The sequence below is a fragment of the Agrobacterium cavarae genome, assembly GCF_004310285.1.
GTDB classification, from domain to species: Bacteria; Pseudomonadota; Alphaproteobacteria; order Rhizobiales; family Rhizobiaceae; genus Agrobacterium; species Agrobacterium cavarae.
The window spans coordinates 113,061-164,749 of the sequence record NZ_SISF01000024.1; the positions used below are offsets into that span (position 1 = coordinate 113,061).

Here is a 51,689-nt window from a genome sequence, read left to right on the forward strand (position 1 = left end):
GGCAACGAAAAGGCCATTCTCGATATCAAGAACGGCCTGATCGAGCAGGGCATCCACATCATCACCGACAATGAAGCCCTGGTGCACGTTTCCGGCCACCCACGCCGCAACGAGCTGCTGCGCATGTACGAGTGGACCAAGCCGCAAATCCTCGTGCCCGTGCATGGCGAAGCAGCGCATCTCGTGGCGCAGAAGGAACTGGCCGAGCAGGCCGGTATCAAGCAGGTCCCCAAGGTCCGCAACGGCAACGTCCTGCGTCTGGCGCCTGGCCCTGCCGAAGTCATCGACGATGCTCCGCATGGCCGCATCTTCAAGGATGGCCGTCTGGTTGGCGACTTCGAAGAAATGGGCATCGGTGACCGCCGCAAGCTCTCCTTTGCTGGTCACGTCTCGGTCAATGTCGTGCTGGACAGCCGTTACGACTTCCACGGCGATCCGGATGTCGTACCCTTCGGTCTGCCGGAATTCGACGACGAGGGCGAGGCGATGGAAGACACGCTCTATGACGCCGTTCTTGGCGCCATTGAAAGCATCCCGCGCGCGCGCCGCAAGGATCTGGACCTGCTGCGCGAAGCGGTCCGCCGCGCCGTTCGTGCTGCCGCCAACCAGACCTGGGGCAAAAAGCCGATCGTCACGGTATTCGTGACGAAGATTTGACGATAGGTTCGGTACTGCGCGTATCAGCATAGGTGCAGTACCGAGGACGCTTCGTCCCGCGGATACGTCGCTATGTTCGGCTGAGAAATTGGGAGGATGACCATGCTTGGACGGATCAATCATATCGCCATTGCTGTGCCCGACCTTGCGGCAGCGACTGCCACCTATCGCGATGTGCTCGGTGCTGCGGTCTCGCAAGTGCAGACCCTGCCGGACCACGGGGTAAGGGTCGTGTTCGTCAACCTGCCAAACAGCAAGGTCGAACTGCTTGAGCCGCTGGATGGCAATTCCCCGATCGCGGCCTTTCTCGAAAAGAATCCGTCCGGCGGCATGCATCATATCTGTTACGAGGTGGAGGACATCATCTCCGCCCGCGACAGTTTGAAAGCTGCCGGTGCGCGCATACTTGGCGATGGAGAGCCGAAGATCGGCGCCCATGGAAAGCCGGTGCTTTTCCTCCATCCGAAAGACTTCTGCGGTACGCTGGTGGAGTTGGAAGAGATTTGATCGCGGGTCGTGTTTCTAAGGCGCGCGTCTTCGCTTAGAGGGCCGCGCGTCTACTTGGACGCACAAAGGATGCTATCTGCTTTGATCTAGGCATAGTGCCTTCCGAAAATCGATTCCGATTTTCGAGCCGATGCTGTAGGAATCGTTTGCCGCTGCTCTGTCTGTTCTTGCGCTTCTCCAAGCCCTGAATGAGACAGGAGATGCGGGTTCTGCTCGGGGAGGTTCTACATGCAGTGGCTGTCGGTTGTTGCAGTTTTTTTCATCGTCTGGTGGACGGTTCTGTTTGTCGTGCTGCCGATTGGGCTCAGAACGCAAATGGAAGACGGCGACGTGGCGCTGGGAACCGTGGCGAGCGCGCCAACGCGTTTCCAGGGTGCGAAAATCCTGATCGCCACCACACTGATCTCGATATTGCTCTGCGCGATTTGGTACGGCGCCACCTGGTACTTTGGTGTCAGCCTCGATGATCTGCCCCGTATTATCCCGGTTTATGACTGAGTTCAGCAGGTGAACGGGCCGCGCCCACGCGCTGTGCCGTCACCGTCCGTCATAAGAATGTTGCATTTGGTTGGACGGTGATTCGCATAGGAGCCATAAGCGGGACGCGGATGGATACGCTGTCTTCCGCCAACCCACTGAAAGAAAATCGATTTCAAGGCAAAAAAAAACAAGGCGATTAAGCCTTGTTTTTCAGTTTCGCGTGATCTGTTTCCGTTTCCGGGGCTGCGAACTAGCGCGCCTAAGATCTCATCCTCCCAAGACTGACCGCGAAGACGGCAGAAATTTAAACTCCCTGCCTCTTTTGTGAGCTAAAACTAGCCCAAAGATTCCACCTTGTCACCACGTTTTTTGCATTTTTGTTACAGTCAGCAAAAAATTTCCTCATGAACATTATGTCGCAGGTGCCCCGCAAAATTATTTCTCCTGAAACCGTTCAGGCGCGAACGTCCTGTTCTCACGCGGATGTGAATGGTGTTTTCGGGGCGCCCATCGTGCGGGTTTCCTTCTGCAGGAGAAACGGTTATGTACGGCGCAAATATCCTTTAATTCTGGCGATTCCCGGTAGATGGCGAGTCGTCGCACTCAGGACATAGTCATGCGTCTCAGCCGTTATTTTTTGCCCATCCTGAAGGAAAATCCCAAGGAAGCTGAAATCGTCTCTCACCGCCTCATGCTGCGTGCGGGCATGATCCGTCAGCAGAGCCAGGGCATCTACTCCTGGCTGCCGCTCGGCAAGCGCGTGATGGACAAGGTGAACCGCATCATCCGGGAAGAGCAGGACCGTTCCGGCGCCATCGAGCTTTTGATGCCGACGCTGCAATCGGCGGAGCTTTGGCAGGAAAGCGGTCGTTATGACGACTACGGCAAGGAGATGCTGCGCATCAAGGACCGCCAGGACCGTCAGATGCTCTACGGCCCGACGAATGAGGAGATGATCACCGACATCTTCCGATCCTACGTGAAGTCCTACAAGAACCTGCCGCTGAACCTTTATCATATTCAGTTGAAGTTCCGCGACGAAGTGCGCCCGCGTTTCGGCACGATGCGCTCGCGCGAATTCCTGATGAAGGATGCCTATTCCTTCGACCTGACGAAGGAAGCTGCGATCCATTCCTATAACAAGATGTTCGCCGCCTATCTGCGTACCTTCTCTCGCCTTGGCCTGCGCGCCATTCCGATGCGCGCCGACACTGGCCCGATCGGTGGCAATCACAGCCACGAATTCATCATTCTGGCCGATACGGGTGAGTCGGAAGTCTTCTGCCACAAGAGCTTCCTGGAGCAGGGCATTCCCGGCGACGACACCAATTTCGATGACGTTGCCGGTCTGCAGGGCATTTTCGATACATGGACCGCGGACTATGCCGCAACCTCGGAGATGCACGACGAGGCTGCCTTCAACGCGATTCCCGAGGGCGATCGTCTTTCCGCGCGCGGTATCGAAGTTGGTCACATCTTCTATTTCGGCACGAAGTATTCCGAGCCGATGGGCGCTAAGGTTCAGGGTCCCGATGGCAAGGAACATCCCGTCCACATGGGATCTTATGGCATTGGTCCGACACGCCTTGTTCCCGCCATCATTGAAGCCTCGCATGACGAGAACGGAATCATCTGGCCGGCGTCGGTTGCTCCTTTCGATGTCGTCATCATCAACATGAAGGCTGGCGATGCGGCCTGCGACGCGGCATGCGAGAAGCTCTATTATTCGCTGTCCAACGCCGGCAAGGATGTTCTCTACGACGATACCGATGACCGCGCAGGTCAGAAGTTCGCGACGGCCGATCTCATCGGCGTGCCTATGCAGATCATCGTCGGACCGCGCAGCATTGCTGCCGGTGAAGTCGAGGTGAAGGACCGCAAGACGGGCGCGCGTGAGAACGTCACGGTCGAAGCGGCAATGAACAGGGTTCTCGGCTGAAAGGCCGACAAGGAGTGGACATGGCAAAAGCCGAGGCTGACAACGGTGCAGTTGCATCCGTGAAGGATGGGGCGGCACGGCCGTTTTCGGCTTTCGAACGCATGGTGGCCTGGCGCTACCTGCGTTCGCGCCGCAAGGAAGCCTTCATATCAGTCATCGCAGGCTTCTCGTTCGTCGGCATCATGCTGGGTGTGGCGACGCTCATTATCGTCATGGCGGTGATGAACGGTTTCCGCACCGAACTGATTTCCCGAATTCTCGGCATCAACGGTCACATGATCGTCCAGCCGATCGATCAGCCCTTCAACAATTACGATGAACTGGCGAAGAAGTTTGGCGCTATTCCCGGCGTGACGATGGCCTTGCCGCTCGTGGAAGGTCAGACGCTCGCCTCTGGACGCAACGGCGCAGGCAGCGGTGCATTGGTGCGTGGAGTGCGTCCTGAAGATCTGGAAAAGATCAAGGAGATATCCAGCAACGTCAAAGCCGGCGATCTTGTCGGCTTCATGTCGGGGCAGGGTGTTCTGGTCGGCTCGAGGCTCGCAGCGCAACTCGGCGTGACGGTGGGAGACCAGATCACCCTCATTTCACCGGAAGGTGACGTGACGCCCATGGGCGTCAATCCACGGGTGAAGTCCTACCCGATCTCCGGTGTGTTCGAGATTGGCATGTCTGAATATGACGCGTCGATGATCTACATGCCGCTTACCGAAGCTCAGCTCTATTTCAATTCCGAGGGCATCGTCCAATCGATCGAGCTCTTCGTCAGCCATCCCGACGATGTCGATAGCATTCGTCCGCTGGTGGAAACCGCGGCAGGGCGGCAGGTCTATATCACCGACTGGAGACAGCGCAACCAGACCTTCTTCTCCGCGCTTCAGGTGGAGCGCAACGTCATGTTCATGATCCTGACGCTGATCGTTCTGGTCGCCGCGCTCAACATCATTTCCGGCCTCATCATGCTGGTGAAGGACAAGGGCAGCGACATCGCCATTCTGCGCACCATGGGGGCAACCTCCGGTGCTGTCATGCGCATCTTCTTCATGACCGGCGCTGCGATCGGCATCGTTGGCACATTTGCAGGTGTGGCACTTGGCGTTCTCGTCTGTCTGAATGTGGAGTCGATCCGCCAGTTCTTCTCCTGGATTACCGGAACCGTGCTCTTCGATCCGCAGCTCTATTTCCTGAGCCAGCTGCCGGCGGAGATGGATTTGAGCGAAACGATCACCGTCATCGTCATGGCGCTGACCCTGTCCTTCCTGGCAACGATCTTCCCCGCCTGGCGTGCGTCGAAGCTCGACCCCGTCCAGGCCCTGAGATACGAATAGGACCCGCTTCACACCATGGCAAAGAAAATGGCTCTACAGCTTACCGGCGTGGAACGGACCTATGGTCAGGGCGAAACGAGCCTTTCCATTCTGAAGGATGCGAATTTCGAATTGAGAAGCGGCGAGATCGTCGCACTTGTCGCGCCATCCGGCACTGGCAAGTCGACGCTGCTGCATCTGGCGGGTCTGCTGGAGCATCCGGACGCGGGCGAGGTCTTCATCAGTGGCAAGCCCTGCGGCACGCTTTCCGATGAGGAGCGAACCTCCATTCGCCGCAGCGATATCGGCTTCGTCTACCAGTTTCACCATCTGCTTCCGGAGTTCTCGGCACTTGAGAATATCATGATGCCACAGATGATCGCCGGTCTCGCGCCAAAGGAAGCACGGGTGCGTGCCAAGGCATTGCTGGATTATATGCGCATCGGCCACAGAGGCGATCATCGTCCGGCGGAATTGTCCGGCGGTGAACAGCAGCGCGTGGCGATTGCAAGAGCCGTTGCCAATGCGCCGCTTCTGCTCTTGGCAGACGAACCCACCGGCAATCTCGACCCCGAGACCGCGTCCTACGTTTTCGACGCCTTGGAAGCGCTGGTGCGCCAGTCGGGCCTTGCTGCCCTCATCGCGACCCATAACCACGATCTGGCAGCACGCATGGATCGCCGCGTGACGCTGTCCGAAGGCAAGATCGTCGAGTTCTGATCGATCGCACGATGCGTTGATCCAAAAATGTGAAGGGTCCCTTGTGCGTCCGATAGAACGCACGGCGTTTTAAGTACCCTTATCCCCATCAACCCCGTCTGGCCCGCCAGGCGGGGTTTTGTTTATGCGCCGATTCCCTTGATGCGGAACTAAGGAACCGGATTGAGTCGCGTCACGTTGGCAATATGCCAGCCCAAAAAAGCTGTTGACAATGAAACAAAATGAGAACAAAATTGGAACATAACAAGTAAGGAGAGACAAATGACCGATTTTATCCGTGACCTTGCCGCCTTTGCCTCTATCGCTCTCTTTGTTGCGAGCTTCTCTGTAATTCTCACATCCATGTGACTTCAGACCCTTCGGTCTTCCCGGCGATAGCGGTGCACAGGCATCCTTTGCCGGTGGACTTTGCTGCTCGAAGGGATCAAAATCAGCCCGATTCAGAAAGACGGGAATGCAGCACAATGGGCGATCATCTTACGGAGCAAAACCACTCTGGCGTGCTCTTGAAATCTCCCGGCTTTGTGCACCTCCGCGTTCATTCCGCCTATTCGCTCCTTGAGGGGGCGCTTCCCCTTAAAAAGATCATGGCGAAGGCTGTCGGCGATTCACAGCCTGCCATTGCCATCACTGACACCAACAATCTTTTCGTTGCGCTGGAATTCTCGGAGAAGGCGCGAGAAGAGGGGCTGCAGCCGATCATAGGGTGCCAGCTTTCCATCGACATGCAAGATGCCGTCGAGGACAGGAGAGGCGGCAACAATCTCTCCAAGCTTCCTTCCATCGTGCTGCTTGCCGCAGATGCGGAAGGCTATGAGCGCCTAGTGGATCTGATCAGCCGTGCCTATCTCGATGGCGAGGGCAGTGGTCACGCCGTCAACATTGCCAAGTCCTGGCTGGAAGAGGCCAGCAATGCTGGATTGATCGCATTGACCGGCGCGTCTGGCGGCCCTGTCGATATCGCACTGAAAGAAGGACATGCGGCTCAGGCGAAGAGCCGGCTTCTTGCGCTGAAGGACATATTCGGGGATCGGCTCTATATCGAGTTGCAGCGCCAGGGCAATTTTGACCGTGCCCATGAACGTCGCATGATTGCGCTCGCTTACGAGCACGACATTCCACTCGTCGCAACCAATGAGGCCTTCTTTCCATCCAGGTCAGATTATGAGGCGCACGACGCTCTGATGGCGGTGGCGCACAACGCCATGGTTTCGGATGACAGCCGCTTCCGTCTGACGCCTGACCATTATCTGAAAAGCCGTGACGAGATGGTGGCGCTCTTCAAGGACATTCCCGAGGCAATCGAAAATACCGTGGAGATCGCCCAGCGCTGCTCCTACGTCTTGAAAAAGCGTGGCCCCATTCTGCCGCGCTTTACCGGTGCGAGTGACGACCCGGAAGAGGCCGAACGCGCCGAGTCGCTGGAGTTGCGACGCCAGGCTGTCGAGGGGCTGGATATGCGCCTTGCCGCTCTCGGTATGGCCCCGGGCTATACGGAGCAGGAGTATCGGGATCGTCTGGATTTCGAACTCAGCGTCATCGAGCGCATGAAGTTTCCCGGCTACTTTCTTATCGTTGCCGACTTCATCAAATGGGCAAAGCAGCATGATATTCCGGTCGGCCCTGGTCGTGGTTCGGGTGCGGGATCGCTGGTCGCCTATGCGCTGACGATTACCGATGTCGATCCGCTACGCTTTTCGCTGCTTTTCGAACGCTTCCTCAACCCGGAACGCGTGTCGATGCCCGACTTCGATATCGACTTCTGCCAGGATCGCCGCGAAGAGGTGATCCGTTATGTCCAGCGCAAGTATGGCCGCGAACAGGTGGCTCAGATCATCACCTTCGGTTCGCTCCAGGCACGCGCTGCCTTGCGTGACGTTGGTCGCGTGCTCGAAATGCCTTACGGCCAGGTGGACCGCATCTGTAAGCTGGTGCCGAACAATCCGGCCAACCCCACCCCCCTTTCCAAGGCCATCGAAGAAGAGCCACGTCTTCAGGAAGAGGCGGACAAGGAACCGGTCGTCGCGCGGCTCCTGGATATTGCCCAGAAGATCGAAGGTCTTTATCGCCACGCCTCCACACACGCCGCCGGTATCGTCATCGGCGACCGCCCGCTGTCGAAGCTCGTGCCGATGTATCGCGATCCGCGCTCCGATATGCCGGTCACTCAATTCAACATGAAATGGGTTGAAAGCGCCGGTCTGGTCAAGTTCGACTTCCTCGGCCTTAAAACCTTGACGGTGCTGAAGGTCGCGGTCGATTTCGTTGCCAAGCGCGGAATCCATGTCGATCTTGCCGCCATTCCGCTGGATGATCAAAAGACATATGAGATGCTATCGCGTGGCGAGACCATCGGCGTCTTCCAGGTGGAAAGTGCTGGCATGCGCAAGGCGCTGATCGGCATGCGTCCAGACTGCATCGAGGACATTATCGCGCTCGTGGCTCTCTATCGTCCGGGTCCTATGGAGAACATTCCGGTCTACAACGCCCGCAAACATGGCGAAGAAGAAATCGAGTCGATTCATCCGATGATCGACCACCTCCTGAAGGAGACGCAGGGCGTTATCGTCTACCAGGAACAGGTAATGCAGATCGCCCAGGTTCTGTCCGGCTACTCGCTCGGCGAAGCCGATCTTCTGCGCCGCGCCATGGGCAAGAAGATCAAGGAGGAAATGGACAAGCAGCGCGAGCGCTTCGTTGAAGGCGCGATCCGCAACAATGTGTCCAAGGCCCAGTCCGACACGATCTTCGATCTTCTGGCCAAGTTCGCCAATTACGGCTTCAACAAGTCTCACGCCGCAGCCTACGCCATCGTCTCCTACCAGACCGCCTATATGAAGGCGCATTACCCGGTGGAATTCCTCGCTGCGTCGATGACGCTCGATATGGCGAACACCGAAAAGGTGAACGACTTCCGCCAGGATGCGGCGCGGATGGGGATCGAGATTGTCGCCCCTTCGGTACAGACATCCTTCCGCCGTTTCGAAACCGGTGAGAACCGTATCTATTATTCGCTGGCTGCCTTGAAGGGCGTCGGTGAAGGTGCGGTCGATCATATCGTTGAGGTGCGCGGCGACAAACCTTTCGCCAGCCTCGAGGATTTCTGCCAGCGGATTGATCCGAAGCAGGTCAACCGCCGCGTTCTGGAAAGCCTGATCAATGCCGGTGCCTTCGATAGCTTCGGCAGGGACCGATCCGAACTGATCGGCGGGCTCGATCGTATTATCGGATATTCCCAGCGTGCGCAGGAAAGCCGAGTCACCGGCCAGCACGACATGTTCGGCTCAGGGGCCGCGACTGGGCCGGAAAAGCTGGTGCTGCCAGCCTATCAGCCTTGGCTCGCCTCGGAAAAGCTACTGCGTGAGTATCAAGTGCTTGGCTTCTATCTCACGGCTCATCCGCTCGACACCTATCGCGCCGTGCTCGACAAGCTTCGCGTGCAAAGCTTTGCCGATTTCTCCGCGGCGGTGAAGCAGGGGGCAACTGTCGGACGCCTGGCCGGCACCGTGACCGGCAAGCAGGAGCGCAAGACCCGCACCGGTAACAAGATGGGTATCGTTACCTTTTCGGATGCGTCGGGTCAGTATGAGGCCGTTCTGTTTTCAGAAGGACTAGGGCAATATCGCGACCTGCTCGAAGTCGGCAAGTCGCTGGTCATTACGGTCCAGGCGGAAGAGCGGCCTGAGGGGATCGGTCTGCGCATCCAGACAGCCCAGTCGCTTGAGGAGAAATCCGTTCAGATGCAGAAGGCGCTCCGCGTCTATGTCCGCGATTCCGGTCCTCTGAAAACTGTTGCGCGACACCTGAATGCCAAGGGTGATGGGTCAGTTTACTTCGTCGTTATCAAAGATGATGGGCAGCGCGAGATCGAAGTTGAACTGACGGAGAAATACCGCATCTCACCGGAGATCGCAGCCGCGCTTCGCTCGGCTCCCGGTGTGGTGGATGTCGAGCTTGTATGATTGATGGGCGGGTGAACGTGATTCACCCGCACCACGATTATCGTTGCGTAAGCCTTTGCAGCGGTTCCGCGAGAACGACGTACGATAAAGCTAAAGCGAAGAGCTCAAGCGTAAGGCACGTATCTGAAAAATCGCGAAACTTTAGAACAGGCTGTTCGCCGGGTAGGCGTAAGCACCGTTATCGATGAAGCCGTGACGCGAGAGGCAGGCGCGCAGCGCCGCATTATGATAATAGGAATTGGTGAATGTCGTGCCACGCGGCGGCACGCTCGCCTCGACGTTGCACCGCGCAAGCGCGTGATCGAACACGTTCAAAATGACGGGGTCGCTATCGACGGCCGGGCCACCATAGACACTGTAATTTTTCGGTGCTTCAGCAGCAGACACACAGGCAAGCGCAACGACAGCGGCGCCAAGATATTTCACGTTCATAGGCAGGCTCCCCAAACAAGCTTGATGAGCCTTTAAACGTTACCGCAGCGCAGTGGTTCCTTGCGCGGCCGCGTCGGTATCATCGGCCCGAACTCGGTGCCGATCTTCGAGAGGCGCGATGCTCAGATACCAGCACTGCTTTCGATATCGAAGGCTCAGTCGCGCGTGATGGTGACGAAGTCAGTGCCTTGACCGGTTTCCAAGCCGTGGCTGAGATCGGAAACGGTGATCGAGCTTCCGACAGCAAGCTGCTCCTCAAGTCGTTCACGGACGTCTGCCGGAATGTCGATACGATCAAGCACTGTGCGCAACTGATCATAGCCGCCTGGGGCATCCGCGACGTCGATCCCGAGACGCTTTCGTGCGGCAATTGGAATGTGGTTTTCCAGTGTCAGTCCGTTCCACTCTGCCCTGTCGCCTTCGATGTCGATGACTTCGAAGAAATGCGTACCGAGCGCCACCTGCGGGTCTTTGATATGGATCGGCGCTTCGAAGAGCGGTTTGAAATTCTGCCGCACCATGAGTTGCCCATTGGGCGGTGCATCGGCGCCTGTGGATGCATAAAGCGCGTCGAGGAACTCGTCGGTGACGAGGGGGCCGGTGGTCTTGATACCCTTCCAGCGCTTGTAGCCGTTGACGGCATTGATCGTCATCTGACCCGAATAGCCATCGGCCACACCCGCGTCAAAGCCGATGCTGGTCAACAGACGCTGAACATCCATGATCTTCTCCCGTTCGCCACGCCGGGTAATCAGGATCCGCAATGGCGCACCCGTCACCTTGGATGTGGCCTTGGCAGGAACGGAACTGGTTTTCTCATTGACTGCGACTTCCACCAGTTTCAGCGACGCATCGAAGGTGGCAGGCCGCATCTCGATGTCGGAAAGCAGGCGGCCTTCGTCAGCTGCCTTGGGTTGAAGAAGGGTGGGGTGGTCGATGCGCTGCAGAGAGACATCTGCGCTGGAGATGATGACGTGAACGCCGCGGCTCGTCATGCCGTAAAGCGACTTTGCGAATTTTGCGGGCAGGCGAATGCAGCCATGCGATGCCGGATAATTCGGGACATTTCCCTCATGCAGGGCGATGCCAGACCAAGTCAGCCGCTGCATGAACGGCATGGGGGCCGCAGAATAGATATTCGACTCGTGATATTTGCGCTTATCCAGAATCGAGAAGATGCCGCTCGGCGTCTCGTGGCCGGACTTGCCTGTGGATACGCGCGATGTAGCGACGACCTCTCCGTCTTCATAAAGGGACAGCGACTGGTCGTTCTTCGAGACGACGACCTGCAGACTGCGCGCATCACCGGCGATTGCCGCTTGCACGAGAACGGAGGTGGAAAGGAGACAGGCTCCCACAAAGCTACGCAACATCATGTTTGCTCCAACGCGATACACAACATGCCGCCAAGGAGGCAGCGGCAAGGGAGACTTACGGCGCGCTTGAAACCGCGCCAGTCAGAAGGCCAAGCATAGGCTTGGCTATTTAAGGAAGCTTTTAAATGCGGTCACGAAGCCGTGTGATCACTCATTTTTTCGCGCCGAATGTGTAGCCGGTTTCCACCGTGCCCTTGCCGAACTTTTCTCTCAGCTTGTCCATCGCCGCTTCCGCTGCGGCCCTTCTGCCAGCCGTTTTGTCCACAAGATCGGGAGGATCCGCTTGGGCCGGATCGCACAGATCGGTCACGCCAATGCCGATCAGGCGAAATTTCGTCCCGTCCGTTTCTCTTTCCAGAAGCGAAAGGCCTGTCCGAAAAATTCGGTCTGCCAGCTGGGTCGGATCTTCCAGCCTCTTATTACGCGTGCGGGACTTGAAGTCCGCGGTCTTCATCTTCAGCACCACAGTCTGCCCGGCTGTGGCGTTCTTCTTCAGCCTCCACGCGACCTTCTCGGACAGGGAGCGCAAGACCGGCACAAGATCTTCATAACGTGAGATGTCGTTGAAGAAGGTGGTCTCGGCGGAAACGCTTTTTGCCGGATCGTTGGTGTGAACCTCACGGTCATCGATTCCGCGCGAAAGCCGATAGAGACGCTGCCCCATCGTTCCGTAACGGCGCATCAGGTCCGTTTCCTCCATCTCCTGCAACTGGGAGATCATGCGGATGCCGTCGGCCTCAAGCGTAGCCGCAAAGGCCTTGCCGACGCCCCAGATGGTGGTGACAGGACGCGTCGCAAGAAAACGGGTGGCCTCCTTTTCACCGATCACAGAGAAGCCGCGCGGCTTTTGCAGGTCGGACGCGACCTTTGCCAGAAACTTGCAATAGGAGAGGCCGACGGAAACCGTGATGCCGATTTCCTTCTCCACCCGGCGTGCAAACTGCGCCAGCACACGTGCCGGCGGATCGTGGTGTAGTCGCTCGGTACCGGACAGATCAAGAAAGGCTTCATCGATCGAAATCGGCTGCACCAGCGGCGTCAGATCCTGCATCATCGTTCGAACCTGGCGCCCGACCTGGCTGTACTTCTCCATATTCGGCTTGATGACCACCGCGTCCGGGCAGGCTTCGAGCGCCTTGAACATCGGCATGGCGGAGCGAACGCCATGGATGCGGGCGATGTAGCAGGCCGTGGACACGACGCCGCGCTTGCCGCCACCAATAATCAACGGCTTGTCGATCAGGTCCGGATTGTCGCGTTTTTCCACCGAGGCATAGAAGGCATCGCAGTCGATATGGGCGATGCTGAGATCGTAGAGTTCATCATGGTAGAGGAGGCGAGGGCTGCCGCACTGACGGCATCGTTTTGTTCCCTCCGGCTGGCCAGCCAGACAGTCACGACAGAAACCGGGATGGTCGTTCGACATTACAGCCATGGCCAAGAAACAAAAAGAGAACGACCGTGACCATAGTGGTAAATCAGAAGTCGCTCAAGAGCACGACTTGATGCTATACATCTCAGTAGACCCCGGAATCGAGACCGGGGCCGGAATATTTATGCCACGCAGCCTGCACGTCTTCCGGCTTGAACCCGGAGGATTCACAAAACGCCATGAGGTCTGGCTCGTGGTTCATGATGAAATCCGTAAGCCCTGCCAGAAAGCCGGTGTCTTGTATGGCCGCGCGTAGCATGTTCGGCTGTAGTCCGGAGAGCGCCAGAAAGCGGGCGAGAATATCCGGTTCGTTTGCCAACCATCCGAGAATGGCGGCAACGGTTTCTTCGGGGTCTTTGACGACTGGTTTGCCGTATTTCATCTCACACCGCATTTCTTGCCGGAAGTTACCTATTTTTCAACCAAATCGCTTTAACCTCCCTCAACAGGGGATAATGGAATCGGTTCTTCGGCAACTTATATGTCGGGCGGACGGTTTCAAAGCGTAACAAGGACTGCCGCCATGCCCAAACAGGTCATGATAGTTGAAGACAATGAGCTGAACATGAAGCTCTTTCGTGATCTGATTGAGGCATCCGGTTACACGACCATACAGACACGCAATGGTATGGAAGCCCTTGAGCTTGCTCGCAAGCATAGACCCGACCTTATTCTTATGGATATTCAACTACCGGAAGTATCTGGACTTGAAGTCACCCGATGGCTCAAGGAAGATGATGAACTTCATGTGATTCCCGTGATTGCCGTCACAGCCTTTGCTATGAAGGGGGACGAGGAGCGCATCCGCCAAGGTGGTTGCGAAGCTTATGTTTCCAAGCCAATATCTGTTCCGAAGTTTATCGAGACGATCAAGACATATTTGGGCGATGCTTAAGGTAATAGGGGCGACCGAATGACTGCTAGAATCCTGGTCGTCGATGACATTGTAGCCAATGTGAAGTTTCTGGAAGCGCGTTTGCTGGCCGAATACTTCGACGTCGTCTGCGCCGATAATGGCCGTGATGCGCTGGCAATCTGCGCGGATGGTCAGGTGGATGTCATTCTTCTCGATATCATGATGCCGGAAATGGATGGCTTCGAGGTCTGCGAGCGGCTGAAGGCAAACCCAGCGACAGCCCACATTCCCGTCGTCATGGTGACGGCGCTCGATCAGCCGGCCGATCGCGTCCGCGGATTGAAGGCCGGCGCGGATGATTTTCTGACAAAGCCCGTAAACGACCTGCAGCTCATTTCGAGGGTCAAGAGCCTGGCGCGTCTCAAGACCATGAGCGACGAGCTACGCGGTCGTATGATGACCGCAGAAACCATGGGCATCCAGGAATCGATCGGGGTCGACGGCCATATCGAAAAGCCTGGTCGCGTTCTCCTTGTCGATGGCAGGGCCAGCTCGCAGGAGCGTATCGTCAAGGCGTTGAAGCCGGTTGGCGAGGTGATTGCCTGGAGCGATCCGGCCAACGTTATTTTCGAGGCCGCGGAAAACGCCTATGACCTCGTCATCATCAATTCCAACTTCGATGACTGCGATCCTCTAAGGCTTTGTTCGCAATTGCGCTCGCTCGAGAGAACGCGTTTCCTGCCGCTTCTGATCATCACCGAGCAGAACGACGATGCCATGGTTGTCCGGGCGCTGGATCTCGGCGTCAATGATTACATCATTCGTCCGATCGATCCCAATGAGCTGGTGGCGCGCACGCTCTCGCAGATCAAGCGCAAGCGCTTCAACGACAGGCTGCGCGAGAATCTGGCTCAGACCATGGAGCTTGCGGTTATCGATGGGCTCACCGGCCTCAACAACCGCCGCTATCTCGATCTTCATCTAAAGACCTTGTTCAACCGTGCGGCCCTTCGAGGCCGCCATCTGTCCGTCTGCATGACGGATATCGACCGCTTCAAGCAGGTCAACGATCTCCACGGCCACGAGGCCGGCGACGAGGTGCTGCAGGAATTTGCCGCCCGCTTGCGCTCCACGGTGCGCGGTGCGGATCTAGCCTGCCGTTACGGCGGTGAAGAGTTCGTGGTGGTGATGCCGGACACCTCGGTGGAGGCTGCCTCGGTGGTGGCCGAGTCCCTGCGCTCGATCATTGAGGATACCGTTTTTGTGCTGCGCTCCGGGCAATCCTTGAAGATTACCGCGTCGCTCGGTATCGCTTCGAATGCAACGGGCGTCGAAAGTCCGGAGCAGTTGATGCGACAGGCAGATCGGGCACTCTATGAGGCGAAGAGAAGCGGCCGAAACCGCGTCGTTGCTGCCGCAGCCTGAGTAAAGTTCCAGAGATTGATCGACCCTCGGGGCTTCTTCAGTAGCGCGTTGCTGCCGCTAAGCTGGCTTTGAGTCTCTGTCCCGGCATGGCACACTTAACCATATTTCAAAGCAAGAATGGCTGCACCTTAATAAAGTGTTGAACTTTTAGGCGTCTTGAGCGAAACTTTGTTCATACAAATAACTTTATGCCCATATATCAGTTGATAGAAGGCACTAGCACTTTAACAGACCGCGCGGTTCCATTTTTCAGGGAGCCGTGCACGAAATACCCCTTGATGCTCAGGTCCGCCGCATCTCCTGGGTCTTGGGGTCGGTCGGCCGGCGATGCCAATTGATGGTTCCTCGTGCTATCGTGGTTATCCCGGCCGACCCCACGCCATCACGATCTCTCAAGTTTCACGTAGTATAACTCGACCGTCTGCGTTGCGCGGCTTCTCTTGACGCGTCCGGCAGCCGTGGCCAAGTCTCGCATTCTAGGATCGGCCTGAAAATACGTTCGCACTTAAAGAATGGTCCAGGCAAAACTGAGCAGCGGTTTTGCGATAAGGGCATGCGACAAAACAATGACCTGAAGCTTAAGGGGCGACTCTGAGATATCGCGACAGACTTTAGGTAGAGTCTTTAAACGGCCGCCCAAAACAAAAAAACGCGCCTTATGGGCGCGTTCTTTAAGGACAAAATCAAGTTGATTACTTGATCTTGGTTTCCTTGAATTCGACGTGCTTGCGAACGACCGGGTCGTACTTGGTCTTCGTCATCTTGTCCGTGAATGTACGGCTGTTCTTCGTGGTGACGTAGAAAGTACCTGTGTCGGCCGTCGACAGCAGCTTGATCTTGATTGTTGTAGCTTTCGCCATGGTCGTCCTGCCTTTAACAAGTAAGTGAGCCGCGGACCTGTTCGATCCCGGCTAAATCTGGCGCGAAACTACGGATCGCGCCCGAAAAGTCAAGTCTGTTTTGAGCCGAAAACCGAACGCCCAATGGAAAGAACGACATAGAAGCCGAAAAACAGCGCCAATGCCCAGGCAAAGCCGTGGCTTCCGGAGATATCCATCGCAATACCAACCGTCTGTGGGCCGGCAATCGTGCCCGTCGCATAGCAGAATATGAAGGCTGCATTGGCCGCAACAAGGTCGGACCCAGTGAGTCGCGATCCAAGATGGGTGAGGCCGACCGTATACATGCCAGAGACGAGGCCGCCCCACAGCAGCAGCAGTACCGCGACCATAATCCAGTTGTTGACGAGGAGCGGTAGCGCAAGCGTGCCGCATAGGCCGATAAAGGCCATGACGCCGAGCAGAAGACGGCGATTGGTAATGCGGTCGGAGAGCAGGCCGATCGGGATCTGGAAGGTCATGTTGCCGATTGCCATCACGGTCAGGAGAAGCGCTGCTTGCGATTCATTAAAGCCTTCACGCGTGGCATAGATCGGGAAGAGCGATAGACCACCAGCCTGTACCGCGCCGAAAACGAAGGCGGCAGCAGAGGCCATGGGCACCAGCCAGATATAGCGTACGAAATGGTGGGCAGGTTTTTCGTCCAGCGCTGGGCTTTCCTTGCGCGCCAGAAAAATTGGAATTGCAGCTAGGAGGATGATGGCACAGCCGACGAGAAACGGTGTGATGCCCTCACTTCCCACGGTGGAAAAGAGAAGGGGTCCGACTGCAAAGCCGACTGCGAGCCCTGTCGCATACACGCCAAGCACGAGCCCGCGTTTGCGCGGCGGCGCTGCGGCATTGATCCAGAATTCCGACAGGATGAAAAGCGTGGTCGTCGCGCCATGAAAGACGATTCTGAGCGGAAACCACATCCAGAAGTCCGCGGCATAATAAAAGCCCATGGCGCTGACGGAGGAGATGACCACCGCCGTCAACATGGTCCGGGCAACGCCGAAATCATGCGCAAGCTTGCTGGTGATGGGCGCTGCAATCATGGCAGCAACACCGGCCATGGCGGAGTTCAATCCGATCATGCTGGACGAAATGCCCCGACGCTCGAGGATGAGGCTCAAGAGCGGCAATCCGAGGCCGATGGCGATGCCCACGGCGCTGATGGCGGATATGGCGGCGATAAGCGATGGCCAGTGGATATTGTCGGCGTCGCAGTTGGGATGTGACATGGAGACCTTTTACAGAAAGCCGCGAATGAATGTGCCGCGACGCTCGAAGTAAAGTCGCACCCGGCTTTCAAATTGTAGTGGCTGATCACCTATCATGAAGTTTGTGACATCTTCGAGAACCATCCGTGTAATCGCCGCCATGTTCACACCGGAACTGTCGCGCATGTCAAGCCATTGAAGGTCTTGCAGCTCGGCAGAGTCTTTTATATTTGCCGGCTCAATGCCGACGTCGTCGGTGAAGCAGAAAAAGAATCGCGTGTCGAATCGCCTGATGCGCCCTGGCGGCGTGATCGCACGCGCGACATAACGCAGCGCCGAGAGGTCCGGTCCTTGTTGCGCCCGTTCAATTCGAAAGCAAAGCCCCGTCTCTTCTTCCAATTCGCGCACTGCCGCCAGAGCCAAGGCCCGCGCCCCTGCAACCGTCATGACACGCGAGGCAGAGCGCCTGAGCTTGTCGATGACGAGAGGATTAAGGTCGGCACCAAAGGGCAGGGCGTGATCGCGTGGGTCGCGCCTGCCACCGGGAAACACATAGACGTCCGGCATGAAGACATGGCCGCTGCTGCGCTTGCCGACGAGCACACGTGGAGAGCCGTTCGAACGATCGACCAGGATCAGGCAGGCCGCATCCCTCGGACGCAGGTAGGGTGATTTTTCAGCTTGGGATTCAGCAGGCAAGGGAGCGGTCGCCTGTCAGTGGGATGACCCGTCGATATGCGTCTTCTCAGGTTCATTGCTGAAGCCGTGCATCCTCAGCGCCCATTGCAGGCCAATGACGCCACCCTTGATCGGCTGGATCGTCAGCAAGGCCACGAGAATCGTGATCGGCACCCAGATGGCAAAATGCACCCACATTGGCACCATGAGGATCAGGTCAGTCATCAAAAAGCCGCCCACCGCCACGTGTCCGAGAATCATGATCGAGATATAGGGCGGCAGATCGTCAGATCGCTGGTGATGGAGGTCTTCGCCGCAGGCGGCGCATTGATCCACCGGCTTCAGCCAGGCCTTGAACAACCGACCGCTGCCGCAGGCGGGGCATCGGCACGAGATGCCGCGCATGATCGAGCGTCCCAGCGGACGTTCCTGCTTCTCGCCGCCATAGTGCACTGTCTGCGTCTCGCTCATGCCCGTTCCTCCAAATGATTGCGGCGCTGAAGCATCGCTGCAAGATCCTGCTCGATCTCGCTACGGTGCTCGTTCAGCGTTTCCTGCGCGGCGGCCTCGTTCCCGGTGTCGCCGTGCGCCCTCCACCCCGGCGCGCCGTCTTGTGGAAGGATCGTGTTGCTGTGGGCATCTTGCGCCCCTCGCTCAACATTTCGAAGCGGAGCGCGCCTGCCAGCGGTACGGCTTCTGCCAGACGAACCTGAACCGTGTCGCCAAGCTGGAAGCCGAGACCGGTCTTCTCACCCGTCAGTGCCTGATGCGCTTCGTCATAGATGAAGTAATCGGTCCCAATCGTAGATATAGGAACGAAGCCGTCTGCGCCAAATTGCGGAAGCGCGACAAATAGTCCCGCCTTGGTGACACCCCCGATGCGCCCTTCAAACTCTTCTCCCACGCGCTCGGAAAGATGGTGCGCGATCAGACGGTTGATCGTGTCGCGTTCGGCCGCCATGGCGCGGCGCTCGAAGGTGGAAATCTCGGCGGCGATATCGTCGAGCGTTGCCTCTTCCTGCGGCGTGATGCCGCCTTCGCCAAGTCCCAGAGACCCGACAAGCGCACGATGGACGATCAGATCGGCATAACGGCGAATGGGAGAGGTGAAGTGGGCGTACTTCATCAGGTTCAGACCGAAGTGCCCGATATTCTCTGGGCTGTAGATCGCCTGGCTCTGGGAGCGCAACACCATCTCGTTGACCATGATCTGATGTTCAGTGTCTTGAGCGCGGGCCAGAATTCCGTTGAAGGAATTGGCGCGAACTTCTCCGCCTTTGGCCATGGAGATACCCAGCGTCGCGAGGAACTCGCGCAACGTCTCCTGTTTGGCAAGCGTGGGGGCATCATGAATGCGGTAGACGAGCGGCTGTTTCTTCTTTTCCAACGTTTCTGCGGCGGCGACGTTGGCCTGGATCATCATTTCTTCGATCAGCTTATGGGCGTCGAGACGTTCGGGAATGATGACCTTGTCCACGGTGCCGTCGGCACGCAGCAGAATCTTGCGTTCCGGCATATCGAGTTCGAGCGGCTGGCGACGGTCGCGACCGCGCTTCATCACCCCATAGGCATGCCAGAGAGGCTTCAGGATCGGCTCGAGCATCGGGCCGCTCTTGTCATCAGGCTTGCCATCGATGGCCGCCTGCGCCTGCTGATAGGAAAGCTTGGCCGCACTCTTCATCATGATGCGATGGAAAGTGTGCGACGCCTTGCGGCCTTCCTTCGAAAACACCATGCGCACCGCAAGGGCAGGGCGATCGACACCTTCCTTCAGTGAGCAGAGATCGTTGGAAATCCGCTCCGGCAGCATCGGTACGACGCGGTCGGGGAAGTAGACGGAGTTGCCGCGCTTCAGCGCTTCACGGTCGAGCGGCGCACCCGAGCGCACATAGTAAGACACATCGGCAATCGCAACGGTGACGATCACGCCATCGGGGTTGTCCGGCGACGGATCGGGCTCCGCATAGACGGCGTCGTCATGATCCTTGGCATCCGCCGGGTCGATGGTGATGAGCGGCAGATCGCGCCAGTCTTCCCGGTGCGCCATGGTCGCGGGCTTCGCCTTATCGGCTTCTGCTAGAACATCCTGAGGGAAGATATGCGGGATGCCGTGCCCGTAGATCGCGATCATCGAAATGGCTTTTTCCGACGCGACCGAGCCGATGACGGAAAGCACACTCGCGCGCTTCAGACCATAGCGCCCGCTGTTGCGCGAGACTTCGACTTCGATCAGATCGCCATCCTTGGCCTCGTTGACGCCATCGGGGTCGATCACCAGTTCTTCGCCGCGCCGGTCCACCGGCATCAAACGACCACCGCCGCCCGGGTTTTCCTTGAAGACACCGATCAGCGCGTTCTGGCGGCGATCAATAAGCTTGATGACGCGGGCGGTATAGGCCGGTCCGGTACGATCCTTGGAGGGGAAAATCTTGGCAAGCACACGGTCATTCAAACCGGCCGCCGGTCCTTTTTTGCCGCGGTCCTGCGATGACTGGCGGATAAGGACCGCGGGTGCCGCACCCTGATCTTCCGGCCACTCTGCGGGGCGGCCGATCAATTCGCCATCCTTGTCACGTGTGGTGATATCGAGAACCGTGACGGGCGGCAGGCCGCCCGGTCGCATCAGCGACTTGCGGTTCTTCTGCACCATGCCGTCAACTTCAAGTTCCTTCAACAGCGCTTTCAGCACCACGCGGCTGTCGCCCTTCAGGCCAAAGGCCTTGGCGATCTCGCGTTTGGAGGCCTGTTGCGGATGTTCGGCAATGAACTTCAACAGCACTTCGCGCGAAGGCACTTCTCCATGGATGATGCCTTCGCCTTGATTCACGCGCTTTGAGCGAGCGGTGCGTCCGAAACCGTCATTGGCGGAATTCTGTTTCTGACGCCGTGTCTTGCTCACGATGCTGCCTTCTTGGTTTTCGCTGCTGTCTTGGGCTTCGCCGCTGCCTTAGGCTTGGCTGCAGCCTTGGTCTTGCTTGCCGCTTTCGCCTTTGTCGGCTTGGCGTCTGCATCGCCTTCGGTCTTCTTCTTTGCCGGAGCCTTCTTGGCTTTGACTGGCTTGCCGCCGGTCTTGGCAATGCGCTCGGCAATCAGCACCAGCGCTTCGTCCAGCGTCACCGTATCGGGAGATTGCGCCTTGGGGATCGTCGCATTGACCTTGCCCCAGTTCACATAGGGACCGAAACGGCCGTCGCGCACGGTAATGGCGCCGCCATCAGGATGGTCACCAAGCGCCTTGAGCGCAGCAGGCGTGGAGGAGCGTCCACGGCCGGGTGCGGCCTTCTTCTCGGCAATCACCGTCACGGCGCGGTTGAGGCCGATGGAGAAGACGTCTTCCACGCTCTCCAGATTGGCGTAGCCGCCATCATGCATCAGGAAGGGACCATAGCGGCCGATGCCGGCGGAAATCATTTTGCCGGTTTCCGGATGCTTGCCGATGTCGCGCGGCAGGTTGATCAGCGCCAGCGCCTTCTCATGATCGATTTCTTCCGGCTTCCAGCCCTTGGGCAGCGATGCGCGCTTGGCTTCCTTGCCATCGCCACGCTGGATATAGGGCCCGAAGCGACCGGAGCGCAGCGTCAACTCTTCGCCCGTCATCGGATCGGCGCCAAGCGCCTTCGGCTCGTTCAGCGCTGCGGCTTCGGATTCCGCGCCATCCGAGGTCAGCTGGCGGGTGTAGTTGCAGTCCGGATAGTTCGAGCAACCGACGAAGGCACCGTATTTGCCGAGCTTCAGCGACAGATTGCCGGTACCGCAGACCTGGCAGATGCGCGGATCGGAGCCGTCTTCGCGCTTGGGAAACACCAGCGGTGCAAGCACTTCGTTCAACGCGTCGAGTACGTTGGTGACGCGCAGTTCCTTTGTGTCTTCGATCTGAGCGAAGAAGTCCTTCCAGAAGTCGCGAAGAACCTGCTTCCAATCAAGTTCGCCGGCCGAAATCCGGTCGAGCTTCTCTTCCAGGTCGGCCGTGAAATCATATTCCACATAGCGGGTGAAGAAGCTTTCGAGAAAAGCCGTCACGAGCCGACCGCGCGAATGCGGGATCAGCTTGCGCTTGTCGACGACGATATATTCGCGGTCGCTCAGTGTCTTCAGCGTCGCGGCATAGGTGGAAGGGCGGCCGATGCCGAGCTCTTCCATCTTCTTGATGAGCGATGCTTCGGAATAGCGTGGTGGCGGCTCGGTGAAGTGCTGGCTCGCATTGATCTTCTGCTTGGCGAGGTTCTCGCGGGCATTGATCTGCGGCAGACGTCCACCGTCTTCGCTATCGTCGCTCTGTTCGCCGTCTTCCTTCTGGTCCGTGTAGGCGGCAATGAAGCCATCGAAACGGATGACGGAGCCGACGGCGCGAAGGCCAGCCTTCTCGCCCTTGTTTTCGGCAAGGATTTCAACGGTCGTGCGCTCGATCTCGGCCGAAGCCATCTGGCTTGCGATGCCGCGCTTCCAGACCAGGTCGTAGAGACGAAGCTGATCGGAATCGAGGTAACGCTTTACCTTGTCCGGCGAGCGATTGAAGTCCGTCGGGCGGATAGCCTCGTGGGCTTCCTGGGCATTCTTGGCCTTGGTCGAATAGAAGCGTGCCTTCTCGGGCACGTAGCGATCGCCGAACTGGTCGCCGATGGCGCTGCGTGCGGCGTCGATCGCTTCTGGTGCCATCTGCACACCGTCGGTACGCATATAGGTGATCAGACCGACGGTCTCGCCACCGATATCGATACCCTCATAAAGTCTCTGCGCAACCTGCATGGTCCGCGAGGCGGAGAAGCCGAGGCGCGAAGACGCGGCCTGCTGCAGCGTGGAGGTGGTGAAGGGCGGGCCGGGATGGCGCTTGACGGGCTTTGCCTCGACCGTGTCGACAACATAGCTTGCGCCTTCGAGCAATGTCTTTAGCCGGGTTGCATCGTCACCAGTCTTGATGGACTTGCCCTGCAAGCGCTTGCCGTCTGCGGATACGAGCTTTGCTTCGAACTCGTCACCGCGCGGTGTCTTTAGAAGTGCGGAGATGTTCCAGTATTCTTCCGATACGAAGCGCTCGATCTCCGATTCACGGTCGCAGACCAGGCGAAGCGCCACGGACTGCACACGTCCAGCGGAGCGGGCACCCGGTAGCTTTCGCCAGAGAACCGGAGAGAGATTGAAGCCGACCAGATAATCGAGCGCCCGGCGGGCGAGATAGGCATCGACGAGCGGAATGTCGATGTCGCGCGGCTCCGCCATCGCATCCAGAACGGCCTTCTTGGTAATGGCGTTGAACACCACGCGCTTGACCGGCTTGTCGCCCAGAACCTTCTTCTTTTTCAGAAGGTCGAGAACGTGCCAGGAAATCGCCTCTCCTTCGCGATCAGGGTCGGTCGCGAGAAACAGTCCATCGGATGCCTTTACGGCATCGGCGATATCTTTCATTCGTTTCTGTGAGGCAGGATCGACCTCCCAGGACATTTCGAAATCCTGGTCGGGAAGAACAGAACCATCCTTGGCGGGAAGATCCCGAACGTGGCCGAACGATGCAAGAACCTTATAGCCGGGGCCAAGATACTTGTTGATCGTCTTGGCTTTTGCCGGAGACTCTACGACGACGACATTCATATTTTTTTCTCTGGAAACATGTCCGTTAACCGGCATCGTCGCTGATTCCGCACGCAACAACGCCTTCCTTTTATTTCGACATGGACAGGTAATGCGCTGCGGTCAAGGGGGAACGCCTGTTTTTCTGTCTTCATGCCCATATGCAACTTCTGGAATTTTTCTGATGGGAAGACAATTTTTGATTGGCGGAATGCTCCCGTCCGCCATCACGCGGAAGCTTCCCTTGAGAGATCCCTTGGCGTCTCAATCCGCCATGATCATCGAAATCCGTCCACCCGAATGCCGGTTCAATTTTCCGGCAATATCGAGTTCTAGAAGCAGAAGATAGACGGTTGCCGCAGGCAAACCCGTGTGGCGGATGATGTCGTCGGTTTCGACCGGCGAGGGGCCGAGCGCCTCGGCAAGGATGGCGCGCTCCTTGTCTCCTGCGCGGTCTCCGGTTTGAGAGATGGGTTGATCCCCGGTGCCTTCTCGGACGACGTGCTGCAGGTCGAGTCGCGGCTCCATCATCGGCGAGAGTGCATCGAGAATATCGGCCGCTTCCGTCACCAGTGTGGCGCCGTCCTTGATCAACCGGTTGGTGCCATGGCAGCGAGAATCGAGCGGTGAGCCGGGCACCGCAAAAACGAGCCGGCCAAAATCGCCAGCCAGCCGCGCGGTGATGAGAGAGCCGGAGCGTTCAGCAGCCTCCACGATCAGCACGCCGAGGGACACGCCTGCAATCAACCTATTGCGCCGTGGAAAATCGCGCGCACGCGGCTCCCAGCCAAACGGCATTTCGCTGATGGTCGCACCGCCATTGGCGTAGATATCGTCCAGCAGGCGGAAATTCTCGGGCGGGTAGGGCTTGTCGAGCCCACCAGCCAGCATGGCGACGGTACCGGTCGAAAGGCTGGCGGCGTGAGCGGCGGCGTCGATGCCGCGCGCAAGACCGGAAGCAATGGTGTAGCCCGCCTGTCCGCATTGCCGTGCCAGCATTGCCGCAAACTTCGCGCCGTTGATCGAGGCGTTGCGGGAGCCGACGATTCCAAGCGATGGTCGGATGACGGTGGCACTCGAACCCTTCATCGCAATCAGGGGCGGTGCGCCGTCTATCTCTCGCAAAGCGGGCGGATAGTCCGGCTCGCCGATGCCGACGAAGCGGGCGCCAAACCGTGTTGCGGTTTCCATCTCGCGCTCGGCGTGAGCGAGTGTCGCGATGCGTGGGCTGCGCGCCGCGCCGCCGCGACGGGAAAGATCGGGCAGGGCATCCAGCGCCGCTTCAGCACTGCCGAAGTGATTGATCAGATCGCGGAAGGTGACGGGACCGATATTGTCGCTGCGGATCAGCCGCAACCAGGAAAGCTTCTGCTTCTCCGTCAGGGCGATGCCGCTTTTCGTCTCGCCATCACGCGACATATCTGCCCCCAAACCTTCGAGACAATTGCGTCTCAGCCCTTCTTGCCGATCTTGCTTTCCGTACCGGCCAGGAGCCGCTTGATGTTTTCGCGGTGCATGTACCAGGAGATGATGCTGAGGGCCGTGACCAGAAGCGCGGTCTTTTCCGGTCCCAAAATCCACAGGACGATCGGGATGACCAGCATCGCGACCAGCGCCGAGAGAGAGGAATATTTGGTAACGAAGGCGGTGATCAGCCAGATTGCGGCGAAAAGCAGCATCATCAGCGGAGCGGCGCCGAGCAGCACACCGATATAGGTCGCGACACCCTTGCCGCCCTTGAAGCCGAGCCAGACCGGGAAGAGGTGGCCGAGAAAGGCGAAGAAGCCCGCCACCAGCGAGGCCTCATATCCCCAGAGCGCATTGGCGATCAGCACCGCTGCCGTGCCCTTGAAAGCATCGCAAAGAAGGGTTGCCGCGGCGAGCTTCTTATTGCCGGTCCGCAGCACGTTTGTCGCGCCAATGTTTCCCGAGCCGATCTGGCGAACGTCGCCGAGACCCGCCGCCCGCGTCAGAAGCAGGCCGAAGGGAATGGAGCCGAGCAGGTAACCGATAACAGCCGCAGCCAAGAGAAATGCCGGCGCTGTCTCCCAAACGGTCAATGCAGTCATGTTTATGTCCCCTCTTCAGGTGCGTTACTACGCACCACCATTTTTACTGCAGTGAATGAACAAGGTTGCCCGCAACATATGTACTGACGGCGCGACCGCTGAAGCGTGCATCCTCGAATGGTGTGTTCTTCGAGCGCGATACCAGCTTCTTTTCAGAAACCAGCCATGGCTCATCGAGATCGATCAGGGTGATATCGGCCTTGGCGCCGGGCTTCAGCGTTCCGGCATCCAGTCCGAAGATTTGCGCCGGTCGCGTCGACAGCGCGTCGATCAGGCGCATCAGCGGCACCTGATCGCTGTGATACAGCCGAAGCGCTGCGGCCAACATGGTCTCCAGGCCGATCGCGCCGCTTGCCGCATCCGAGAAGGGCAGGCGCTTGGTGTCGACATCCTGCGGATCATGCGACGAGACGATGATGTCGATCGTCCCTTGCTTCAACGCTTCGACCATAGCGACGCGATCATCTTCCGACCGCAGCGGTGGCGAGAGTTTGAAGAAGGTGCGGTATTCGCCGATGTCGTTTTCGTTGAGTGTCAAATGATTGATCGAAATGCCGCAGGTGGCCTTCACGCCGCGGGCTCTCGCAAGCTTGATGGCCTCTGCCGATTCCGGCACGGAAATCTTGGCGGCATGGTAGTTGGCGCGCGTCAGTGCCGCGATGCGCAGGTCACGTTCGAGCGGAATGATTTCGGCTTCCTTGGGAATGCCGGGAAGGCCGAGCCAGCTTGCCAGCAGCCCCTCATTCATATCGCCATTGCCGATATATTTGTCGCTGGTCTCCAGCGAAATGACGGCCCCGAGCTCACGGGCATAGGTCATGGCGCGGCGGAGCACCAGCGTATCGGACAGCGCCTTGCGGCCATTGGTAAAGGCAACCGCGCCGGCCTCCTTCAGCATGCCGAACTCGGTCATTTCCTCGCCCAGCAGACCCTTCGTCAGGGCCGCTGCCGGATGCACGTTGACCACGGCTTTATCGCGCGCGGTCTTCTTCACATACTCCACCAGCGCGATGTCATCGATGACCGGATCCGTATCCGGCATCATGATGAAACTGGTCACGCCGCCTGCGGCGGCTGCACGCGAGGCGGACTCGATCGTCTCGCGGTGCTCTGCGCCGGGCTCTCCGACGAAGACGCGCGCATCCACAAGGCCTGGAACGGCAACCAGTCCCTTCGCATCACGCACCGTCGCGCCGTCGGGCGTACCTTGGTTTTCCGCATCCTTGCCAGCCGCGAGGATCGTTCCATCAGCGCCGATGATGATCGTTCCGGTCTCGTCGAGATTGCGCGACGGGTCGATGATACGCACATTGTTGAGGACGGTCGCGGCACTCATACGCGCTCTCCCATGTTCTGAGAAAGGAGAAGGGTTTCCATCACCGCCATGCGCACGGCGACACCCATCTCCACTTGGGCTTCGATGACGCTCTGCGGTCCATCGGCCACTTCCGAGGAAATTTCCACGCCGCGGTTCATCGGCCCCGGATGCATGACGAGCGCGTCTTCCTTTGCAGCCTTCAGCTTTTCCGCGTCGAGACCGTAATAGTGGAAGTATTCGCGCACCGACGGCACGAAGGAGCCGGCCATGCGCTCGCGCTGCAGGCGCAGCATCATCACCACATCGGCGCCCTTCAGGCCCTCCTTCATGTCGTGATAGACTTCGACGCTCATGTCGGCGATGCCTGAGGGCAGCAGCGTCGGCGGAGCAACGACACGCACCCGCGCACCCATCTGGTTCAGGAGGATGATGTTGGAGCGGGCAACGCGCGAGTGCAGCACGTCACCACAGATTGCGACAGTGATGCCAGAGATGCTGCCCTTGGCGCGGCGGATCGTCAGCGCGTCGAGCAGCGCTTGCGTCGGATGCTCATGCTGGCCGTCGCCGGCATTGACAACCGAGCAGGCAACCTTCTGCGCCAGAAGCGCTGCCGCACCGGCGGATGAATGGCGCACGATCAAAACGTCAGGGCGCATGGCATTCAATGTCATTGCGGTGTCGATCAGCGTTTCGCCCTTCTTCACCGAAGAGTTACCGACGGACATGTTCATCACGTCCGCGCCCAGCCGTTTGCCGGCCAGTTCGAAGGAGGATTGCGTGCGGGTCGAGGCTTCGAAGAACAGGTTGATCTGTGTCAGACCGCGAAGCGTCGACGTCTTTTTTTCACGCTGGCGGCTGATCTTCACGGCCTCGTCGGCTTTGTCGAGAAGAAGCGTGATATCCTGATGGGAAAGCCCCTTGATGCCAAGAAGATGGCGGTGGGGAAAATAGACCATGGAACTGTCCTCCGGGCCGGAATAGTCAGTCGCGGTCTATAAAGACAGGTGGCTTTGTCGGCAAGCATGGGATAAGCCGGGAACGAGCCTATATAGGCATTTAATTGCGAATCCCGATAAAAGTACACGATGACAGATATGAACCGGACTGAAGAACAGCTTGCCGAACTGAACCAGCCTAGCCTCTGGTCCGGGATCAATGCCTACCGGTCCGATCCGCTCATCGTCGATCTGACCTCCAACCTCTCGCGTCCGCTTCGCGACGAGCTGGACCAGATCGGTCGCTACGTGACATCTGCCGAAGCCCAGGAACTGGCGCGCATGGCAAACCGCAGCACACCGCAGCTTCATACCCACGGCCCGCGCGGCGAGCGTCTGGATCAGGTGGAGTTCCACCCCGCCTGGCATGCCCTGATGCGCCGCTCCATGTCCTCCGGCCTGCACAGTGCCGCTTGGGAAAATTCTGCCGATACGCGCGGCAGCGAACATAAGGCCCGCGCCACGAAATTCTATCTGACGGCGCAGCTCGAGGCTGGCCATCTGTGCCCGCTCACCATGACCCATGCCTCGGTTGCAGCGTTGATGGCATCGCCGCGCGTACAGAACGAATGGGCGCCGAAAATCCTCTCGCGCAAGTATGATTCTTCGCAAAAGCCCGCCATGCAGAAGACAGCCGTCACCATCGGCATGGGCATGACCGAGAAACAGGGCGGCACGGATGTGCGCGCCAACCGCACCACCGCCGAGCGTGTGGGTGAGGGCATCTATCGGCTCTCCGGACACAAGTGGTTCCTTTCGGCGCCTATGAGCGACGGCTTCGTCATGCTGGCGCAGATGGGCGATGGCATGGGCTGTTTCCTCGTACCGCGTTTTCTGGAAGACGGCTCGGCCAATGGCCTGCATTTCCAGCGGCTGAAGGACAAGCTCGGCAACCGCTCCAATGCGTCGGCCGAAGTCGAATTCAGCGATGCCTTCGGTTATCTGCTGGGCGAGCCCGGTGCCGGCATTCGCACGATTCTCGACATGGTGACATTGACGCGGCTCGACTGCGCCTTGGCATCCTCTGGCATGATGCGCGCCTCGCTGGCGGAAGCGGTTCATTTCGCCCGCGGTCGTTCGGTCTTCGGCAAGCCGCTCGTCAACCAGCCGGTGATGACGCGCGTGCTGGCGGACATGGCGCTGGATGTGGCTGCTGCAACCGCCTTGTCCTTCCGCCTGGCAACTGCCTTCGACAGCGCCCGCAGCAACCCGGCGGAAGCGGCTTACGCTCGCGTGATGACGCCGATCGTCAAATATTGGTGCTGCAAGATTGCGCCGGCCCTGATCTACGAGGCGATGGAAAGCCTTGGCGGCAACGGCTACGTCGAAGAGCGCCCGATTGCGCGTCACTATCGCGAAGCCCCGGTCAACGCCATCTGGGAAGGCTCCGGCAACGTCATGGCGCTCGACGTGCTGCGCGTGCTGCAGCGTGGTAAGGATCTGTTCGATCTCGTCTTCGAAACGCTGGAGCGCGACCTCGGACCATCCGGCAAGAAGACCACCGACGTGCTGCGCGCCGCGATTGCTCTTTGTGAGCGTGACGAGGGCGCTGCCCGTCTGCTGGTGGAGCAGTTTGCTCTTGCCGCAGCCGCTGCCGAACTCTGCCGCATCGGGGCAGGGCGCATTGCCGATGCCTTCCTTGAAACCCGCCTGGCGGGCGGCTGGCGCCACACCTACGGCATGCTCGATAGCCGCTTTGATCCCACCTACATCATCGATCTGCTTTATCCGCCGGTGTCGTGATGCTGACCTTCCGCAAAGCCGTTCCACAGGACGAGGAGGCGCTTTACGCCATCTGCCTTGCAACGGGCGACGCGGGCAAGGACGCCTCGCATCTTTACGCCGACGAAAAGCTCGTCGGTAATATCTATGCCGTTCCCTATCTCCATCTTTGCCCAGACAGCGCTTTCGTTGCCGAAGACTGGGAGGGCATCTGTGGCTACATCGTCGGCGCAACCGATACCGCAGCTTACCAAGAACGGCTGGAGCAGGCTTGGTGGCCGCAGCTGCGCGAGCTTTATCCGCTCGCGGAGGAAGAGGCCAACGCTCTGCCAGAAGAACACCGCAAGCGCGTTGCCTTCATTCACCAGCCGTCGCCCGTGCCCGCTTCGGTACTTCAGAACTATCCCGCCCATATCCATATGAACCTGTTGGAACGGGCTCGCGGTACCGGCGGCGGTTCTCGGCTTTTGTCGATGTGGGTGGAGATGGCGCGCAGCAAAGGGATTCCGGGCATCCATCTCGGTGCCAATCCTGAAAACTACAATGGCATTGCCTTCTGGCAATCGCGTGGCTTCTCGCCGCTTGCCGGCATGCCGGCCGGCACCGCATGGTTCGGCATGTCTTTGGATGCCTGAGCCCAAGAAACAGCTGTCTTTTCCACCATCCACAGGAAAGCCAGGGTTGCTAGGCTTCGTCTCGATTGTCGCGTTGTTAACTCTTTGCTAACCGCGCATGATACGTCACCAATCGGAGATTCGGAAAAGCCATGCTCGCCATCGATGGCACTGCCGCCCTCATGTCGCCCGCGCCGGAAAAGCGCATCAAGGATCGCGCCGCGACGGAGAAGGCGATCTTTGCTGCGGCGAAGTCCCTCCTGGCGGAGGAGGGCTTCCAGGGTTTCGGCATCAATGCCGTGGCGCGTCGCGCCGGTTGCGACAAGCAGCTGATCTATCGTTATTTCGGCGGTCTCGAAGGCCTGGTTTCTGCCATCGGCGAGGACCTTGGCTCCTGGGTGCAGGACCGTATTCCGGAAGATACAGGCGGCATGTTCCTTCTGACCTATGGCGACCTGATGGAGCGGCTGATGCTCTCCTATCTCGATGCGCTTCGCGCCGATCCGCTGGTCTGCAAGATCATTGCCTGGGAACTCTCCGAACAAACGGAGCAGGTCAAGCAACTGGCTGACGCGCGCTCGAAGGCGCTGGTCAAATGGATCGACCGCATGCGTGGATCCTTGCAGCCGCCAAAGGGCGCCGATCCTGTGGTGCTCAATGCTCTCCTCTTCGCCTCCATCCAGCATCTGGTGATTGCCGGGGCAACCAATGGCCAGTTCTCAGGCGTGTCGCTGAAGAGTGACAAGGATTGGGACAAGATCGCCGTCGCGGTCAAGCGCATCGTTCGCGCCCTTTACGGCTGATCCGGCCCGCACTTCATCGCTCCGCTGTTGATCGAACAGACGCCGTTGGCCGTGCCGATGGCGGCTAGACCGCTGCGCTTTGTCCACAGCCTGCATCCCCCGTTAACCATAAATGCAGGTTTCGTTTGCTCCGCGTTAACCGTGAGTTCATGGTGTTAACGATTTGTTAACTACGAATTAAGAGCTGGATGAGAAGGAAGCGCTGTGAGCCGCTGGATACCTTTGAGCGTCATGATGACGTTTTTCGCCCTGCTACCACTCGATCTCAATGCGCCGACGCTGAACCTGTGCATCATGGCGTTACTGCGCTGGGCTGTCATTGCAGCGCTGCCTGACGAGCAGACGGCTGGAGCGGCCCTGGCAGGGGAGCGGATGGCATGAAGTGGTTTCTGATTTTGTGGGCATGTCCCGTGCTGCTGCTCGGCAGCTGGTACTTCCTGTCCTACTACGACATGAGTTTCGGCTTTTTCATGCTGACGCGGCAGGCGCATGATCTGGTGTTCCAGATCTATGGCAATGTGCTCGGCATTCCTCCCGAGACGATTCCGCCGCTCGTGGCGCGCGCAATCGCGGTGGACAGCCTGCTCGTTTTCGCGATCATCGGATTTCGCAAGCGCAAGGCAATTGCCGCATGGTGGCGTGCGCGTCAGCCTTCTATGGACGCATCTCTCGCCAGCATGGAAAGGCGATCCAAGGCACCCTGAAGAATGAAACTTGCGGCGGCGGAATCGATGCGTTCGGCGCGTTTTGCCCGCGAGACATCCATTTCCAGAAGTGCTCTTTCGGCCGCGACTGTGGAAAGCCTCTCATCCCAGAAGACGAAGGGGATATCGGTCTTCTCGCTCATGGAGCGGACGAAGGCGCGAGTCGCCTGAACGCGCGGACCGGCAGAGCCATCCATGTTCATCGGCAGACCGATGACGAAGGCCGCGACCTTTTCCTTCGCGGCAAAATCCAGAAGCAGCGCTGCATCCTGGGTAAACTTGATCCGCTTCAGCACCGGGCGAGGGGTGGCGAACCGTCGTGACAGGTCCGACATCGCAAGACCGATCGTCTTGGTGCCGAGATCAAGACCGGCTATCGCCCGTCCAGGCCCCAGGGTCTCAGCCAGTTCCTCTATCGTAAGCGTCGCCATGCGGTGACCTCTTTATCTCTTGCGGACAAATTCCGTACGCAATACCAAACCCTTGACCGCATCGCTTTTGCAATCGATCTCTTCTGGATTGTCGGTCAGTCGGATCGACTTGATCACGGTTCCCTGCTTCAGCGTGGTGCTCGTACCCTTGACCTTCAAATCCTTGATCAGCGTAACGGAATCACCATCTGCAAGCAGGTTGCCTGCGGCATCGCGAACCTCATTGGCCTTGGCCGCCGCGGCTGCGACTTCCGAGGCAGGGCGCCATTCGCCGGTCGCTTCGTCATACACATAGTCGTCATTATCTGCGGCCATCTTATCACTCCAAAGTAAGGTTTTGGGTTTTATGGGTCGTCCTATCTCATAAGATGGCAGGAACACAAAGGAGAACTTCGATGAAAATCACCTGGCTAGGCCATTCGGCTTTCCGTCTAGAAACAGGCCACGCAAAGATCCTGATCGATCCGTTTTTCACCGGAAATCCAGGCTTTGCCGGACAGGACGCCAAGGACGCAGCAAACGGCATCACCCATATTCTCCTGACCCACGGCCATGGCGACCATGTGGGTGATACGGTGAAGCTGGCGGCAGAAACGGGAGCGACAGTGCTGGCCAATGCCGATCTTGCCGCATGGCTCGGCTCCAAGGGTGTCCAGAAACTTGAGATGGGTAACACCGGCGGTACGGTTGGCTTCGACGGCTTTTCCGTCACCTTTACCAATGCGCTGCACTCTTCCGCGCAGATCACCGAGGACGGTGTGTCGCATGCACTCGGCAATGCCAATGGCCTGATGCTGCATTTCGAAGACGGCCCGTCGGTCCATCACATGGGCGACACGGATATCTTCTCCGACATGGGGCTGATCAACGAGTTGCACGAGCCGGACGTCGGCCTCGTTCCCATCGGCGATCGCTTTACCATGGGTGGGGCTGTGGCTGCACTTGCCTGCCAGCGCTTCTTCAAGTTCCGCCACGCCATTCCCTGCCACTACGGCTCATTCCCGATTGTCGACCAGACGGCGGACAAGTTCGTCTCGGGTATGGATGGTTCGCAGACGCGGGTTGACGTACCGAAGGTTGGTCAAGTCCTGACATTCTGATGACCCGGCATCGGCGTGTCTTGGCCCAAAACTGCGCCGCAGAGGGCCGCGACACGCTTTCTACCGTTGCGAAGGACGGGCATGGTCATTATAGCGGGTAGAAAATTCTTGACCGGAGTAGAACCATGTCCGTCGATCTTGCCACCGTGAAGCGCGTCGCGCGCCTGTCCCGCATTGCCGTTAGCGAAGACGAAGCCAACACCATGCTTGGCCAGTTGAACGGCATTCTCGGCTTCGTGGAGCAGCTGTCGGAAGTGAATGTGGATGGCGTCGAGCCTATGACCTCGGTGACGCCGGTGGCGATGAAGAAGCGCGCCGACGTAGTGACGGATGGCGACAAAGCCGATGACATCGTTGCAAATGCGCCGGCCACCGACCGCAATTTCTTCATGGTGCCGAAAGTGGTCGAGTAAGCGCTGCCCGCTTGCTCCCACGTTGAAAATTCAAAAGTTTCGAAAGCTGTTGCCGATATGACCGAACTGACCAGCCTCACCATTGCCGAAGCGCGTGACAGACTGAAGGCCAAGGAATTTTCCGCCGTCGAACTGACGGATGCCTATCTGAACGCCATCGATGCCGCCAACGACAAGCTCAACACCTATGTCGTGACGACGCATGACAAGGCGCGCGAGATGGCCAAGGCATCGGATGAGAGGCTTGGCGCTGGAAACGGTGGCGCGCTGGAGGGTATTCCGCTTGGCGTGAAGGATCTGTTCGCCACCCGTGACATCCACACCCAGGCCTGCTCGCATGTGCTGGATGGCTTCAAGCCCAGATATGAATCCACCGTGACCCAGAACCTGTGGGATGCCGGCGCCGTGCTTCTCGGCAAGCTGAACATGGACGAATTCGCCATGGGCTCGTCGAACGAGAGCTCCTATTACGGCCCCGTCGTAAACCCCTGGCGCGCGCAGGGTTCTGACAAGAACCTCGTTCCCGGCGGTTCTTCCGGTGGTTCGGCCGCAGCTGTCGCGGCGCATCTCTGCGCCGGTGCAACGGCAACCGATACCGGCGGCTCCATCCGCCAGCCCGCGGCCTTCACCGGCACCGTCGGTATCAAGCCGACCTACGGCCGCTGCTCGCGCTGGGGCATCGTCGCTTATGCATCCTCGCTCGATCAGGCCGGCCCGATTGCCCGCAATGTTCGCGATGCTGCGATCCTGCTGAAGTCCATGGCAAGCGTCGATGCGAAAGATACCACCTCCGTCGATCTGCCGGTGCCGGATTATGAGAAGGCCATTGGCCAGTCGCTGAAGGGTCTCAAGATCGGCATTCCGAAGGAGTACCGCGTCGATGGCATGCCGGAAGAAATCGAAAAGCTTTGGGCACAGGGCGTTGCCTGGCTGAAGGACGCCGGTGCCGAGGTCGTCGATATTTCGCTTCCGCATACCAAATACGCGCTGCCAGCCTATTACATCGTGGCACCCGCCGAGGCGTCGTCCAACCTTGCTCGCTATGACGGCGTCCGCTACGGCCTTCGCGTCGATGGCAAGGACATTGCCGACATGTATGAAAAGAGCCGCGCCGCTGGTTTTGGCTCGGAAGTGAAGCGCCGCATCATGGTCGGCACCTATGTTCTGTCTGCCGGCTATTACGACGCTTATTACCTTAAGGCGCAGAAGGTCCGCACGCTGATCAAGCGCGACTTCGAAAACGTCTTCCACGAAGGCGTCGACGCTGTTCTCGCTCCGATCACGCCATCCTCGGCCTTCGAGATCGGCGACAAGGAACTCGCCTCCGATCCCGTGAAGATGTATCTGCAGGACGTCTTCACCATCACCGTCAACATGGCGGGACTGCCTGGTCTTTCCGTTCCGGCCGGCCTTGACGGCAAGGGTCTGCCACTCGGCCTTCAGCTAATCGGCAAGCCTTTCGAGGAAGAAACGCTGTTCAAGACGGCGCATGCCATCGAGCAGGCAGCGGGCAAGTTCACGCCCGCCAAGTGGTGGTAAGCGGTCTCATCATTCGAGCCATGACAGAGGCCGATCGCAATGCGGTCGGCCTCATCGGTTTTCGCGCCTGGCAATCAAGCAGTGCATTTGAAGATACCTATCTCGATCCCGTTGTAATCGAACGGGTGCGCGGCGAGTTTGAAGTCTTTGCCAAAGAGACCAACTGCGATCTCGTGGTTGCAGAGATCGACGGTGCGATCGTCGGCTGGGGGGCGCGTGCTGGAGAGCCGGACGACATATCCGATATCTGGATTGACCCTGAGCACCAATGCAGAGGCATTGGTCGTTCCTTGGTTGAGCATTTTCTGGAGGAGATGCGCAGCGCAGATATTCCGACGGCAAAAATCGCCACGCATGCCAGGAACGTCAATGCCATCCGCGCCTACGAAGGTTGTGGTTTCGCCATCGTCTGGCAGGGCCTTCAATGGTCGGAGAGCATGAAGGTGGAGCTTCAGAAAGTGCGGCTGGAGAAACCTCTGTAAGAGCCGCCTTTTTCTCCACTGATCCTCTGCTATGCTGTGCGGCAGACCATCACGGGAGGCAATGATGTCATCTGAAACAGCAAGGCATGAACTCGTCCTGATGCGCGAGATCGACGCGCCGCGGGAGAAGATTTTTCGCGCCTGGACCGATCCGGAGCTTTTGAAACAATGGTTCTGTCCAAAGCCCTGGGGCGTGTCTCACGCTGAACTTGACGTTCGCACAGGCGGCTCAAGCGTCATCGTCATGACCGGACCAAACGGCGAGGTGGTCGACAACCGCGGCGTTTATCTGGAAGTCGTGCCGAATGAGAAGATCGTCTTTACCGACGCTTTCAAGACCGCCTGGATACCATCCGAAAAGCCGTTCATGACCGGCATTGTCCTTCTTGAACCGCTGGGCGATGGCAAGACCAAGTACACAGCCATGGCACGCCACTGGACGGAAGAAGACAAGAAGACGCATGAGGCCATGGGCTTTCATGAAGGCTGGGGCGCTGCCACAGATCAACTCGCAGCACTCGTTGCGACTATCTAGCATTAGGCCTCCAAAGCCACGTTGCTTGTCGTCCAGCGCATGATGACGCGAAGCTTGGATAGGAGCGACGGGTGTCTGACCGCCGCCCCCTTGTTCTCAGCGATTGTCGAGTTCGCCTCTGACCAGTTCCAACCCACGCGTGGTAATGCGATAAGGCTGGCTTTTGGAGGACGAGATTGCTCTTTTGCTCTTCAGTTTGCGGAAGGTGGTGAGGTCGAGCCCGCTGAAAACCCAGCCGTCGCGCGTGTAAAGCACGACTTTCTCGATCTTGCGGTTCTCGTCTCGTGTCAGTTCAATTCTGCCACCCTGCGCGAGCAGGTGGAGGATGCGCTGTTCTGCGCGTGAAATGTCCATTGTTGGAATCCGGCTTGCGTCCATATGGACGCGTGAAAACAACCCCGGGTGCCACTGGCATCCGGCTCGGTTTCAACATGGCCCGGCACGCAAGAGACTTGCGGGCAGGGCCTTTACCGGGACTCCGATTGAGAGAACATCAAAACTCCAAAGTTGGTCGTTTCTGATTAAGAGCTTGCTGCCTTTCAGTCAAGAATCGGCCAAATCCACCCGGTCATTTCCGATACGACTGGAAGAATCGCTGGGCCGATGCTTTATCTCGTCGGGCCATAGGGACCAGAACGTGATCGTCATTCGCAACGCAAATGAACAGGATGCGCCCCATCTTGCGGCCATCGGCCTGCAGGCATGGCGGGTCGCAAGCTCTGCGCTGGGGCTGACGGCTGTCCTGGAAACGAACGCGGCAGAAGCCTTTGCAGGCTTCACGCAATCCTTCTGGCATCGCATCCTCGTTGTCGAAAGACACGGCATGCCCGCAGGATGGGCGGCGCGCGAAAACTCCGACGATATGATCTCGGACTTCTGGATCGATCCGCGCCTTCATCGGCAAGGCCTGGGCGGCAAGCTCCTCAGTGCGGTCGAAGAGCAGGTGCTTGCGGCTGGTTTCTACTCGATCAGGCTTGAAAGCCACGCCAGCAACGAGCGGGCGCTCTCCTTCTTTCGCAAGCATGGCTACAATGTCAGTTGGCTGTCGATGAAATACGCGCGAAAGCTCGACCGCGAAGTCCAGACCATCGGCCTGCGCAAGGAGCTGAAAGAGTTCGACACGACGACCTATGGACCATCTTTCTAAAGCGTGTCGCGATCTTTGAGATTCGCTCATACGCTCTATGTCGTGGTGGCAAAACCGCACTTCTGCCCGGACCGCGCTTTAGCCCTTAAGCTCTCTATAGGGCTTGTTTCTGCCGGCTGCAGGCAACATGAGGGTCAGCACCTACTTGACCTCACCGCATATATTCCGTCGAGAACGCTTCTTCTTTGTGTTCCATACATAAAGCCGAGCATTTGGTTCTCGCTTGTGAATGACGACTAGCACCTGCGCTCTAATATCGCTGCGAAAGCGTGAGGCATTACGGGCTCCCCAGACACCGACAAAGCGTTCCCCTGTCTGGTCGTTCTTGAAAATCACCGATCCTCCAAAGGCCGACGAAAGACCATCCTCACCGAGGGCTCCGCCGGCACCATACACGGAGGCAACATACTCTTGCGGCGCCACGCTGACGACTGTGTCGCCTGAGGAGGCGAACCTGTCACTTCTAAACACATAAATGGGGCACGGTGTGGTTATCATGGACCCAGCATATCGCGACGAGCAGCGGCTGCAAACTCGCCAACAATTTCCGCCTGGAGTTTCGCTGATGGCGATGGTTACACTGTTCCGGCAAAGAACGCCCACACGACCACCGCCGCAATATGAAGAGCGATGATGGCGAAGAGCAGTCCGCAAAACGGCTGCTTGCGTGTCTTGTGGCGCAACATATGTTGTGCTGTCACCGCGCCGAGACTTCCCCCCATGAGCGCGAAGAGGAGCAATGTCCTTTCGCGAATGCGTCTGTCACCTTGTTTTGCGGCCCTCTTGTCCCACCAAAAGAGGAAGAAGGTTGTGATGTTGAGAACGGTATAGAGGCCAAGAGCCGCGGGAATGAATGTCATGATGGGCTCTATAATCCAAATCCCGCTCGCTTGGCATTCCGGATCGCGAAAAAGGTAGGCCTTTGTCCGTAAGCGCCTTAGAAGTCTTGCACCTCCGGACCATTTGCTCTACCTCACCACGGATAGAAATTCCGTATCTTATGAGCTTGATATGACCCTTGTAGACGTTCGCACACCCGACCCGAAGCGTTTTATCCCCGGCGCCACTGGCGACTGGGAAATCGTCATCGGCATGGAGGTCCACGCGCAGGTTCTGTCCAATTCGAAGCTCTTCTCCGGCGCTTCCACGACCTTCGGCAATGCGCCGAATTCCAACGTGTCACTCGTCGATGCGGCCATGCCTGGCATGCTGCCGGTCATCAACGAAGAATGCGTGGCGCAGGCGGTTCGTACCGGACTTGGTCTCAAGGCCAAGATCAACAACCGTTCCATTTTCGACCGCAAGAACTACTTCTATCCCGACCTGCCGCAGGGCTATCAGATCTCGCAGTTCAAGGATCCGATCGTGGGTGAAGGCACCATCACGATTTCGCTCGGTCCGGACCGTCAGGGGAATTTCGAAGATATCGAGATCGGCATCGAGCGTCTGCATCTCGAGCAGGACGCCGGCAAGTCGATGCATGACCAGCATCCGACCATGTCCTTCGTCGACCTGAACCGCTCCGGCGTTGCGTTGATGGAAATCGTTTCCAAGCCGGACATGCGCTCTTCCGATGAGGCGAAGGCCTATCTGACAAAGCTGCGCTCCATCGTCCGCTATCTCGGCACCTGCGACGGCAACATGGACGAAGGCTCCATGCGCGCCGACGTCAACGTCTCTGTTCGTCGCCCGGGCGAGGGTTTCGGCACGCGTTGCGAGATCAAGAACGTCAACTCCATCCGCTTCGTCGGCCAGGCCATCGAATATGAAGCGCGCCGCCAGATCGCCATTCTCGAAGACGGCGGCGTCATCGACCAGGAGACCCGTCTCTTTGATCCGGGCAAGGGCGAGACGCGCTCCATGCGCTCCAAGGAAGATGCGCATGATTATCGTTATTTCCCCGATCCCGACCTGCTGCCGCTGGAATTCGACGATGCCTTCGTGGAAAGCCTGAAGGTCGGTCTGCCGGAACTGCCCGACGACAAGAAGGCCCGTTTCGTTTCGGAACTCGGCCTGTCTGTGTACGATGCCTCTATCCTCGTATCGGAAAAGGCGATCGCCGATTATTACGAGGCCGTGGCTGCCGGACGTGATCCGAAGGCGGCTGCCAACTGGGTTATCAACGATCTGCTCGGCGCACTGAACAAGTCCAGCAAGTCCATCGAGGAAACGCCTGTTTCGCCCGACCAGCTTGGCGGCATCATTGATCTCATCAAGGCTGGCACGATCTCCGGCAAGATCGCCAAGGATCTGTTCGAGATCGTCTGGAACGAGGGCGGCAACCCGGCAGAGATCGTCGAAAGCCGCGGCATGAAGCAGGTGACGGACACCGGCGCCATCGAAAAGGCTGTGGACGAAATCATTTCTGCGAACCCGGATCAGGTGGAAAAGGTCAAGGCAAAGCCCACACTTGCCGGCTGGTTCGTCGGCCAGGTGATGAAGGCGACAGGCGGCAAAGCCAACCCGCAGGCCGTGCAGGAGTTGGTGAAAGCCAAGCTCGGTATCGAGGAATAAGTCGCTTTCGGGCTTTTTGCATAAGAGGCCCGCGACCCTTTGCCCCGTCACCCTCCTGTGAATCCTAGGTGACGACAAGAAGCTACAAGCAATGCCGGGATCACTCCCGGCGTTTCTGTTTTGATAGGAGTAATGATGGTGTTCTTCATTCGCACCGCAAGCGAGCGCGATATCGAGCCTGTCCGGTCTTTGCTGACGAAGACCTGGCACGCGACCTATGATCCAATCTATGGCGCAGACAAGGTCAACGAGATGATCGCTCTGTGGCATACGCCAAAGGCCTTGAAGGAGCGCGTTGAGAAAAAGGGTGGCGAGTTTCTGGTTGCCGATGATGGCAAGCGTATCGGTGGCATGGCCTATGCTCTCATGTCGACCAGCATGGCGAAAACAGCACTTCTCTATCAGCTCTATGTCGATCCTCAGTTCCAGCGTCAGGGGGTGGGGCGTGATCTCTTTGCCGAACTGGAAACCTGCTTTCCCGACGCGGAAATCATGCGGCTTGAAGTCGAGCCTAAAAATACTGTCGCAATTGCCTTCTATGAAGGCGTCGGCTTCTCCGAAGTCGATCGAATCGAGCGCATGGCAGGCGTCGAGGGGATGCCTGGAATCGTGATGGAAAAGAGCTTGAGGCGGTAAGAGAATGGATGGTCTGATCATTCGCGAAGCACGCGAAGCGGATATCGCGGCAATCGCTGCAATGTTCGCTGCCGATGATGTGGGCGGGCATGGCGACACCACCGATGAAGCAGCGATGCCAGATTATCTTGCGGCCTTCAGGGCGATCGCCATGTCGACCCTCGAAACGCTTTACGTCGCTGAGTTCGACGGCCAAGTGATCGGCACCTTCCAGACGGTGATTCTCACCAAGCTCGCCGGCCGTGGCGCGGTCTGGATGGTGGTGGAAGGGGTGCAGACCAGAGAGGATATGCGCGGTCGCGGTATCGGCGCAACGATGATCCGATACTGCATCTCTGAAGCTGAGAAGCGTGGTCTCTCGGGTGTGCAACTGACCTCCAATATGGCGCGGATCGATGCCCATCGCTTTTATGAGAAGCTAGGCTTCGAGAAGCGTCATTTTGGCTTCCGGCTGAAGCTGAAATAATCGTCGCTCCGTTGGAAAAGCTGGACAATCGTTGGTGACAACGTCATAAGCTTCTGGCTGTGCGAATGCGAAAGCGACGCATGTGAAAAGCCCGAGGAACGGATAATGAAGACTCTTCTGCTGCAAATCTTCACATGGTGGAACGGCCAGACAATCGGAACGCGCTTCCATACCTGGCGCTTCGGCAAGAAGGTGGGGCAGGACGAGTTCGGCAACACCTACTACGAAGGTGGCACGACCTCCTGGGGCATGCCGCGCCGTTGGGTGATCTACAAGGGCTATGCGGAAGCGTCGGCAATTCCGCCCGGCTGGCACGGCTGGATGCATTACCGCACCGACACGCCGCCTAGCAAGGAAAGCTATGTCGCACGCGACTGGCAGAAGCCGCACCAGCCAAACCTGACCGGTTCCGCCCAGGCCTACCGTCCTCAGGGTTCGATCGCTGTTCCCGGCGAGCGCCCGCGCGTGACCGGTGACTACGACGCCTGGACGCCCGGCGGCTGATCAATTTCACCCGAGGCTCCGTGTGCATCGGGGCGAAAAAGGGCGGGCATTTCATCATGGCCGCCACCCGCTTTTGCCACATTCGATCTTTAGGCGTGATGGGCGCTTCGATAAGCGGGGCAGTTTTCTGGAGATGGTTTGATATGAGAACATTCACGCGGGATGTATCTTTGCGTGCACTGGCGGTTTCGCTTCTGGCGCTTCTTCCGGCAGTGGGTCTCGTGTCTCCAGCTTCCGCCGCCCGCCTTGAAAACAAGGTCGCCGTCTTCTCCGGGATCGACAAGATCACCGGCCGCATTACCTCTTTCGACGTTTACATCAACGAGACGGTGCAGTTCGGTGCGCTGCAGGTCACGCCAAAGGTCTGCTATTCGCGCGACGACACAGAAGCGCAGAAGATCGATTCCTTCGTCGAAGTGGATGAAATCACCCTCGACCGCAAGATCCGCCGTATCTTCACCGGCTGGATGTTTGCCGATAGCCCTGGTCTCAACGCCGTCGAGCACCCGATCTACGACGTCTGGCTCACCGGCTGCAAGCAGGACTCCGACGTTCCGCCGCCATCCACAGCAAGTAAGTAAAAGACCCTGATTCGGCGCAGACGAGCCTTTCCATGCGTTGCCGACGTTGGGCTTGATGCATGTGTGGTCTGACCCGGACTGCTGCTTTGCGGCGAATTGAATCGCAATGATCCCGCACACTAGCGAATCTTTCTATCGCGAAATCAGAATTCCAAATCCGCCTGGTTCACAGCCAGGTCCAGCATCTTTGTATACTCATCCTTGGGAACGTCGATCGCGCCAAAGGTCTTCAGGTGTTCGGTGGTGAACTGGGTATCCAGCAGCACAAAGCCCTTCTCGCGCAGTCGCTCCACCAGATGAACGAGGCAGATTTTCGAGGCATTGGTGCGGCGGGAGAACATGCTCTCGCCGAAGAAGGCAGCACCCAGCGACACGCCGTAGAGACCGCCGACCAGTTCATCACCCTCCCAAGCCTCCACGCTATGCGCGTGGCCGATCTCATGTAACTCGGTATAGAGCTTGCGGATCGTCTCGTTGATCCAGGTGTTAGGGCGGTCCGGCGCTTCTGCGGCACATCCGGCCATGACGGCAGTGAAGGCCGTGTCGAAGCGAATATCGAAAGGCTTCTTTCGAATGGCTTTTGCGAGACTTTTTGAGACGTGAAAATCGTTGAGCGGGATGATGCCCCGCAGGTCCGGCTCGACCCAGAATAGCTCGGGGTCATCAGCCGCCTCGGCCATCGGGAAGAGGCCGATGGAATAGGCGCGCAGCAGCATATCGACAGTAATATCGCTATCTCTGCTGCGCCGCCCCATTCCCTAGTGCGCGTCGCCGGCCAGATATTTTTCCAGCCAGTGAATATCGTAATTGCCGTTCAGAATGTCTTCGTTCTGAAGCAGATCCTGGAACAGCGGAAGCGTGGTCTTGATGCCATCGACGACGAACTCGTCGAGTGCGCGGCGCAGGCGGCGAATGCACTCGTCACGGTCGCGACCGTGAACGATGAGCTTGCCGATCATGCTGTCGTAGTAAGGCGGGATCTTGTAGCCCTGATAGGCACCCGAATCCACACGAACGCCGAGACCGCCGGGCGTGTGGAAATAGGTCAGCGTCCCGGGAGAGGGGACGAATGTCCGCGGGTCTTCGGCATTGATACGGCATTCGATGGCGTGGCCGTGGAATTCGATATCAGCCTGCGTAACGGAAAGGCCCTGTCCGGAAGCAACGCGAATCTGCTCCTGCACGAGGTCCATGCCCGTGATCGCTTCCGTGACCGGATGCTCCACCTGCAGACGGGTGTTCATTTCGATGAAATAGAACTCGCCGTTTTCGTAGAGGAACTCGATGGTGCCTGCACCGCGATATTTGAGCTTGCGCATAGCGCTGGCACAAATCTCGCCGATCTCCATGCGCTGTTCGACGGTGAGAGCAGGGGAGTTGGCCTCTTCCAGTACCTTCTGGTGACGACGCTGCAGCGAGCAGTCGCGTTCGCCAAGGTGGATTGCCTTTCCTTCGCCATCGCCGAACACCTGCACCTCGATATGGCGCGGCTTGCCGAGATACTTTTCCATGTAAACAGCGTCGTTGCCGAAAGCAGCAAGCGCTTCGGAACGCGCGGTCGAGACGGCCTCATCGAGATCGGCTTCGGTCTTGGCGACCTTCATGCCGCGACCACCGCCACCTGCTGTGGCCTTGATCAGAACGGGGAAGCCGATCGAACGCGCGATTTCCATCGCGTTTTCAGGCTTTACCTCGCCATCGGAGCCGGGAACGACCGGGATGCCGAGTTCCTGAGCGGTCTGCTTGGCGGTGATCTTGTCGCCCATGATGCGGATGTGCTCGGCGGTCGGCCCAATGAAGGTGATGCCGTGCGCGTCGAGAATATCCGCAAACTTGGCGTTTTCAGAGAGGAAGCCGTAGCCGGGATGAACCGCGTCCGCGCCGGTGATTTCGCAGGCCGCAACGATCTGATGGATGTTGAGGTAGCTGTCACGCGATGGCGGCGGGCCGATGCACACGCTCTCGTCGGCGAGGCGCACATGCATGGCATCCGCGTCAGCCGTAGAATGAACGGCAACCGTCGGGATACCGAGTTCCTTGGCGGCACGAAGCACGCGAAGGGCGATTTCGCCGCGGTTGGCAATGAGGATCTTGGAAACCATGTGAGCTGCCCTTATTCGATGACCACGAGGGCTTCACCATACTCCACGGGCTGCGCGTCATTGACAATGATTTCCGTTACCTTGCCGGATTTCGGAGCCGGAATCTGGTTCATAGTCTTCATGGCTTCAACGATGAGAATGGTCTGGCCTTCCTTGACGGTGGCGCCGACTTCAACAAAGGCGCGTGCGCCTGGTGCCGGCGACAGGTAAACAGTGCCGACCATCGGGGAGGTGACGGTGTTTGCAGGGTTGCGTGCCGGAGCAGCCGGTGCAGCGGCGGCGGCAGGTGCTGCTGCGGGGGCCGCAGGCGCTGCGGCGGGTGCAGGGGCATACTGGGGAGCCGCGGCATAGACGGTTGCAGGCGGTGCGGAGCGCGACACGCGGATGCGCAGATCGTCCTGCTCGACTTCGATCTCGGAAAGATCGGTGTCGTTGAGGATGTTCGCGAGGTCGCGGATCAGTTCCTTGTCGATACCGTTTTTCTTTTCAGACATGACAAACCCTATTCTGATTGTTTCTTTTTATGCCGTGATGTTCTTCAAGGCGTTGAGCGCCATGATGTAGCCGTAAGGCCCGAAGCCGCAGACCATGCCTTTTGCAGCGGGCGCTATCATCGATTTGTGGCGGAATTCTTCGCGGGCGTGGATGTTGGAGATGTGAACTTCCACGACGGGAACGGAAATGGCGCGGATGGCATCATGCAGAGCAATCGATGTATGGCCATAGGCGCCGGGATTGATGACGATACCGGCGGCGCGTTCGCCCGCCTCATGCAACAGATCCACAAGAACGCCTTCATGATTGGACTGATGGCACTCGACAGAAAAGCCAAGCCCTTCACCAGCCGCCACGCAGTCGTTCTCAATATCCTTCAGCGTCTTGCCGCCGTAAATGCCCGGCTCCCGTTTTCCCAGCATATTGAGATTCGGGCCGTTCAGGACGAAGATCGTGTTGCTCATTCGCGGTTCCGTCAAAAATCAGCGCCACCTATAGACTGCGCGACCGTCAAGGAAAAGCCCCCGGAGCCTCGAAAGAGGGCCGGAGGCAGCGTAAGTCGAAGTTATTCAGTGGCTTTTGGGCTTTCAACGCGGCCGAAGCGCGTGTCTTATGAGCAGCTTGCCTTGCCGCAATTGCGCATATTGGCGATCTTTTCCTTCAATGGCTCGGCGCCGACCGCACCAAAGACCGCCTCGTTGCCGATCACGTAGGAAGGCGTACCGGAGATCCCGAGATTGCTGGCAAGCGTATAGGCTTCCTGAACCTGCGCATCATTCGGGTTGTCCGCCATCGATTTGCGGATGTCGGCTTCCTTAAGCCCGAGCGATGTCGCCACCTCCATTGCCTTGGCTTCATTGGCGCGGCCACGGCTGCCGAGCAGCGTGCGCTGAAACTCAGGATATTTCTTCGGCGCAAGCAGCTTCACCGCGTTGGAAACCTTGTGCGCCTCGACCGATTCCGGTCCGAGGATCGGGAACTCCTTCAGCACCACCCGGACGTTCTTGTCCTCTTTGAGGATCTTGTCCATGTCGGCCATGGCGCGCTTGCAGTAACCGCAATTGTAATCGAAGAACTCGACCAGCGTCACATCGCCGTCAGGATTGCCGATTGCGAGATCGTATTTGGAGCCGAAGATCGCTTTGGTGTTGTCGGCAACGGCTTCGGCCGCTTTGGTGTTGCGGGCCGCATATTGCTTCTTTTCCAGAGCATCCTGGACTTCAAGCATGATTTCAGGATTTTCGACCAGATATTCCTTGATGAAAGCGCCGATCTCCTTCTTCTGGTCGGCATCCAGCGCATGAGCAGGGAGGCTTGCGCCAAGGGTGGCAAGGGCCGTGACACAGGCAAGCGTTGCTGATCGGATGGAAAGTGCCATTGCGGTCCTCACTGGGTTCGGTCGTGGTTCATGGTGCAGCCAATTACCGTAATTTGAAGGAATTGCCATATCGCAAATAAATTGCGTTCGTTGCTCTCTCGTCATTGTGAAGAGCGCAACAATGCGGCAAATCTCCGTCACAGCATATAGAAAGACCATGCCTTTGATCACACTGTCCAAGCGAAGCGCCGTCGAGCCTTTCCATGCCATGGATATCCTGGCAGAGGCCAACCGGCGAAGACAGGCGGGGCGGCCTGTGATTTCCATGGCAGTGGGGCAGCCTTCCCATCCCGCCCCAAAGGCCGCGCTGGAAGCGGCTGAGACTGCGTTGAAACATGGCCGTATCGGCTACACCGATGCGCTTGGTCTTCGCGAGTTGCGAGAGGCGATTTCCGCCCATTACCGGCTGCGGCATCAGGCGATCATCGATCCGGCCCGGATTGCGGTGACGACCGGCTCTTCCGCAGCCTTCAACCTTGCCTTTCTGGCGCTGTTTGATGCCGGTGATGCAGTCGCGATCGCAAGGCCCGGCTATCCCGCCTACCGCAACATCTTGAAGGCGCTTGGGCTGAATGTGGTGGAAGTGCCGGTCACGGCTGAAACGGGCTACACGCTGACGCCGGCCAGCCTGGAGCGGGCCGAGACCAAGGCAGGCTGCAAGCTGAAGGGCGTGCTGCTTGCAAGCCCCGCCAACCCGACCGGTACAGTCACCGGCCGAGACGCGCTGAAGCGGCTTGCGACCTATTGCGACAGCCGCGATATCGCTTTCATTTCGGATGAGATTTATCATGGCCTCACCTTCGTCGGCGATGAGACCAGCACTGTCGAAGTCACTGATAAGGCCATCATCATCAATTCTTTCTCCAAATATTACTGCATGACAGGTTGGCGAGTCGGCTGGATGGTGCTGCCGGAAGAGCTGATCCGGCCTGTCGAATGTCTGGCGCAAAGCATGTATATTTCGGCACCCGAACTTTCCCAGCTTGCTGCGGCTGCGGCTTTTTCCGCACAAGCGGAGCTCGATATCTACAAGGAAAGCTATCGCACCAACCGCGACTTTCTGATGAGCCGCCTGCCGGAGCTCGGCCTGCCACTTGCCTCGCCCATGGACGGCGCCTTCTACGCTTATGTCGATACCAGTCGCTATTCCAATGACAGCATGGAGTTTGCCAAGCGCATGCTGGCGGAAATCGATGTGGCCGCGACGCCGGGACTGGATTTTGATCCGCTGGAAGGGCATCGTGCCATGCGGTTTTCCTATGCGGGTTCGGTCTCGGACATTGCCGAGGCCGTGGGCCGCATTGCGGCCTGGCTGAAACAGGATTGACGCGCAAGCAAGTCGAGAGGAGATGACGATGGATAAAGTTGCGGTCGTGACGGCGGGAGGAAGCGGCATGGGTGCTGCCGTTGCAAAGCGCTTCGCGCAGGACGGTTACAAGGTGGCGATCCTGTCGTCGTCCGGTAAGGGCGAGGCACTGGCAGCTGAACTCGGCGGCGTGGGCGTGACCGGCTCCAACCAGTCCAACGACGATATCCAGAAGCTTACCGATCTCACGCTTGGAAAGTTCGGCCGCATCGACGTGCTGGTCAACAGCGCCGGACACGGCCCTCGCGCACCGATCCTCGAAATCACCGACGAACAGTGGCACACAGGTCTCGACGTCTACCTGATGAATGTCATCCGCCCGACCCGAATCATCGCCCCCTTGATGGTCGCGCAGAAGGGCGGAGCCATCATCAATATCTCGACGGCATGGGCCTTCGAGCCAAGTGACATGTTCCCAACCTCCGCGGTCTTCCGTGCTGGTCTTGCCGCCTATACCAAGATCTTTGCCGACACGTACGCCGCCGACAATGTCCGCATGAACAATGTTCTGCCGGGCTGGATCGATAGTCTTCCGGCAACCGAGCAGCGCCGTGAAATGGTGCCTATGCAGCGCTATGGCACAAGCGAGGAAATTGCGGCCACCGTCGCCTTTTTGGCGTCGGCGGGGGCAGGCTACATCACGGGGCAAAACCTGAAGGTCGATGGTGGCCTGACGCGCTCCGTCTAACTTTTTTCTCGGCCCGGGAACCGATCTTCTTCCCCAGCGTTGTAGCGACGCGGGGGAGTGTCCTTTTTGTTTTCGATGCCACATGGACGTCGCGAGTTGATGGACGCCACGCCCTTTAATGAATTGGGGAATGGACTTGGTTCACATGATTCGCGATTCTGAGCCGGAAGTGTCCGTATTCTCGGCGTCGGATATGGAGCGTTTGGAGGCTCTGGAAGAGCTCCAGATCATCGATAGCGGACCAGAGCCGGTTTTCGATGATGTCGTGCAAATCGCGAGCACCGTTTGCAAAGCCCCAGTTGCCCTCATCAGCTTCGTTCAGGAAGAGCGTCAGTGGTTCAAGGCGCGTGTCGGCTTCCCGCCGACCGAGACGCCGATCGATCAATCGGTCTGCCGCTATTCTTTGAACTCCGAGGATCTGCTGGTCATCCCTGATCTAACGAAAGATCCTCGCACCTCTAACAACACCTTGGTCACTCAAGCCCCTTTCATCAGATTTTATGCAGGCGCACGGCTCATTCTATCGGATGGCGTCGCGGTAGGCGCGCTTTGCGTCATCGACCATGTGCCGCGCCCGGAGGGCCTGACGCAGGAGCAGCGCTCCGTATTGAAGGCTCTCGCCGGACAGATTTCCGCTCATCTGGAACTTCGCCGCGCAGCAAACCGTCAGCGCGAACTTCTTGAGCGTCAAAAACAGATCAACGCCATGATGCGCGATAGCGTTCGCACAGCGCTCACGGCGCAGGAAGCCGGGCGCATCGGCACCTTCGAACTCGATATCGAAACGGGAAACATTAAGGTCTCCGCAGAATTTTGCCGGATTTTCGACGTTCCTCCCGTCGGCCGCTATCATGCGCGCGATTTCGAAAAGATGCTCCATCCCGACGATCGCGGTCGCGAATCATCGGAAGAGACGCGCAAGAACGGTACGGCGGTCACCACGGTTGACTACCGCATCGTCACCGCCTCGCGCGGTGTTCGTTGGGTGTCGCGACAGGCGACCTTCGAGCGGGATGAAAGTGGTAAGCCTCTCAAGCTGTTGGGCACCGTTCAGGATATCACACAGCAAAGGCGTGCGACCCAACGTATCAGGACTCTCTTGGAGTTGGGCGACAGGCTTCGCGATTTGAACGACGTCGAAGAGATCGCCTTGACCGCCGCAGAACTGATGGCGCACGCGTTGGATGCGACGCGCGCCGGCTTCGGCGTTGTCGATCCCGTTCGCGAGACGGTAATGATGCAGCCGGAATGGCGCGCGCCAGGCGTCTCGTCACTGTCGGGCAAGCACTATTTTCGCGACTACGGCTCCTATATCGATGACTTGAAGGGCGGCATGAGCGTCGTCATTTCAGATGTGACCACCGATGCGAGAACCAAGGACAAAGCCGACGCACTGCTGTCGCTCGGCATTCGTCAACTCGTCAACGTTCCAATCTTCGACCAGGGGAAATTTGCCCTCGTCGTTTTCGTACACCATTGCGAACTCTTCGAATGGATGGAAGACGATCTGGCCTTTGTCAGGAGCTTTGGCGATCGCATCCAGAGCGCGATAGGCCGCTTGCGCGCGGAAGCCGAGCAGAACATGCTCAACCGAGAGATCGGCCACCGGCTGAAGAACGCCTTCGCCATGGTGCAGGCGCTTGCGAAGCAGACCTTGAGACCCGTGCAGGACCGGGGACCGGTGTTGAATTTCGAGCAGCGGCTCCAGGCGCTGAGTTCCGCCCACGACATTCTGCTCGGCAACAACTGGGCAAATGCCGATGTGCGCACGGCGCTGCTGCGTGTTGTCGATACGCTCGGAATGACCGAGCAGGTGGAGATCCGGGGCAAGGATATTTCGGTCAATCCCAAGGGTGCGCTGTCGCTGTCGCTGCTTTTGCACGAGCTGACGACGAATGCGGTAAAATACGGAAGTCTCTCGTCAGTTCATGGCAGGGTCTTGGTATCCTGGGATGTTCAAGGCGAAAGGGAGGACGCGGTCCTCCGTTTGATCTGGAGGGAGACGGGTGGGCCGCCTGTTGTCCAGCCCCAATCAAAGGGCTTTGGCTCGCGCCTCATTTCGATGGGGCTATTAGGAACCGGCGGTGTATCGACGCGTTACTTAGATCAAGGACTAGAGGTCGAAATGACAGCGTCTCTGGTTCAACTGCAACAGGTAGCGTAAACGATGGGACAGAAGCAGCCATTCGCCAAACATGTCGTACTGGTCGTGGAAGATGATCCACTCCTGCGAATGATGGCAGTCGATATGGTCGAAGATGCGGGTTTTAGTGCGATCGAGGCCGGAGGGGCCGACGAAGCACTGGAAATACTGCAGGCGCGGACCGACGTTGGCGTGCTCTTTACCGATATCGACATGCCAGGCAGCATGGACGGGGTGCAACTCGCGCATCTCGCGTGCCAAACTGACAGGCCGATCAGCATTCTGTTGACCTCAGGACACCATCGTCTTGACCAGGAAACCCTGCCACCGCGCAGCGTTTTCTTTCCCAAGCCATACGACCTCAACGTCGTGACGGAGGTATTGCGGAAGTTCGCGGCTTGAAGAGCGCTGTCCCGTCGAAACTTTAGGACATGTGCACGCAACGCATCGAGATTCACGGGTTGTAAACCAAGATAATCGTCGAAAATTCCCATTAATTTTTCGGAAAATAAAATTTTCTATTGTCTCTCCAAGATTTGGCTCTGGGGGACTACATGAATTTTCTCGGCATTACAGGTATGCAATATTCCGGCGTTCCATTCCACGATACGCGAATATTGCTCGCGGAAGATTCAAACGTCTTTACCCAGATGATCGGAGCGCGTTTGAAGGAGTTGCTTGGGCTGACCGTCGAAGTCTGCCGCAATTTCGAAGAGCTGCAAGAGTGCTACGAGCACTCCAGCGAAGAGGTAACGCTCGCCATCTCCAACATCAATCTGCCAGGTGCGGAAAACGGCGAGGCCTTGGAATATCTGGTGGATCTGTCGATCCCCACGATCGTCTTCACCAGTACCTTCCATGAAGATACGCGCGAGAAGCTGATCACCAAGGAGGTGGTCGACTATATCCTCAAGGACAATGTCTTTGCCGTCGACATGCTGACGGAATCGGTCTGCCGCTTCCTGACCAACCATCGTCACCACGTTTTGATCGTCGACGATAGCCCAACTGCGCGTGCGCTGCTGTCCAGTCGTTTGAAGCGCTACAATTTTCGCGTCAGCCTCGCCGATAGCGGCGCTAAAGCGCTCGAGATTCTTCGCAACAACCCGGACATCGGTCTGGTCGTCACCGACTATAACATGCCGGACATTGATGGCTTCGAACTGACCCGCCGCATTCGCACAATGCGTGGCTCGCACGAGCTGCGCATCATCGGCGTATCGTCGTCGACCAATCGTCTGCTCTCCGCACGCTTCCTGAAGGCCGGCGGCAATGACTTCATGCTGCGTCCCTTCATCGAGGAGGAGTTCTACTGCCGCGTGAACCAGAACCTCGACACACTGGTGCAGATCAAGACGGCCCGGGGCAACGGCCAAAAAGCCGCAGCGGCCTGAGGGGCGCGCGCATCATGATCATCTAAGCCGTCCTTGCATCAAGGACGGCTCAGACCGTTGACAAACCCGTCGATTTTTTTGGCGGGTTTTTCTGTTTTAGGATGATGCTGTTT

Annotated in this window: 53 protein-coding genes (1 of these 53 only partly in view); 30 read left to right on the top strand and 23 right to left on the bottom strand. The window is 58.3% G+C overall.

Features of this window, described 5'->3' with window-relative positions:
- The 7 genes from EYC79_RS05920 to dnaE all read left to right on the top strand — a co-directional run.
- Window positions 1-657, top strand: the 3' end of a protein-coding gene (locus tag EYC79_RS05920) for a ribonuclease J (protein WP_130977428.1). 1,011 nt of this gene lie to the left of the window's left edge; the window shows 657 of its 1,668 coding nt (coding positions 1,012-1,668); its start codon lies off the left edge, out of view; its stop codon occupies window positions 655-657.
- Window positions 658-759: 102 nt separating this feature from the next.
- On the top strand, window positions 760-1,164 hold the full coding sequence (gene mce / locus EYC79_RS05925) for a methylmalonyl-CoA epimerase (RefSeq protein ID WP_113179799.1): 405 nt from the start codon (window positions 760-762) through the stop codon (window positions 1,162-1,164).
- Between the two features lie 228 nt (window positions 1,165-1,392).
- Window positions 1,393-1,662, top strand: a complete 270-nt coding sequence (locus EYC79_RS05930) for a DUF1467 family protein (protein WP_062425528.1) — start codon at window positions 1,393-1,395, stop codon at window positions 1,660-1,662.
- 598 nt (window positions 1,663-2,260) lie between these two features.
- The gene (gene proS / locus EYC79_RS05935) at window positions 2,261-3,583 is read left to right on the top strand and encodes a proline--tRNA ligase (RefSeq protein ID WP_062437766.1); all 1,323 of its coding nucleotides are present in this window, start codon (window positions 2,261-2,263) and stop codon (window positions 3,581-3,583) included.
- Between the two features lie 20 nt (window positions 3,584-3,603).
- The gene (locus EYC79_RS05940; protein ID WP_062437764.1) at window positions 3,604-4,911 is read left to right on the top strand and encodes a lipoprotein-releasing ABC transporter permease subunit; all 1,308 of its coding nucleotides are present in this window, start codon (window positions 3,604-3,606) and stop codon (window positions 4,909-4,911) included.
- 15 nt (window positions 4,912-4,926) lie between these two features.
- Window positions 4,927-5,610, top strand: a complete 684-nt coding sequence (locus EYC79_RS05945; protein ID WP_130977429.1) for an ABC transporter ATP-binding protein — start codon at window positions 4,927-4,929, stop codon at window positions 5,608-5,610.
- 464 nt (window positions 5,611-6,074) lie between these two features.
- Window positions 6,075-9,572: a DNA polymerase III subunit alpha gene (dnaE, locus tag EYC79_RS05950; protein ID WP_130977430.1), complete on the top strand. Its 3,498-nt coding sequence runs from the start codon at window positions 6,075-6,077 to the stop codon at window positions 9,570-9,572.
- A gap of 141 nt (window positions 9,573-9,713) precedes the next feature.
- Here dnaE and EYC79_RS05955 read toward each other — a convergent pair whose 3' ends face one another.
- From EYC79_RS05955 to EYC79_RS05970, 4 genes are all read right to left on the bottom strand, one after another.
- Window positions 9,714-10,004 carry a hypothetical protein gene (locus EYC79_RS05955; protein WP_062437760.1) on the bottom strand — a complete coding sequence of 97 codons (291 nt, stop codon included), beginning with the start codon at window positions 10,002-10,004 and terminating at the stop codon, window positions 9,714-9,716.
- A 155-nt stretch (window positions 10,005-10,159) separates the two neighbouring features.
- Window positions 10,160-11,380 carry a L,D-transpeptidase family protein gene (locus EYC79_RS05960; RefSeq protein ID WP_418122024.1) on the bottom strand — a complete coding sequence of 407 codons (1,221 nt, stop codon included), beginning with the start codon at window positions 11,378-11,380 and terminating at the stop codon, window positions 10,160-10,162.
- Between the two features lie 151 nt (window positions 11,381-11,531).
- Entirely contained in the window at window positions 11,532-12,806 is a 1,275-nt protein-coding gene (locus EYC79_RS05965) for a DNA polymerase IV (protein WP_472240647.1), read from the bottom strand.
- A 91-nt stretch (window positions 12,807-12,897) separates the two neighbouring features.
- Window positions 12,898-13,206 (bottom strand): DUF3572 domain-containing protein, encoded by a 309-nt coding sequence (locus EYC79_RS05970; protein ID WP_130977432.1) that lies wholly within the window; start codon window positions 13,204-13,206, stop codon window positions 12,898-12,900.
- 129 nt (window positions 13,207-13,335) lie between these two features.
- Between EYC79_RS05970 and EYC79_RS05975 the strand changes: the two genes are divergently transcribed.
- Both EYC79_RS05975 and EYC79_RS05980 read left to right on the top strand, forming a co-directional pair.
- The gene (locus EYC79_RS05975; protein ID WP_062425520.1) at window positions 13,336-13,707 is read left to right on the top strand and encodes a response regulator; all 372 of its coding nucleotides are present in this window, start codon (window positions 13,336-13,338) and stop codon (window positions 13,705-13,707) included.
- Window positions 13,708-13,725: 18 nt separating this feature from the next.
- A complete protein-coding gene (locus EYC79_RS05980) occupies window positions 13,726-15,093 on the top strand; it encodes a PleD family two-component system response regulator (protein WP_130977433.1) in 1,368 nt (455 codons plus the stop codon).
- A gap of 692 nt (window positions 15,094-15,785) precedes the next feature.
- Here the strand turns inward: EYC79_RS05980 and rpmG are convergent.
- From rpmG to EYC79_RS06030, 10 genes are all read right to left on the bottom strand, one after another.
- On the bottom strand, window positions 15,786-15,953 hold the full coding sequence (gene rpmG / locus EYC79_RS05985) for a 50S ribosomal protein L33 (protein WP_003496403.1): 168 nt from the start codon (window positions 15,951-15,953) through the stop codon (window positions 15,786-15,788).
- A gap of 89 nt (window positions 15,954-16,042) precedes the next feature.
- The gene (locus EYC79_RS05990) at window positions 16,043-17,215 is read right to left on the bottom strand and encodes an MFS transporter (protein ID WP_062425518.1); all 1,173 of its coding nucleotides are present in this window, start codon (window positions 17,213-17,215) and stop codon (window positions 16,043-16,045) included.
- 9 nt (window positions 17,216-17,224) lie between these two features.
- Window positions 17,225-17,857, bottom strand: a complete 633-nt coding sequence (locus EYC79_RS05995; RefSeq protein WP_130977458.1) for an NUDIX hydrolase — start codon at window positions 17,855-17,857, stop codon at window positions 17,225-17,227.
- A 51-nt stretch (window positions 17,858-17,908) separates the two neighbouring features.
- On the bottom strand, window positions 17,909-18,343 hold the full coding sequence (locus tag EYC79_RS06000; protein WP_112359663.1) for a DUF983 domain-containing protein: 435 nt from the start codon (window positions 18,341-18,343) through the stop codon (window positions 17,909-17,911).
- A 73-nt stretch (window positions 18,344-18,416) separates the two neighbouring features.
- Entirely contained in the window at window positions 18,417-20,771 is a 2,355-nt protein-coding gene (rnr, locus tag EYC79_RS06005) for a ribonuclease R (RefSeq protein WP_130977434.1), read from the bottom strand.
- Window positions 20,768-23,458, bottom strand: coding sequence for a type I DNA topoisomerase (gene topA, locus EYC79_RS06010; protein WP_130977435.1), 2,691 nt, complete (start codon window positions 23,456-23,458; stop codon window positions 20,768-20,770). Before topA ends, rnr begins: the two co-directional genes overlap by 4 nt.
- A gap of 243 nt (window positions 23,459-23,701) precedes the next feature.
- On the bottom strand, window positions 23,702-24,856 hold the full coding sequence (dprA, locus tag EYC79_RS06015) for a DNA-processing protein DprA (RefSeq protein WP_130977436.1): 1,155 nt from the start codon (window positions 24,854-24,856) through the stop codon (window positions 23,702-23,704).
- A gap of 32 nt (window positions 24,857-24,888) precedes the next feature.
- Complete coding sequence (plsY, locus tag EYC79_RS06020; RefSeq protein WP_162739412.1) at window positions 24,889-25,506, bottom strand: glycerol-3-phosphate 1-O-acyltransferase PlsY; 618 nt, start codon at window positions 25,504-25,506, stop codon at window positions 24,889-24,891.
- A 43-nt stretch (window positions 25,507-25,549) separates the two neighbouring features.
- Entirely contained in the window at window positions 25,550-26,842 is a 1,293-nt protein-coding gene (locus tag EYC79_RS06025) for a dihydroorotase (RefSeq protein WP_130977437.1), read from the bottom strand.
- Window positions 26,839-27,780, bottom strand: coding sequence for an aspartate carbamoyltransferase catalytic subunit (locus tag EYC79_RS06030; protein ID WP_112519017.1), 942 nt, complete (start codon window positions 27,778-27,780; stop codon window positions 26,839-26,841). The genes EYC79_RS06025 and EYC79_RS06030 overlap by 4 nt, the downstream gene beginning before the upstream one ends.
- Before the next feature lie 129 nt (window positions 27,781-27,909).
- Between EYC79_RS06030 and EYC79_RS06035 the strand changes: the two genes are divergently transcribed.
- The 5 genes from EYC79_RS06035 (at window position 27,910) to EYC79_RS06050 (ending at window position 31,662) form a co-directional block, all read left to right on the top strand.
- On the top strand, window positions 27,910-29,562 hold the full coding sequence (locus tag EYC79_RS06035) for an acyl-CoA dehydrogenase family protein (RefSeq protein WP_062425510.1): 1,653 nt from the start codon (window positions 27,910-27,912) through the stop codon (window positions 29,560-29,562).
- Entirely contained in the window at window positions 29,562-30,176 is a 615-nt protein-coding gene (locus EYC79_RS06040) for a GNAT family N-acetyltransferase (protein WP_130977438.1), read from the top strand. Before EYC79_RS06035 ends, EYC79_RS06040 begins: the two co-directional genes overlap by 1 nt.
- 131 nt (window positions 30,177-30,307) lie before the next feature.
- Window positions 30,308-30,958 (top strand): TetR/AcrR family transcriptional regulator, encoded by a 651-nt coding sequence (locus tag EYC79_RS06045; RefSeq protein ID WP_162743437.1) that lies wholly within the window; start codon window positions 30,308-30,310, stop codon window positions 30,956-30,958.
- A 234-nt stretch (window positions 30,959-31,192) separates the two neighbouring features.
- On the top strand, window positions 31,193-31,339 hold the full coding sequence (locus EYC79_RS23390) for a hypothetical protein (RefSeq protein ID WP_186330212.1): 147 nt from the start codon (window positions 31,193-31,195) through the stop codon (window positions 31,337-31,339).
- Complete coding sequence (locus EYC79_RS06050) at window positions 31,336-31,662, top strand: DUF6105 family protein (RefSeq protein WP_130977439.1); 327 nt, start codon at window positions 31,336-31,338, stop codon at window positions 31,660-31,662. Before EYC79_RS23390 ends, EYC79_RS06050 begins: the two co-directional genes overlap by 4 nt.
- Here EYC79_RS06050 and ruvX read toward each other — a convergent pair.
- A complete protein-coding gene (ruvX, locus tag EYC79_RS06055) occupies window positions 31,605-32,093 on the bottom strand; it encodes a Holliday junction resolvase RuvX (RefSeq protein ID WP_130977440.1) in 489 nt (162 codons plus the stop codon). The genes EYC79_RS06050 and ruvX overlap by 58 nt on opposite strands.
- A gap of 12 nt (window positions 32,094-32,105) precedes the next feature.
- Entirely contained in the window at window positions 32,106-32,408 is a 303-nt protein-coding gene (locus EYC79_RS06060; protein ID WP_062437738.1) for a zinc ribbon domain-containing protein YjdM, read from the bottom strand.
- Between the two features lie 80 nt (window positions 32,409-32,488).
- Between EYC79_RS06060 and EYC79_RS06065 the strand changes: the two genes are divergently transcribed.
- The 5 genes from EYC79_RS06065 (at window position 32,489) to EYC79_RS06085 (ending at window position 36,162) form a co-directional block, all read left to right on the top strand.
- The gene (locus EYC79_RS06065; RefSeq protein WP_111847891.1) at window positions 32,489-33,193 is read left to right on the top strand and encodes a metal-dependent hydrolase; all 705 of its coding nucleotides are present in this window, start codon (window positions 32,489-32,491) and stop codon (window positions 33,191-33,193) included.
- 125 nt (window positions 33,194-33,318) lie between these two features.
- On the top strand, window positions 33,319-33,606 hold the full coding sequence (gene gatC / locus EYC79_RS06070; protein ID WP_062425503.1) for an Asp-tRNA(Asn)/Glu-tRNA(Gln) amidotransferase subunit GatC: 288 nt from the start codon (window positions 33,319-33,321) through the stop codon (window positions 33,604-33,606).
- Window positions 33,607-33,663: 57 nt separating this feature from the next.
- The gene (gene gatA, locus EYC79_RS06075; protein ID WP_130977441.1) at window positions 33,664-35,145 is read left to right on the top strand and encodes an Asp-tRNA(Asn)/Glu-tRNA(Gln) amidotransferase subunit GatA; all 1,482 of its coding nucleotides are present in this window, start codon (window positions 33,664-33,666) and stop codon (window positions 35,143-35,145) included.
- A 20-nt stretch (window positions 35,146-35,165) separates the two neighbouring features.
- Window positions 35,166-35,627 carry a GNAT family N-acetyltransferase gene (locus EYC79_RS06080; protein ID WP_130977442.1) on the top strand — a complete coding sequence of 154 codons (462 nt, stop codon included), beginning with the start codon at window positions 35,166-35,168 and terminating at the stop codon, window positions 35,625-35,627.
- A gap of 64 nt (window positions 35,628-35,691) precedes the next feature.
- Window positions 35,692-36,162 carry an SRPBCC family protein gene (locus EYC79_RS06085; RefSeq protein WP_062425500.1) on the top strand — a complete coding sequence of 157 codons (471 nt, stop codon included), beginning with the start codon at window positions 35,692-35,694 and terminating at the stop codon, window positions 36,160-36,162.
- A gap of 96 nt (window positions 36,163-36,258) precedes the next feature.
- On the opposite strand, the gene EYC79_RS06090 is transcribed toward EYC79_RS06085, so the two are convergent.
- The gene (locus tag EYC79_RS06090; protein ID WP_130977443.1) at window positions 36,259-36,516 is read right to left on the bottom strand and encodes a YjhX family toxin; all 258 of its coding nucleotides are present in this window, start codon (window positions 36,514-36,516) and stop codon (window positions 36,259-36,261) included.
- A 283-nt stretch (window positions 36,517-36,799) separates the two neighbouring features.
- Between EYC79_RS06090 and EYC79_RS06095 the strand changes: the two genes are divergently transcribed.
- On the top strand, window positions 36,800-37,309 hold the full coding sequence (locus EYC79_RS06095) for a GNAT family N-acetyltransferase (protein WP_112519023.1): 510 nt from the start codon (window positions 36,800-36,802) through the stop codon (window positions 37,307-37,309).
- 575 nt (window positions 37,310-37,884) lie between these two features.
- Here EYC79_RS06095 and EYC79_RS06100 read toward each other — a convergent pair.
- Window positions 37,885-38,169 (bottom strand): DUF1294 domain-containing protein, encoded by a 285-nt coding sequence (locus EYC79_RS06100; RefSeq protein WP_130977444.1) that lies wholly within the window; start codon window positions 38,167-38,169, stop codon window positions 37,885-37,887.
- Between the two features lie 151 nt (window positions 38,170-38,320).
- On the opposite strand from EYC79_RS06100, the gene gatB reads away from it, so the two are divergent.
- The 5 genes from gatB (at window position 38,321) to EYC79_RS06125 (ending at window position 42,010) form a co-directional block, all read left to right on the top strand.
- Complete coding sequence (gene gatB, locus EYC79_RS06105; RefSeq protein ID WP_130977445.1) at window positions 38,321-39,823, top strand: Asp-tRNA(Asn)/Glu-tRNA(Gln) amidotransferase subunit GatB; 1,503 nt, start codon at window positions 38,321-38,323, stop codon at window positions 39,821-39,823.
- 138 nt (window positions 39,824-39,961) lie between these two features.
- A complete protein-coding gene (locus tag EYC79_RS06110) occupies window positions 39,962-40,459 on the top strand; it encodes a GNAT family N-acetyltransferase (RefSeq protein ID WP_062598332.1) in 498 nt (165 codons plus the stop codon).
- A 4-nt stretch (window positions 40,460-40,463) separates the two neighbouring features.
- The gene (locus tag EYC79_RS06115; RefSeq protein ID WP_130977446.1) at window positions 40,464-40,925 is read left to right on the top strand and encodes a GNAT family N-acetyltransferase; all 462 of its coding nucleotides are present in this window, start codon (window positions 40,464-40,466) and stop codon (window positions 40,923-40,925) included.
- Between the two features lie 105 nt (window positions 40,926-41,030).
- Window positions 41,031-41,429 (top strand): NADH:ubiquinone oxidoreductase subunit NDUFA12, encoded by a 399-nt coding sequence (locus EYC79_RS06120; protein WP_130977447.1) that lies wholly within the window; start codon window positions 41,031-41,033, stop codon window positions 41,427-41,429.
- 143 nt (window positions 41,430-41,572) lie between these two features.
- Entirely contained in the window at window positions 41,573-42,010 is a 438-nt protein-coding gene (locus EYC79_RS06125; RefSeq protein ID WP_062425495.1) for a DUF2155 domain-containing protein, read from the top strand.
- A 143-nt stretch (window positions 42,011-42,153) separates the two neighbouring features.
- Here EYC79_RS06125 and aat read toward each other — a convergent pair whose 3' ends face one another.
- From aat to EYC79_RS06150, 5 genes are all read right to left on the bottom strand, one after another.
- A complete protein-coding gene (gene aat, locus EYC79_RS06130) occupies window positions 42,154-42,765 on the bottom strand; it encodes a leucyl/phenylalanyl-tRNA--protein transferase (RefSeq protein ID WP_112519026.1) in 612 nt (203 codons plus the stop codon).
- 3 nt (window positions 42,766-42,768) lie between these two features.
- Window positions 42,769-44,112, bottom strand: coding sequence for an acetyl-CoA carboxylase biotin carboxylase subunit (accC, locus tag EYC79_RS06135; RefSeq protein ID WP_062425493.1), 1,344 nt, complete (start codon window positions 44,110-44,112; stop codon window positions 42,769-42,771).
- A gap of 11 nt (window positions 44,113-44,123) precedes the next feature.
- On the bottom strand, window positions 44,124-44,606 hold the full coding sequence (gene accB, locus EYC79_RS06140) for an acetyl-CoA carboxylase biotin carboxyl carrier protein (RefSeq protein WP_062425492.1): 483 nt from the start codon (window positions 44,604-44,606) through the stop codon (window positions 44,124-44,126).
- Window positions 44,607-44,633: 27 nt separating this feature from the next.
- Window positions 44,634-45,071 carry a type II 3-dehydroquinate dehydratase gene (gene aroQ, locus EYC79_RS06145; RefSeq protein ID WP_062425491.1) on the bottom strand — a complete coding sequence of 146 codons (438 nt, stop codon included), beginning with the start codon at window positions 45,069-45,071 and terminating at the stop codon, window positions 44,634-44,636.
- Window positions 45,072-45,217: 146 nt separating this feature from the next.
- On the bottom strand, window positions 45,218-45,985 hold the full coding sequence (locus tag EYC79_RS06150; RefSeq protein WP_113179505.1) for a DsbA family protein: 768 nt from the start codon (window positions 45,983-45,985) through the stop codon (window positions 45,218-45,220).
- Window positions 45,986-46,142: 157 nt separating this feature from the next.
- On the opposite strand from EYC79_RS06150, the gene EYC79_RS06155 reads away from it, so the two are divergent.
- The 5 genes from EYC79_RS06155 (at window position 46,143) to EYC79_RS06175 (ending at window position 51,576) form a co-directional block, all read left to right on the top strand.
- A complete protein-coding gene (locus tag EYC79_RS06155) occupies window positions 46,143-47,312 on the top strand; it encodes a pyridoxal phosphate-dependent aminotransferase (RefSeq protein WP_130977448.1) in 1,170 nt (389 codons plus the stop codon).
- A 22-nt stretch (window positions 47,313-47,334) separates the two neighbouring features.
- Window positions 47,335-48,039: an SDR family oxidoreductase gene (locus EYC79_RS06160; RefSeq protein WP_130977449.1), complete on the top strand. Its 705-nt coding sequence runs from the start codon at window positions 47,335-47,337 to the stop codon at window positions 48,037-48,039.
- A gap of 145 nt (window positions 48,040-48,184) precedes the next feature.
- Window positions 48,185-50,203, top strand: coding sequence for a GAF domain-containing protein (locus EYC79_RS06165; RefSeq protein WP_165456968.1), 2,019 nt, complete (start codon window positions 48,185-48,187; stop codon window positions 50,201-50,203).
- Window positions 50,204-50,206: 3 nt separating this feature from the next.
- Window positions 50,207-50,584, top strand: coding sequence for a response regulator (locus tag EYC79_RS06170; RefSeq protein WP_062437718.1), 378 nt, complete (start codon window positions 50,207-50,209; stop codon window positions 50,582-50,584).
- Window positions 50,585-50,736: 152 nt separating this feature from the next.
- The gene (locus EYC79_RS06175; RefSeq protein ID WP_062425487.1) at window positions 50,737-51,576 is read left to right on the top strand and encodes a response regulator; all 840 of its coding nucleotides are present in this window, start codon (window positions 50,737-50,739) and stop codon (window positions 51,574-51,576) included.
- Window positions 51,577-51,689 lie beyond the last annotated feature (113 nt).

Excerpts from the sequence above, each read along its gene's own strand:
- mce (WP_113179799.1), top strand. The coding sequence starts at position 760 with ATGCTTGGACGGATCAATCATATCGCCATTGCTGTGCCCGACCTTGCG.
- EYC79_RS05930 (WP_062425528.1), top strand. The coding sequence starts at position 1,393 with ATGCAGTGGCTGTCGGTTGTTGCAGTTTTTTTCATCGTCTGGTGGACG.
- proS (WP_062437766.1), top strand. The coding sequence starts at position 2,261 with ATGCGTCTCAGCCGTTATTTTTTGCCCATCCTGAAGGAAAATCCCAAG.
- EYC79_RS05940 (WP_062437764.1), top strand. The coding sequence starts at position 3,604 with ATGGCAAAAGCCGAGGCTGACAACGGTGCAGTTGCATCCGTGAAGGAT.
- EYC79_RS05945 (WP_130977429.1), top strand. The coding sequence starts at position 4,927 with ATGGCAAAGAAAATGGCTCTACAGCTTACCGGCGTGGAACGGACCTAT.
- dnaE (WP_130977430.1), top strand. The coding sequence starts at position 6,075 with ATGGGCGATCATCTTACGGAGCAAAACCACTCTGGCGTGCTCTTGAAA.
- EYC79_RS05955 (WP_062437760.1), bottom strand. The coding sequence starts at position 10,004 with ATGAACGTGAAATATCTTGGCGCCGCTGTCGTTGCGCTTGCCTGTGTG.
- EYC79_RS05960 (WP_418122024.1), bottom strand. The coding sequence starts at position 11,380 with ATGATGTTGCGTAGCTTTGTGGGAGCCTGTCTCCTTTCCACCTCCGTT.
- EYC79_RS05965 (WP_472240647.1), bottom strand. The coding sequence starts at position 12,806 with ATGTCGAACGACCATCCCGGTTTCTGTCGTGACTGTCTGGCTGGCCAG.
- EYC79_RS05970 (WP_130977432.1), bottom strand. The coding sequence starts at position 13,206 with ATGCGGTGTGAGATGAAATACGGCAAACCAGTCGTCAAAGACCCCGAA.
- EYC79_RS05975 (WP_062425520.1), top strand. The coding sequence starts at position 13,336 with ATGCCCAAACAGGTCATGATAGTTGAAGACAATGAGCTGAACATGAAG.
- EYC79_RS05980 (WP_130977433.1), top strand. The coding sequence starts at position 13,726 with ATGACTGCTAGAATCCTGGTCGTCGATGACATTGTAGCCAATGTGAAG.
- rpmG (WP_003496403.1), bottom strand. The coding sequence starts at position 15,953 with ATGGCGAAAGCTACAACAATCAAGATCAAGCTGCTGTCGACGGCCGAC.
- EYC79_RS05990 (WP_062425518.1), bottom strand. The coding sequence starts at position 17,215 with ATGTCACATCCCAACTGCGACGCCGACAATATCCACTGGCCATCGCTT.
- EYC79_RS06000 (WP_112359663.1), bottom strand. The coding sequence starts at position 18,343 with ATGAGCGAGACGCAGACAGTGCACTATGGCGGCGAGAAGCAGGAACGT.
- topA (WP_130977435.1), bottom strand. The coding sequence starts at position 23,458 with ATGAATGTCGTCGTCGTAGAGTCTCCGGCAAAAGCCAAGACGATCAAC.
- dprA (WP_130977436.1), bottom strand. The coding sequence starts at position 24,856 with ATGTCGCGTGATGGCGAGACGAAAAGCGGCATCGCCCTGACGGAGAAG.
- plsY (WP_162739412.1), bottom strand. The coding sequence starts at position 25,506 with ATGACTGCATTGACCGTTTGGGAGACAGCGCCGGCATTTCTCTTGGCT.
- EYC79_RS06025 (WP_130977437.1), bottom strand. The coding sequence starts at position 26,842 with ATGAGTGCCGCGACCGTCCTCAACAATGTGCGTATCATCGACCCGTCG.
- EYC79_RS06030 (WP_112519017.1), bottom strand. The coding sequence starts at position 27,780 with ATGGTCTATTTTCCCCACCGCCATCTTCTTGGCATCAAGGGGCTTTCC.
- EYC79_RS06035 (WP_062425510.1), top strand. The coding sequence starts at position 27,910 with ATGACAGATATGAACCGGACTGAAGAACAGCTTGCCGAACTGAACCAG.
- EYC79_RS06040 (WP_130977438.1), top strand. The coding sequence starts at position 29,562 with ATGCTGACCTTCCGCAAAGCCGTTCCACAGGACGAGGAGGCGCTTTAC.
- EYC79_RS06045 (WP_162743437.1), top strand. The coding sequence starts at position 30,308 with ATGCTCGCCATCGATGGCACTGCCGCCCTCATGTCGCCCGCGCCGGAA.
- EYC79_RS23390 (WP_186330212.1), top strand. The coding sequence starts at position 31,193 with ATGACGTTTTTCGCCCTGCTACCACTCGATCTCAATGCGCCGACGCTG.
- EYC79_RS06050 (WP_130977439.1), top strand. The coding sequence starts at position 31,336 with ATGAAGTGGTTTCTGATTTTGTGGGCATGTCCCGTGCTGCTGCTCGGC.
- ruvX (WP_130977440.1), bottom strand. The coding sequence starts at position 32,093 with ATGGCGACGCTTACGATAGAGGAACTGGCTGAGACCCTGGGGCCTGGA.
- EYC79_RS06060 (WP_062437738.1), bottom strand. The coding sequence starts at position 32,408 with ATGGCCGCAGATAATGACGACTATGTGTATGACGAAGCGACCGGCGAA.
- EYC79_RS06065 (WP_111847891.1), top strand. The coding sequence starts at position 32,489 with ATGAAAATCACCTGGCTAGGCCATTCGGCTTTCCGTCTAGAAACAGGC.
- gatC (WP_062425503.1), top strand. The coding sequence starts at position 33,319 with ATGTCCGTCGATCTTGCCACCGTGAAGCGCGTCGCGCGCCTGTCCCGC.
- gatA (WP_130977441.1), top strand. The coding sequence starts at position 33,664 with ATGACCGAACTGACCAGCCTCACCATTGCCGAAGCGCGTGACAGACTG.
- EYC79_RS06080 (WP_130977442.1), top strand. The coding sequence starts at position 35,166 with ATGACAGAGGCCGATCGCAATGCGGTCGGCCTCATCGGTTTTCGCGCC.
- EYC79_RS06085 (WP_062425500.1), top strand. The coding sequence starts at position 35,692 with ATGTCATCTGAAACAGCAAGGCATGAACTCGTCCTGATGCGCGAGATC.
- EYC79_RS06090 (WP_130977443.1), bottom strand. The coding sequence starts at position 36,516 with ATGGACATTTCACGCGCAGAACAGCGCATCCTCCACCTGCTCGCGCAG.
- EYC79_RS06100 (WP_130977444.1), bottom strand. The coding sequence starts at position 38,169 with ATGACATTCATTCCCGCGGCTCTTGGCCTCTATACCGTTCTCAACATC.
- gatB (WP_130977445.1), top strand. The coding sequence starts at position 38,321 with ATGACCCTTGTAGACGTTCGCACACCCGACCCGAAGCGTTTTATCCCC.
- EYC79_RS06115 (WP_130977446.1), top strand. The coding sequence starts at position 40,464 with ATGGATGGTCTGATCATTCGCGAAGCACGCGAAGCGGATATCGCGGCA.
- EYC79_RS06120 (WP_130977447.1), top strand. The coding sequence starts at position 41,031 with ATGAAGACTCTTCTGCTGCAAATCTTCACATGGTGGAACGGCCAGACA.
- EYC79_RS06125 (WP_062425495.1), top strand. The coding sequence starts at position 41,573 with ATGAGAACATTCACGCGGGATGTATCTTTGCGTGCACTGGCGGTTTCG.
- aat (WP_112519026.1), bottom strand. The coding sequence starts at position 42,765 with ATGGGGCGGCGCAGCAGAGATAGCGATATTACTGTCGATATGCTGCTG.
- accC (WP_062425493.1), bottom strand. The coding sequence starts at position 44,112 with ATGGTTTCCAAGATCCTCATTGCCAACCGCGGCGAAATCGCCCTTCGC.
- accB (WP_062425492.1), bottom strand. The coding sequence starts at position 44,606 with ATGTCTGAAAAGAAAAACGGTATCGACAAGGAACTGATCCGCGACCTC.
- aroQ (WP_062425491.1), bottom strand. The coding sequence starts at position 45,071 with ATGAGCAACACGATCTTCGTCCTGAACGGCCCGAATCTCAATATGCTG.
- EYC79_RS06150 (WP_113179505.1), bottom strand. The coding sequence starts at position 45,985 with ATGGCACTTTCCATCCGATCAGCAACGCTTGCCTGTGTCACGGCCCTT.
- EYC79_RS06155 (WP_130977448.1), top strand. The coding sequence starts at position 46,143 with ATGCCTTTGATCACACTGTCCAAGCGAAGCGCCGTCGAGCCTTTCCAT.
- EYC79_RS06160 (WP_130977449.1), top strand. The coding sequence starts at position 47,335 with ATGACGATGGATAAAGTTGCGGTCGTGACGGCGGGAGGAAGCGGCATG.
- EYC79_RS06165 (WP_165456968.1), top strand. The coding sequence starts at position 48,185 with ATGATTCGCGATTCTGAGCCGGAAGTGTCCGTATTCTCGGCGTCGGAT.
- EYC79_RS06170 (WP_062437718.1), top strand. The coding sequence starts at position 50,207 with ATGGGACAGAAGCAGCCATTCGCCAAACATGTCGTACTGGTCGTGGAA.
- EYC79_RS06175 (WP_062425487.1), top strand. The coding sequence starts at position 50,737 with ATGAATTTTCTCGGCATTACAGGTATGCAATATTCCGGCGTTCCATTC.